Origin of the sequence: Frigoribacterium sp. Leaf186 (assembly GCF_001423905.1) — a bacterium.
In the GTDB taxonomy this organism is placed as follows: Bacteria; Actinomycetota; Actinomycetes; order Actinomycetales; family Microbacteriaceae; genus Frigoribacterium.
Window position 1 is genome coordinate 385,631 of record NZ_LMPQ01000001.1, and the last position, 57,462, is coordinate 443,092.

Below are 57,462 nucleotides of genomic sequence, written 5' to 3' on the forward strand. Positions count from 1 at the left end.
TTCTAGCTCGTCGAAATCGACCTCGTGAAGTGCGGGGAGTAGACGCGTATCGAAGTCGTCGAGCATGTCACCTTGCGACTTTCACGTCGACCTTGACCATGATGTTCTCGATCTCACCCCGCGCCTCTTCCGACAACGTGGTGCTCGCGAGAACCGCCTCGAAGTCGAAGTCTTCTAGTTCATCCGATCTGGAGAACTCGAGGGCGCCGAGGTGGTCGGTCAACAGTTCTGTCGCAACCGTGCGACCAAAGCCCACCTCCTGGAGCTGGATTAATCTCGGATCAGCGGTGCCGTACTCGACGAGCGTCGCAACATTGATGCCGGAAGCCTCACGCCCCAGTGCCATGACACTCACGTCGAAGAAGTTCTGCAGGTATCCGATAATACGGAAGCGCAGCCTACCCTCGATGTCGCGGAGGGTCCATTCAATAATGAGGTTGACGTGCTTGGGCGACTTTCGGTCGAAGGGCTCGCGCACCAGACTCTCCTGGCGGGAGTAGTCGCGGTAGGTTATCCACCCACGCTGACCTAATGGGCGTCTACTCAAACCCTATGGAGCTGCCCTTTACCCCCGAGGAACTGCAGAAACTCGCGATTCCAGGCGACCGCGAGGCGGGTTTGAGTACGCCCGTTTCGTACGAGGCCCAGGGTGTTTCGCGACGACTGGGCCCGAAGAAGGTTGCTGAGGCTGTCCGTCGATACGAGTCGGGCGAGAGCGCGCGAAGTATCGCCGCCCAGTTCGGCGTCTCGACGTCCGCGGTCTTGAACCTGCTACGCGACAACGCAATCGTCGTGAAGAAGCGGCTCGTCACTGATGCTGAAACGAAGCAGTTGGCAACGGAGTACGAAGCGGGTGACAGGGTACGCGAGCTTGAGCAACGTCATAGGCTCTCGCACGGCGCGGTGATGAGAGCGCTTCATCGAAGCGGGGTGACAATGCGAGCAAAGGCTCCGAGGTGCTCGGCCTAGTGTTCGCCGCGACCAGCCGTCTTGAGCCGCCAGCCCATCCGCGTACACCACGACGCACACGCGCGGGGTTGCCGAGCTATACAACGCGCCGTCGAGCGCCTGTCCGCAGGATTGAGTAGGTTCGCTACGTGGAAATGAAGCCTAACGGCATTGGGGACGCCGACTGTCGAACGACCCATCTTGAACACAGTGCGTTCCCGACGAGCATGTCGCTACCCGACGTGCTCGCTAAGTATTGGTCAGAGCTCAGGAAAATCCTTCCCGCGAACGAACTGCACGTTGTAGACCCCTACATTCTTGACTCGGGAGGTGCAGACGCCGCGACATATGCCGGTGATGTGACGTCGCTTCTGGGTCCAGCGCTGCGGCGAGTCAATCGAGTGGTGTTTGTCCACGACAAGCCTCGAGTAGGTATCCGTGAACTGCTCGAGAGCGACATCGCCCTCGTCGACGCGACCACAGAGGTGCACTTCCACCGAGGAACTGTCATGCACGCTCGATACGTAGTCGCCGATCGTTCGCGAGCGCTGCGGATGGAGTTCTCGTTCAACCGCATCGGGAGGTCGTTTGGAACCGTGTCACTGGTCGATGATGGCGAGGACCTCGCTGGCGTGCTCGAGGAACTTGAGCGGCTCTCTCCGGCAGCTTGAGTCGAGGGGCATCGAGAGCGCGTGACGTGAGATGAACCACAGCTGCGAACAGTCTGGATCTCCCGAGCCCGGGTTCTCGAGTTGGCGTAAGACGCGGCGGCAGCGCGTAAAAAGTCGCTTTCGGCGGGCCTTGCGGGCTACTCGACACCCATAATTCGTCTGGGGCCTAAATTCGTGCGGCGCTGAGCATGCGGCGAATGGGAGCCGGGAGAAGTGCCTCGCAATCGGTCTCGGAAACGAGCCGTGAAAAGTTCGCCCATACTTGATGACGGATGTCGGAATCCGTCACACCGTAAATCGCAGCGAGGGTCGCCTCGACGCCGGCCACCGATCCGGGCTGACGAGGCTCCAGTGCTCCTCGGTCACCCGATGGATGATCAGTTTCAGTTAGAATCCGATCGAGTGGGATTTTCGCAACATCATCGGCATACTTGACGCCAGCGGCGTTGACCGAGAACCAGCACCCGAGCTCTACTGCGCACGCGGTCTGCGCGGGTGTTCCGCGCCACCAATGCAGGACGGCGCCTCGCACAGGCATCTCCGCCAGGGCATCGAGCACGCGTCCGGGAGCGCCGCTGCTATGGATTGAGGTAATTCGAGGATGCTCTGAGAGCACTTGCAAAATGGCACCAAAGGTCTGCTCTTGCTGCGCCATCGGAACTTTCGACCGCCCGTCCAGCCCAACCTCACTCGCGAATGACGTCGCAAGGACGAGTGAGGTGAATCGCTCCGGGTCGAAGGTGTCTTGGGCTGAGACAACCCCCGGATGACAGCCCACGCCCCAAATCGTCACCGCGTCATGCCTTTTTCGCGTCGCGGCGAACTCGTCGAGTGATCGAGTCGCCACGAAGACCACCGCACCAAGCCGCTCGAGATCGCGAGCTGGAATTGTTGTCCTGACGTGCGCATGAAGATCGAGCGGTGGAAGCGATGGCGTCATCCGACCAAGCCCCGAAGCTCGTCGACGCCGAGCGTGCAGAGCGCAAGGGCGCCCTGCGCCGCATAGTCCTCCGGAAGTGACATCACCATTATGTCGCGCGGCCTCACACCTCGGTACACGAAGTCACGCATCGGCTCAACGATGGTCTTTCCGCGCACGAACTCATCGAAACGGCCCGTGGTGTCATCCACAAGATAAGTGGTCGTGTCGGGGACGCCTGACGCACCAAAAGCCGCACGTCGGACAAGGCAGCCAAAGCACACCCCACAAGAGGAACCAGCCGGCGCGCCGCTGTATCGACCATCGGTGTGGGAGCAGGAGTTCGTGGCGCTCAGATACGCGGAGGCATTATCGACGCCAATCGCCGCCGCGAGCCGCCGGAACATCTCGCCCTTCGTGATGGCCTCGAATGGATTCTCGAGCGAGCCGTGGCCGCCAGCGCTCGTGACAATTGCGCTGAGGTTGCGGAGGAACCGTGGATGAGTGGTGTGGGTCGAGAGGCTCCCTCGACGGTCGGGGCCGAGAGGAGGGTTCAGTGAGGCGAAGCCGTTCTCGGGGATCCAAAGCGTGGATTGGGCACGCTCCGCAACGGCAAGTCCGAGCGCAAGGAAAAGGAACGATCGCGACCGGGTCGACGATTCATTTCTGAAAGTGGTGCCGTCCAGCCGCGTGGCGCCGCGGCTCAAGTGGAACTGGTGGTGGATCTGCGGCTGATCCGGAACAAAACCCTCGATAGCTGACACCAGGTCGCGCTGAACCGGCGAGATCGCCGTGAAGCTGAAGTGTGAGACAAGCGCCTGCGAACTGCCTGCGCCTAGATCGAGTGCCGACATGAGGGCGCCAACTGCAGAATCTGCGCCGCCACTCAAAAGCACCGTGCGCCCGTGGCGCTGTCCCGCGATGGGTAGGGGCGGGAACGCCATTCCCGGGGCCTGGGCAAAGCTGAATGCCCATCGGTCACCTGTGAGGAAGCCCACCAGGGCAGAGAGCTCATCGGTACGTGCGGCCCAGACCTCCGGGCTGGCAACCTCGACGGTGATATCAAAATCACGTGCGTTCCAGGTTGATCCGCCCCGCTCACGGAGGATCGACCGATCGGACGCAAGCACGGCGAGGGCGATTCGAACCAGGTCAACATTGATCGGGTTGACTGCGCCGAGCTCAGAAAGGAAGGGTCCGGTCGACCCAGTGAAGGTCGTGCGGCCGCCCTTCGTCCAAAGGAACACCTCGTCGAACGCCCCGTCCGAGAGCGCGGCATCCGCGGAGCTCTCGGAGAGAGTCAGGAGTAGCCGGCTCATGCGTGGACTCCAAAGATCATGCCGATGTCGCGAATGCCGGTCTCAATCGCAGTCGCCATCTCTTGCTCTGTGGCGCCGGTGGAACTCAGATCGGCCTGGGCCGCATACACCGCCGCGACGTCACGAATCTGCTGTTCCGTACTCTGGCGCTCCGCACGGGAGGCACCCTTCTCAAAAAGCGTCGAGGAGATCTCAGTGAGGGCCGTCTCTGCAATGGTGGTTTCGATGGTCTTTCGCACCACCTCCTCGGGAGACGGTGCGCGATCCGCGGGCTGCTCAAGGATCCAGGCGACAACATCGGCCACGATGTCGCGCTCCTCGGCATCAGCAAGCGTGCTGTCAGCCTGGGCCTCAAACGCGGCCTCGACAATTTTGATGCCAATGGCAACCGGGTCGCCGAGAGCACGGAGCTCGTCGTAGTTGAGTCCGGCGCTCCGCAGGATGGCACGATCACCCGCAGAGTAGGCGAGGGCGAGCCGTCCCGCCCGACCGGCGGCACGAGAGATACGGCCAACAGATCGGGTTACCCCGCCAGATGAGCGACCCCCGCCACCAGCGGCGCCCCCAGCTCCACCACCCCCGCCGCCTGGGCCGTCTCCGCTTCCGCCACGAGAGCGGAAGAGGAGACGGACCGCGGGTCCGAGGTCGATAGTTGGCGCGGCACTACCCGGAGCACCCTGGGGATTTGCCGGGGCGCCATCAGGATTGTCGGCGGTTTGTTCGCCGTCGTCGCCGCCGAAGCTGCCGCCATCGAGCCAGGCCGCAATGTTGTCCCGAAGGTCCTTGGCATCCTTGCCGCCACTCCCGCCGAACGATCCGCTAGTTCCCACGGGTGTCCCATGCCTTCTCGACGACCGTGATGGAGTTGACCACGGGCTCAAGCTTTGCTCCGGACTTCCACGCTTCGAGGACCGGTCCGTACATGTCTGCGTCGAGCGGGCGCAACTTGAGGACCGTTGCCGCCTCAACGTCGACACCGCGCACTGATTTCAGCGCCGCAATAACATCTGCGGCTACCGCTGGCTGGGCGACAGCGATGCGGAGGAGGCTCTCTACCGAGAACTTCTGAATGGTGGGTTGGTCTCGCGTGCGCCGTCCGAGGAAGCTGACAAGCGTGCGCGCATCGGTCTCAGGCAGCGCCTGAAGGGACGCGTCCGTAATGCCGGAACGGTCAACTTTAAGCGAGGAGGTGAGTGAAGACGCGAGATCACGGAGGCGTTCCGGAAGTCCTGAGTCAATGACCTCAATCTTCGCAAACGAGGCGGCGAGATACAGATATCCGGAAATGGCCGCCGCATCGAGGGCTGGCGGGAGCCTCGCCCAGCGCCGCAACGTGTCGGTGAAGCCCTCGTCAGAGCTCGGTGGCGCTACGTCTTCCGCAGCGGCGACGGTGCGCTTCGCCTTCGATGCGGGCTTATCCTGCGTGGCGGTGGCGGGTGCGGCCTCCGGCTCGGCCTTCGTGCCAGGACCGTTGGCCACCAGGTCTAGGGCCTCGAGCTTGTCGCGAAGCTGATTTGTGGCCAACCAGTCGAGTACTTGCTCGAAGTCATCGGTCAGAATGCGTTCAAGCACCATCAGCTTGGCGACCGCGTCAGGTTTGAGATCGAAGCCCCGACGCCGCGCAATGCTTTGACGCACATTGAGGTCGTTCAGGAACCGCTTGATGCGGCGAGGATTGCCGTGGAACTTTTCATACAGAATTGGAGTGAGGCGTGCCGCGGTCACGAGATGATCAGCCAGCGCACTCCCCTCCGCGACCTCGACCGCGTCGAGTCCACCGCCCGAGATTCGCAGCTCATTGCATTGCGCCACCAACTTCTCGTAGTCGTCATCTTCGAGACCGGCCTTCCCCAACAGGAGGAAGAGGTACGCCTCGGTGTCGAAGCGGCTGAGAGCGGGAACGGGGATCGTGGTTTGAACGATCTTGTGGAGGTAGAGCTTGGCCGGCGACTCATCGTCTTTGTCGCCATCGGATGTGTGGAACTTCTGCTGAATTGCCTCAGCCACACGATCCTCGTCCGCGGCGATGACAAACGACATGCCCTTGGCAGAGAGGAAGAGACGAATCGCCTCGAGAGTCTCGACAACAGTGTCAGGGAGACAACGGTCCAGGTCGTCGACCAGAACCACCACGCGAGAGACGTGCTGAAGCGCAGGATCAGCGAGAAGTTCCTGGAACTGCTCGCGAAACTCAGTCATGCCCTTCTCGCCCTCGAGACTCTCGGGGTCGTCGTTGACCAAGCCGAAGACATCATCGAGTTGAGGCAGCTGCAGGGTGACGGCTGTGCGTGCAGCCATCTTTACGGCCTTGGTCCAGTTGACCTTGCGCACGAGCTTCTTGAACGTCTCGAGCCCGGCCTTGCCAACTGGGTCGCTTTCATTGAACTCGCCGTTCAGCGCGCCAAGCACCTCAGCAATGAGGCTCTCCTTCGGACCGACGGCGGGGTCGTAACGCCAGGGCTGGGTTGGCACGACCAACACCTTGCCGTCAAACCCTTGTGAGCGCGCGTCGATCTCCGCCACGACGAGCTCCAACACGCTCGTCTTGCCGCTCCCCCAAGCTCCGGACAACCCGATCGCGATCGGATCGAGATCGTCGTCGAAGATCGCGTCGGCGACTGTCTCCGCGACGGCGCGAAAGGCGAGCAGGTCCTTCTCGGCCGGTTCATCCGACCAGAGCGGGAATGCGTTCGGGTTTTGTGATGTGTTCATGGTCCCCATGTGCCCCTGAGTATGACAGCGGTAGCGAAAACGTCAAGCATGCGCAGAACTCCCGACTGCGGGTTCTTTCGGGAGACGGTTCGGTCGTTGAGATTCACGGCATTGCTCGTGCTTTTTGGCGACTGGGCCGCTTCGCAACCGGAGTTATGCCGCGACGCGCCTTGAGGAGGTTCTCGTCCTTCGTGTTGTCCTTCACAGCGAGCCTGCTCAGGATGCGCTGCTGCGCCTCCGGCGTCCAGAACACCTCAAGCCGTTCTCGGGCCCGAGTGATGGCGGTGTAGAAGATGCTGTGCGAGACATTCACTTCGTTGACATCGGTAATCACGACCTTCACCGAATCGAACTCAAGGCCCTGCGCCTTGTGGAACGAGACGGCGTAGGCGATCTGGAACGGGACGATCGTAGTGACGGTGTCGTCGTCGTCGTCCGGATCGGCCATATCAAAGACGTCGAACCGAACGGTCGAGCCCTCCACCCAGAGCAGATCAGTCCCCAAGACGTCGGCAGCGGTGACGTCACGAGCGAGCTCGATGTCGAACGTGATGCGCCCCAGCACCTGCTCGATCGCCATGATCTTGCCCTTCAGGTTGTTGAAGATCACGCCCCGGAACCGGTTGGTGTCATTGAACAGGACCGGGTCCCCCACCTTGTACGTGGTACCTCGCCGGGTGAATACAGGATTCGGATTGCTCGCCTGCAGGAACCGATTGACGTTGTTGATGCCGTAGAGGCCGTCGTAGTTCAGACAGAGGACGATCTCATCGTCGCGTTGCGGCCTGAACAGCGAGTCCCCGAGCACCGTCGAGTAACCGTTCTTCGAGAGCGACTCCTCGATGCGGTCGTCGAGGTTCCGCACACGGTCCCACAGGGTGAGCAGCGCCGGATCGTTCGTGCGGTATGGCTTCGTGAGCTCGAAGACCGACGTGGCGGGAAGATACGAGCGAATCGTGTTGAACCAGTTCCCAAACTCGATTGACTCGATCTGGTAGACATCACCCACCAGGACGAGCAGATCGAACGAGGAGTTCTCGAGCACCTTCAGCAGGCTGGCGTTGCTCACCGTGCTGCACTCATCGATGACGAGCACGTCGTACTTGCCGGAGGTCGCCCAGCCGCTCAGGTGACTGGTGATCGTGCTGAACTCAGCGTTGGGAGCGTTGACCCGGCGGCGGAGGTTATCGACGGCGGGGTTGGTGTGCGCGAGGAAGAGCTTGCGCTCGGCGCCGAAGTAATTGGCGATGTGATCAACCATCGTGGACTTACCTGTGCCGGCGGCGCCGTAGACGAGTGCGACCTTCGAGTGAACGAACAGACCCCTGAGCGCGTCGGCTTTGAGGTCATCGTCGATGGCCTTGGGGTTCGCATCGATCCACGTCTGGACATCTCCGGAATGCGTGGCGACTCCCGACGCAGCGACCGCTTGGAGCTTGTTGATGATCGTGACGGTGTCATCCTCGTACCCGCGGATAAAGACGTGCCCGTTGGCATGAATGATCTTGCGTGGGGCGTGCGCCGCTGTCGGCGGCAGCAGGGCGTTGTGATTCGCGATGAGCTTGTCGACATCACCGAACCCGTCGAGTTCCGCGTCCGGCGTGTAGATGATCCCGTTCTGCTCGACGTTGCTGCGCACGCGCCTCGCGAGGAGCTCATGTCGGCGGGTCGACGCATCGAGGCTCTCGGCGAGGTCGGAGAAGTGGGGATTGTGCCGCCTCGGGGATGAGCAGAACGGCATCGTGTCGAACGGCCGACACGAATGTGAAACGTGGAGGTTCGACAGCGGGCCGCAGCTCGCCGAGTCGTACTGCGCCTTGATGACCTGGTTGTTCATGCGGAGCAGGAGGTAGCGCAGCAGATTACTGCCCGGCCGCTTCGCACGGATCAGGTCGCGGACCTCATCCAACATGGCGAAGATCAGTGGCGCGCGCTGGGTGTTCGAAAGCACCCAGGTCCGGACGCGCGCGTAACTCGCATCCTCCATATCCACGAGGTCAAGGAGGTTCGACCGCGTGGTGGTTAGGTACTGCATCAGGTTCCTGTACTCGACCAGGCCTCGGCTCACCTTGCCATTGGCCTGGCCGAGGAGATCCGCGAAGTTGTTGAACTCACAACCGCGGATCGCCACCTCCCAGGAGCGAACAAGAGTGACCGGCATCGTCTGCCCGAGCACGTCGATCGAGCTCTCTACCAGCTCGACGCTGGCGGCGTACTTGTCAGTCACGTCGATGTCTGTGAAACCGATGACCCGATCGAACTTGCTGGTCTTGTTGTGAGCAAGTGAGAACGTGACCTCGTAGTAGATGCGGCCCGCCACGAAGAACGGCCGCGAGCTGTGGATGTAGTAGACGCCCTCGCTCGTCTGGCCGGTAGGGGTCGCACGCAGCGCGACCATGCGCGCCGCGATCTTCCCGTAGTAGTCGCGAAGAGAAGGATCGAGATCGATCGGAAACTTGGCAAGGTTCCCGAGGATCGCGAGCCCGAACCGCGACTGAGTCAAGTCCCTCGTGCGCATCAGGTACTCGTAATACTTGAGCATCAGCCGCTCGGAGGGATCACCATCGAGCGTGTAGTGGGACGCGCTCGCCTGGAGCAAATTGTGAAATCGGCTCAGGAGATTCAGGTTCGCGTCGGCCCGGACGACGGCGAGCGCCGGACCTACCTGGTTGTAGTCGAATTGGAGCGAGCCATCGTTGAGATGCGCCCGCACGATGAGCCCTTCGATCAGATTGCGCAGCTGTGCCAGCACGTTCTGAGAGAGGAGGTCGCGCTGCGCCCTCAACGTCTCGATGTTGCGAACGATCGCCCCATCCGCGCTTCGGATCTGTTCGTCAATGGTGGTCACGATTCGTCCTTGCTGGGCCCAGAGCCTTCTCTCCGAACTGCGCGATTCTCCAGGGTTCGGGTCGTTGTCGCGTTAGATAGCTCCTGCTCAACCTCACGCCAGTCGGGCACGTGCGCAGTCATCATCGCCTTGAAGAACTTGCCGTGATCGCGGTACCGAAGATGCAGCAGCTCGTGCACGATCACGTAGTCCTGGAACCCGTCGTTCATCGCAGCAAGGTCCGTGGCGAACTTGACGACGCCATTCGGGGCGCACGAGCCCCACTTACCCGGTAGTCGCTCGATGACAACCTTCTCCGGGTTCACCTTAAGTCGCAGCGCCCATGCCAGCGCTCGACGTTGCAGCTGCTGCTCTGGATAGAGCGACGACCGGCTCACGACTGGTCACCCTGCTCGAGGACCTGCATGACCTGCTCGATGGCCGCGGCGCGCTCAGCCGCGCCAAGGGCGAGCAGCGGCTTGTAGAGGCTGGCGCGAAGCCGACGACGCTCGTCCGGGTTGTCGCGCCACGAATCGTACTTTTCGACCACCGATTCGATCTCGCGGGCGGCGACGATCGCGTCCAGTAGTTCGGGCTTCGCAGCGGTCTGACGACTGAGCACCCAGAACACGGCAAAGCCTGTATCGCTCAGCCCGCTGTCTTCGGCCTGCTTCTTGATCGCGGCCTTCTCATGCGCGAGCGCATCGAGCTCGTCCATGGCCGCCATCCCGGTGATCTTGCGATCCTCGAGATCCTGCAGGACGCGGTCCGCCCGATCCCTTAGCTTCTGAAGCACCGGCGCCGTCGCGGGGTTGTCGTTCATCTCGTTGCGAAGGCCGCGAAGGAGGTTATAGACCTTCCCTTCGTCCGGTCCGGACTCATCGCGCAGAGCTTCCAGCGTCTCGACATCGAAGTTGATGACGCGCGAGAAGCGACCCAGCTCCTCCTGGGTCGCCGAGTCGGCGACAAGGCGCTTGGTCTTGTGCTCGAGATCCGCCAAGAAGCCAGACGTCTGCGAGTATGCCGCCCGCACGGCCGCATAGAGCTGGCTCAACCGCTTGTATGTCACGATGTGATCGCTGAGCTCGGCGGACGGGGACAGGATCTCCCACAAGGCCTCGACGTTCTTGTAGTCCTCGAAGAATTTCTTGCGGTCGTCGGGCGCCAGGAATCGGCCGTAGACGACGCTCTCCAGCTGTGCGTCCGGCGTCAGGTTGCCATCCACCTCGAGATAGTCGCCGGCCGCGCTCGCGATCTTGCTCTGCAGATCGTCCATCAGCACGTCCAGATCCTGAAGCGCATCGCCGACGGTTGCGGAGTCGAAGCTCAGCGCCTTGGTCAGCTCGCGCAAGATGCCTACAAAATCGACCACAAGGCCGACACGCTTGCTGACGTTCTCAGTGTCGATGTAGGGACGGTTTACACGTGCCAGGGACTGCAGGAGCACATGGTTGCGCATGGGCTTGTCGAGGTACATCGCGTAGAGCAGCGGTGCGTCGTACCCCGTCAGCAGCTTGTCGGTGACGATCAGGATCTTCGGCTGCTGGTCTGACTTCTTGAAGAGGCGGCGAACGTCCTTCTCACGGTCGTCCGTGAGCTGCAGCTCCGCCACGTCGGGGCGATCGACGATGTCGTTGGGGTTCTTGCTGTAGACGACCTCGGACCATTCAGCTGGCAAGTGCTTGTCCAGTGCGCGCTTGTACTTTGCACACGTCTCGCGGTCGACCGCTACGACAAACGCCTTGTAACCGAGCGGGTCGACGTTTTCCTTGAAATGAGCAGCGACGAACTCGGCGACCTGCTCGACGCGGTCCGTCGCACCGAGGAACGTGCGCAGCCCGACCGCCCGGTCAAGTACGCTGTTCAGCTCGTCGATGTCGGTGACATCCTCCTGCTCAGCGATGGCGAAGAACTGTTCGTCCAGATCCTCCGTGGGCATCGTCATTGTCGATGGCGCCATCATGTACTTGATCGGTAGCGTCGTGCCGTCGTCGATCGACTCGATGATCGAATACTTATCCAGGTATCCATCGTCGTCCTGCGCGCCGAAGATCTTGAACGACCCTGAGCCATCGCGGGTGTCGCCGACAGGCGTGCCGGTGAAGCCAATAATCGTAGCCTTCGGGACGGCCGCCATCAGGTAAGAGCCGAGGTCGGCCGCGACCGACCGGTGCGCCTCGTCGATGAAGACGTAGATGTTCTCCCGATCGGAGCTATTCGCGCGGATCTCTTCGAACTTGTGGATCATTGAGATGACGAGGCCGCGGAAGTCGGAGTCGAAGATGTCCTGCAGGTCGTCCTTGCTGTCAGCACGGCGAACAGCCATGTCGTTCGCCTGCATCTCGCCAAGCAGGCGCTCGACCCACTCCTTGAGCTGCCCCTCCAGTTCCGTACGATCGACGACGACGATTACGGTGGCGTTCGCGAAGCGCGTCTTCTCTTCGAGAATCTGCCGCGCCGCGGTCAGCAGCGTGAACGTTTTGCCGGATCCCTGCGTGTGCCAGATCAGACCGCGATTCTTTGCAGGGTCTGCACAGCGCTCGACGATCTTGTCGACCGCGACGCGCTGGTGCTCCCGGAGAACCGACTTCCTGGTCTCGCCGTCCTCGATGTAGAAAAGAATCCAGTCGCGCAGGGTGCGGAGGAACTCACTGGGCTCGAAGAACGCCTGGACTGCTGCTCGGTAGCTCTCGTCCTCGGTGTACTTCCATTTGAAGATGGAGCGCCGCGTGACATTCCATGTCACGCCGTACCAGTACCCGAGAAGGTGCGTGGTGTTGTGGAGCTGGGTCTGCGCCAACAGTTCCGGCGTCTCGACTTCGTACCGCCGGATCTGTTTGATGGCCCGCTCGAGCGCGTCGCCGTCCTTTGGGTTCTTGTGCTCAACAATCGCGACCGGGAGCCCGTTGACCAGGAACATGACGTCTGCGCGATTGCCCTTGCGCGCGACCGGCTCGATCTTCCATTCCCAGGATACCTGTAGGGCATTGTTCGCCGGGCTCTCGAAGTCGACGACCTGAACGGGGCGGTCACGGCGCTCGTTCTCGTCGTGCCACATGTGCTCACCGCGGATCCAGCGCAGCACCTCCCAGTTGCCCTCGATAGTTGCCGGGAGGGCCTCAATGGTCTCGATGACCGAGCGCGCCTGACTCTCCGAGAGCCACGGGTTAAACTCCAGCAGCTTCTGTTCCAGAACATCGTCGAACAGCATGTTCGCGCGGCCGTGGCGAAGCGCCTCAGCTTCGTCGGGATCGACGATGTCCCAGCCGATCTCGCCGGCATGGCCGACCATCGGAAACTGGACGGTGTACGCCTCGTTGATCTTGAGCGTGCTCATGCGGGTACCTCTCGTCTCTCGAAATTGTCGCTTGGTGCGGTGACGGGCTCGAACGCGCCGGTCATGGTGTTGAAGAGCAAGGACTGGAAGAGTTCCGTCGCGAGCAGTTCCAGGCCGCGGCGTGAGGCCTCCACGGCGTCGATTGCGGAAAGCAGATCAACGATCTCGCGCTGCTCGGCTAGTTCTTCTGGGTAGGCGATGAGCAGGGCGCGAACGATGTCGAGATTCAGGTTCTGCTGCTGCCCTCCATGCGCTTTTCCGCGAATGTCGTCGTAGCGCCATTCGAGGAAGTAGCGCAGATAGTCGGTATCGACACGGTCTTCAATCGGCTGTATCGCCGCACACGCCTGATTACAAGTCGCTTCGATCCCGAGTTTCGCGACCTTGCCACGCGTGACCCCCTGGCCGTACATCGCCATCAGAAGCGTGCCCGCTGGGTACAGGCGAACCGAGGTATCGGCGAGGGCTTTAGCGGTGATGCACTCGGACGTCGAGGTGATGGTGGAGTAGTCGACTTCGGCCGTCTTTACCCACGGAACATCGCCGCTGGCCCAGTAGGTCTCGTTGCTTCGAGACGGAGTTGCCCCTGTACTCACCGAGTGATGCGCTCCGAGTTCTTCGACGTTCCAGGCCTCCGGCAGTGGGCCGATATCGCTCTCACGAGAGGCGGCCCCACAACGACCCGACCTGAACGCCTGCTCCATCACCGCCCCCTTCAGCTCCCGAACCGAGCGAGCAATTTGTCTATGTAGCTCGATTGAGTCGTGCGCATGACGCAGAGCATCGACGACTGCTTCTTGCTCAGGCTTGCTCGGGTGGGGAACACTCAGCGCAGCCAAGCGGCTAGACGAGAGGTTCGGAATCGTGGTGCGATTGCCAGCTCCCTGGAAGAGTCCGAGCTGAGTAAAGGCAGCCTGCAGGAAGTAGACGTAGAACCGCGGGATCACATCGTCCCGTTTCGGCCGAAGTCGATGGAGGTGATTTTGGAACGTTACGTTCTCCATGCCGCCGTCCCAGACGGCGGCCCGTCCGATGTCGCCTCCTTCGCAGACCAGCATGTCCCCGGGCTTCAGGTACTTGGCCTCGAGGTCCGAGGAAGTCACTGTCATCTCGTCGACCTTAGAGAGGTCGATGCGGTCCCAAAGCACGTTTGAGGTGCGCAGGAATCGAGTCTTCACCTCTCCTGCTCGAGCCGCCGCCGTCATGGTCTTGCCCGCATCAATCGTAAAGAGCGACCCAAGCGGCAGCCACTCCCACTCGTCGTAGCTCACGATCGGGCCAGCATCTGTGCGAGGGCCTGGTCGGCCTCAAGAGCGAGCTGTCGTTGCGTCGCAATGTCAGCGAGGATGTCACCGATCTCGCGGTGGACGCGGTCATCGACCTGCTTGACCCACAGCGTCGGCATGAGGTTGTAGTCGGCCGCCACGATGTTTGACTTGTCCACGACGGTCATCTCGCCTTCGACGTCCTCACCACCGAGGTAGGTCGTTACCGCCCCGGCGATGTCGCCATCGGACATGTGATTCTTGGGTTTGCCTTTCACGAATCGCTTACTCGCGTTGAGAAGCAGCACCTTGTCCTTGCGCGCGGCCGGCTTGCGCCGTGAAAGCAGAACGATAACTCCAGCCGCGGTCGTGTTGTAGAAGAGGTTCTCGGGAAGCAGAATGACGCCCTCGATCAAATCGCGGTCAACGAACCATTTCCGGATGTTGCGTTCTTTGTCTTCGTTCTTCGAACCTGATCCGCGGGATACGGCGCCGGGGTCGAGCACGACGGCAGCTCGTGCCCCATCGTTCATAACCCCGAGCGTGTGCTGAAGCCACGGCCAGTCGCCCTTGCCTGATGTCACCCCGCCGGCTTTGCTGAACCGCTCGAATGGATCATCGGTCAAGACATCAGGCGAGAGCGGCTGGTTCCACATCGGGTTTGCGACGACGATGTCGAACCGCTGAAGGGCTCCCCCTTTGTCACGAAACTTTGGGTTGAGGATAGTGTCGCCTCGACGTAGATCCACATCCATGTCGTGGATGATCGTGTTCATGCGGGAAACGGCGTAGCTCTCCGCCTGGAGCTCCTGGCCGAACATCTTGAGCGGGACCTTGCCGGTCGGGTCCAGTTCGCGGGCGACCAGCTGCTGCTTGATCAGCAGACCGCCCGAGCCGCTCGCGTAGTCGTGAACCGTCTCACCCGGCCGCGGGCGAAGAATCCGCGCCATCAAGAACCCCACTTCAGTCGGGGTGAAGAACTCGCCCGCGGACTGCCCCGACCCCTCGGCGAACTTTCGGAGCAGGAACTCGTAGGCACGACCGAGGAAGTCGGGCTGGACGTCGGCCAGCCCAAGCCGGTAGCGGGGATCGGAGAACTGCTCTACAACACCACGGAGCTTCGCCGGGTTGATGTCGCGCTCTCCGTTGCGCTCCGCCGCAAAGTCGACGACGTCGATCACTCCGGACAGCGACGGGTTGAAACGGACTACCGCCCGAACGGCTTTGGTCAGGTGCTCGCCGACATCCTTCGGGGTGGTGGGACGCCCACGATCATCGAGCGGCCAGTCGTACGGGATGCGCTGCGAGATGGCACTCCACCGCGCCTCGGGCGGCAGGTGAAAGCGCAATAGCGAGTGATCGCCCTCCGCGATCTCCAGAGCCACGTCCCGGTCACCATACTCATCAGCGAGGCGATCGATCTCGTCATCGAAAACATCGGACAGGCGCTTCAGGAAGAGCAGCGGCAGCAGGTAGTCCTTGAACTTCGACGCGTCCTTCTCTCCTCGGATGGAGCACGCGGCGTCCCACAGCATCTGTTCCATGGACTTGGTGCTCGGAGTAGCCGAGCTCCGCCGTCCTCTAACCCGTGTCACCGGAACGCTCGTGGACTCGCCGACGGAGTCCACCTCGACGCCAGCCTCCGCAGCAAGAGCGGTGATGCTAGCCATCGCGGCGCGCTGGGGCTTGGACGCCCCGCCCTCCCACCGATTCACGGTGGCGAAGGACACGCCGAGCCGCTCCGCCAGCTGAACCTGCGTGAGGTCCATGCTCGAACGGATTGCACGGAGCGTCTGCGGGATGCTGTCCTGAACTGTCATGTTTGCTATGTTTGCAATATTGCAGCACTCTTGTCAAGTGTGAGCATGAGGTCTCACTATCCGGCTCGTGCGCCCCGTTCTCCGAGCTGTTATCTCAGGGCGCGGGCGGCATCCAACAACTTGAGCGTGGCGAGGACCGCGTTGTCTCGATACTCGCTTAGAGCGTGCGACCTCGCGCACCGTAGTCACCACGTCGTTCGCGCCAATCACCGCGATGGGACCCGCTCCGACAATCTGGTGTGACCACCACTCACGAGTTGCCGTCTCGCTCCCGCCGCCCACGAGCCGGGCAACGTACAGTCGCAGCTCGACCTGCTCGGGCGTGAAACCGAAGCGCTCCGCGGTACCGGCGATGACCCTGTCACGGATGTGCACATCGTTGATCAGTGCGTACACAGCATCCATCCGTGGGTCAGTACTTTTAGTCGAAAAGGCGCTTCTGGCGCTCGTCTTCATGGCGTACCTGCAAGCGTTCAACGACGGCAACAAACGCACCGGCCGCGTCCTGGCCAACGCGCTACTGCACGCGCGAAGTTCGCTCCCGCTGTCGCTTCGGACCGTCGGCGAGGACGACTACCGCCATGCCATCGTCGCGTTCTAAGAGCTCGGGGTGCTTGGCATCGCGAAGCACATCCTTCTCGAGCAAGCGCGCTTCGCCGCTGGCAACTATGCCGGATAGCCCGCGATGGGCATCACCGGGAAAGGGGTAGGCGCACCACGAACGAGCTGCAGCGCGGTGATGCCACCGCTGCTCAAGGCGCCTCTCTTCGCTCGTCTAATCTCATCACGAAGCAAGGAATCGAGAGGGATCTCGAACAAAAGAGGCGCCCCTGATCAATAGCGTCCACATGCGACAGGACCAAATTCCTGAGCTGGCCCAGCGATTCCATCCACCGACGAGTGCCTAAGGTGAGCGACTCATCGGCGCATCCATTGCCCTTGCGCCCCGAGCCACCAGGCAGTCAGCCTCGACGTCCGCTGCCCACACTTCAAAACGAGATGTCGACCGCGTGGCCTACTTTGGTTCTATGCAAGAGAAGAAGTCCGCCCTGGAGCAACACATCGCAGTGTTCGGCGAAAGCGGCAGCGGCAAGACCGTGCTGGTGTCCTCGTTCTACGGCGCGGCACAGGAGGCATCGTTCCTGAAGCAGAGCCTGTACCGCGTCGTTGCGGACGACATCGGGCAGGGGTAGCGCCTGAACCGCAACTACCTCGGCATGCGGGACGAGGGGATGACGCCGGATGTGACGCGCTTCGCCGGGACGTCGTATGCCTTCTCGATCAAGCTGAAAGACCCTCCCAACCCAAAGGCGGCGAAGGCGCAGCCGTTCCACGCCTTGCGGCTCGTCTGGCACGACTACCCGGGTGATTGGTTCGAGCAGGGCGTCAGCGGCGAGGAAGAAGCACAGCGCCGGGTCGACACGTTTCGCTCGCTCCTCGGTTCCGACGTGGCACTGCTGCTCGTCGACGGTCAGCGCTTGCTGGATCACGCGGGCGAAGGAGAGAGGTATCTCAAGTCGCTGTTCAGCAATTTCTCCAACGGCCTGATCTCCCTCAAGGACGACCTCCTTGAAGACGGCGCGCCGCTCGTGCTGTTCCCACGAATGTGGATCATGGCCCTTTCCAAGGCCGACCTGCTCCCCGACGTGGATGCCTTCAAGTTCCGCGACCTTCTCGACCTCAAAGCTGCGGACGACGTGAACGAACTGCGCAAGGTGCTGGCCGGGTTCGTGCAGGATCCGAAAGCAATGTCGGTTGCAGAAGACATATTGGTCCTCTCATCCGCGAAGTTCGAGCCGGGCAAGATCGAAGTGTCAACTCGAGTGGGCCTTGATCTCGTGTTGCCAGTGGCTGCGATTCTTCCTCTGGAGCGTCACGCCGAGTGGGCGAAGCTCCAGCAACTGCCCGCGAAGGTTACCGAGAGCATCGTGGGCGGCGGCGCCAAGCTCTTGGCCGCTGCGCTCATCGGCAAGACCAAACCCGGATCCGACGCTCGGAACCACGCGATCACGGTCGGGAACCCAGACTGCAGTTAGCGGGTGCGGGGGTTCGGGCATTGGACATGCAAAGCTCCTGGCTCAATTTATTGCCCTGTCGAGCTTGACAGGCTGGGACGAACACCAGAGCAATGTGAGAAAAGCTTAGAGGTAGCGACCGTCGCGCTGAAGAGTTTGTCTGGGTGTGGCCGCATAGCTCATGTCCAATATGCCTGAGCGTCAGGAGAATTACTCCCTGTCCGTAGGCGCACTGATCGCGGGCGTAAGGACGCCCCTACGTGCGATCAACTGCCAACGCAGGGTCGGCCTGTGCGGGAGGCAGACACGTGAATGTGAGCAGCCCTTCAAGGGTCTCCGCAAGGCTTTGACGGTGGCATCTGAACGCGATGCTCTGGACAAGTCTCAATACCAATACAAGACGGGCCGCCTGCATTCACCCACGACCATGGGTTGCGTCTGGTGGTAGCAGCCGAATGTGGAAATCTCTCAACTGCACCAACCGATCTGGTCTGAGCGCTTGTGCTCGGTAGAGCCGTCGCTGGTGGTCAGCCCAGGAAGCAAGTTTCGCCTCAGCGCCTCCCGCATCTCGGCGTGGTAGCCGGGCACGCGCCGGGTCCTGTCCGACGAAGTCTTTCCAGGCCGTCCAGGTTGTGGCCCATTGGTCATCGACGGGACTGCGGCGGAAGCCGGGGATGGAAGCCAGGCGGTAACGCGCGTACTCGACGCCGGAGGGGCCCCAAGCATCGTCCGCGCCTTCTCGTGCGAACTTCTTTCGCTCAGAACGGACCCAGTCAGCGAGCCGGGTCTCGTCTGTTCTCGGTTGATCGCGCGGCTTGTCTCGTGGCCAGCGACCATGGGCAGCCGTGAAGCGTTCCAGCTCGCGAATGCGCATAGCCCAACGACGTTCTCGGGTGTCGGCGTCAGCATCCGGTGTCGCCTCGTAGCTCGCGTCGGCAAGAAAGTAGTGCCAGGAAGCAGTGTCTCCGCGGTCTAGGAGTGCGCGCGCGACTTCCTCGTGCTCTCGCGGAAGGTTCTCCCCCGCTCCGAGGCTTTCCATCGCATCCGTCTCCGGGCGGACACGGCGTCCTGGCCCGGATGGTCCATGCGCGGCAGGCACGTCAGATCAGTGCAACGCGCGCTTGCTTGCTTGTAAGCACGGGAGGTTTCCGACGGTCAGCCGCAATACCGTCTTGTTGCTGCGCAAGGCGTAGAGACAGCTAGGGAGGTCCACTCAGTGCGATCGGGCGAGTCAGGACTGGCCGAAGACGAGTGGCCTTTCACATTGATGGACGACGCCCGAGGCGACTTCATGGTCACGACTCGTGAAGCGTTCTTCGCCATCTATCTCGGTGCGGGTCTTGCGATGCGCACTGCTCGTCTCGATGAGGCCGATCAGGACGGAGACGACGAACTACTTCTGATTCTGGAGCTTGACGAGTGCACGCTCGGGCGACCTCTGCGTCTGCTGGTCGACCGAGGAATGACTGCTCCACCCGTGCGCTGGCTGACTACGCCCGTTCAGCAGATCCACCGCATCCGCGGCACGGACAAGTGAAGGTACATGAAAGGAACAGAGATGAACCAAGACGCGAACTGGTGGGACTCCGTACTGCCGCCCATGATGGGGCAACAGGTCGAGCCAACCGCCGAGAAGTGGACTGAGCAACGCGTTCAGGACGGGCGTACCCACGAGTCCTGGAACCAGGCGACCGAGGACACTCGACAGCAGGTGAAGAACCTCGTGGCCGAGGTGTTCTACGCCCATGGTCTGGTCATGGCCGACCTGTTCGCCAGCACTGATCAGCGTTCCTGACCAGGAGGCGGCCGTCAGGGGTCGAGGGGACTCATGGCGGCCGTCCAGTCGAAGTGCACGGATGCTTCAGCGAACGCCGCGAAGACATCCGCTCCGTCTGCGTTCGCGGCCTCCCCGTAGATGCGATAGCCCTGCCCATCGCTCGGGCCGTAGTACTGGGCGGTCTCGAGGGTGAGTCGAGTCTCAGGCAGGGTACGGGGTGTGGCCTTGAAGCGTCCGCCTCGGTTTCGTGGCTGCTGGTTGGTTGTCATGCGTCCTACGTGTGCGGCGGCCTTCTTGCCGTCGCGTCTGTCAACGTTCGACCTGCTGCATCTCCTCTCCGAGGACCGTCTGGACGGTGAGCGGAATTCCGCGGTCAGTCTTCCCCGGGCGCAGCTTGATGTTCCAGCTGGTGACGTTGATGCCCGGGTACCAGTACCCCTCGCTTCCCAGCTGCCCGAGGGTTCCCCTCGCGGTCGAACCGTGGGGGAAGGTGTCGCGGAAGGTGGACTTAAGGACTTCGAATGCGGCGTTGTGGTCGATGTAGACCAGGTCGTTCGGGCCACCCTTCCGACGGTAGGTGAGGATGCCGATGCGGATGCCGAGGGGGCGGAGCTTGCCGTTGGCGTCTGCGCTCCATCCGAGGGCCCGGTTGGCGGCGTCGGACCCGTCCGGCAGAGGCTTGTCGCCGGGGGTGTTTTCGAGTTCGAGGTGGGCCTTGCCCTGGCGGATGACGGAGATGATGCTCTCGAGCGCGATGGCTCCGGGGCTCTGTTCGGCCATCTCTGCCAGCGACTGGGTGCCGACGCTGATGACACCATCGACGAAGCTGCCCGGGGCGCCCGGGGCCAGGAGCTCCAGCATGCGGGTGTGTCCGACTCGTTCGGCGAGCTGGCGAAGCGGCACGAGGCCCAGGAGCAGGTCCGCGGTCATCTCCACGTGACGCTCGGGTGACTTGTCCCCGAGCTTGAGCGTGGCCGTTCGACGCCGTACGACTGCCTTCGCCTCCGTTCGCGCTACTTCGAGCTCCGCGACGAGTCCGGCCCATCCGAGCTTCGACGCGCGCTGCTGCATCATCTGCACAGCTGCCACGAGGAGGCGGGGTGCAGCCAGGCTCTTGTCTCGGAACTCGTCCATCGCATCGACGGCGGGCGAGTTGAGGCTGCCGACGTCGAAGTTGAGAACGAGCGTCCGGTCACGCACGGACGAAACCGTGGCCGCGTTCTCCGCCGTGACGATGAGCAGCGCCTGAGGGGTAAAGGTCTGCTGCGCCTTAAGGTCGTAGCTCGAACGGCGCTTGGCGGTCTGGTTGTGGACGTTCCGGATGATGTCGCCCACGGCGGCCTGCTGCCGGGTGCTGTCCTGCGAACTGGCAGAGGGGGCGAGGTCATCGAGCACCCAGATGGGCGCGTGCGAAAGAGCGAGCTCGGTCGCGGTCGGCGTGTCGGTGAGGTTGCCAGGGAGGTGCTTCCCAGTCCACGTCTTGCGTGCCTGGTGGAAGCCCATGATGTGAGATGCCGTCCAGCTCTTTCCCGTGCCGGATGGCCCCTGGGCGTAGAGGACCACCGTGGTGGGGAGGGGGTTCGAGGAGCGGAGCCCGGCGGCGAGGACCGTGCCGGCGATGCCTCGGTCCTTCCAAGGCGCGAGGTCGATGTAGTGCTCGATGAGTGAGTCCATGTCTTCGCGAACGCGGGCCGTCCAGGTGTCACTGAAGGGGGCGCTGTCGGCCTCGGGCAGGGTGAAGGAGCCGGCGCCGTGGAGGCGCTCCTCGGTGACGCCTGAGAGGACTCGGGCGGCGTCTGCGGGCCGGTGCGTGATGACGGTGAGGCCGGAGATGTAGGCGCAGACGTCCGTGCCGGGCGTGGGGACCCAGCCCATGGCGGTCCATCGCGTCGCTTGGGTGCAGCTCGCGGCATCGTTGGCCTTGACGGCAGAGAGCCACTCCCGTCCATGCTTGACGGGCGGCCACTCGGGGTGCTGCAAGAGGCCTAGCGCCCGGGAGAAGGAGGCGTGACCGTCTGCATGCCATCGGTTCGGCGGGTAGTTCAGCACCTTCAGCGGCCCAGTCACGTACTCGACGCGGGGGCTTCCGTCGGCAGAGAGCCAAGAGACTTCGATGGTCACGCGGCTGTTGTCGCCGACCTCGTTAGCCGGGTCCAGGATTCCCGTCTCGCGCTCGAGAGAGGTCGGGGCGCGGTAGGTCTCCGTTTTGACCACCCTGCCGCCGATGCGGGTCTCCGTCTCCCATCGACGCGCTCCGGGCCGACCGTACGCGTCGGTGGGGTCCTCGACGAGGACCTCGACGCTGTAGCCGTCGTCGGCGACCATGCGGGTGCCGACGGTCATCGCGGTCCGGGGACGCATCGGCTGAGGAGGGAAAGCGTCCGTGGCGTCGTTGCGAAGCTGTGTCCATCCCACCGTCATGAGGTCGTCCAGAACGGTGTGGTCTGTGACTCCTGCGCCCGGCCCGGCGTTCAGGTTCTCGGGGTTCATGCCGGCCGCGCTGATGGTGCCCCGGAGCGTGTTTCGCGCGTGCCAGGTCGCCCAGTCGTCACCGCGGTCGCTCTCCAGTCCGATGATGACGGGTCGGGAGGCCTCCGCGAATCGGTCCCAGGTGTACGTCTGCGACAGGTTCGTCCCTGCGGGGACCGTCAGCACGAGAACGAGGTCCTCTCGAGGCACGTGCTTTGTGATGAGGTCGCGCAGGCGGTCTCGAGCAGCGTGGACGGTCTCATCGGCCGTGACTTCGAGCTCGTGGCGGTCGACACCGGCGTGAACGAGCTGGGCGGTCAGGACGGCGTCGCTGGTCAGAATGCCGGAGACGACGAGGATGGGCGTTCCAATGAAGGCGTGCTCCGGGAGCGCAGGGTGGCAGTCGAGGTCGACGGCATTCCCGGCGAGGAACAGGGGCGGCATCTCGTAGCGCGCAGCATCCGTCAGTCCGAACAGACACGACGGCATCGGTGGGCGGCCGTCCCGTGCGGCGTCAGCGACGGCGACTGCGAAGAAGGCAGGAACGACGAGCAGGTCGTCGGTTCGCAGCCGCGCGCTCATCTGCTGGTACCGGTGAGAGTTCGCGTTGCCGACCCTCTCTTCGCGGGCGAACCTCTTCGCTTCGCGCTCGGTGACGGCCCGGTAGCCGCGAGCACGAGCGACGAGGGGCGCTACGGGGGATGCGACAGAGGAGGTCGAGGCCGTGAGCCAGGAGTGGGCATCGGCGGCCCAGGAGTGGACGAGGGGTGAGGTGGTCATACCTCCTCTGTGCGGGCTAAACGAGGACGGCTGGGACGTGCATCAGCTGAACCACGGGTAACCAACGCTCCCAGACACCTCTGGGAGACAAGACCCTTGATTTCTAGGGGATCTGAGGCCCCTTTACTTACTAATAACCAAAAAACCAAGATTTAGTTAGAGATAGATAGATAGGGGGTTCAGGCCTTGCTTCCCATCCCCTCCCCCAAGTCCCCATCCCTAGGTATGTGCTCCCGAGTGGTTTTCTGGTGTTTTGGTTACGACTCAAGGAAATCCCTGTTCAAGGTCCGTTTTGGGCCGCTCTAGACCCGAGATGATTCTTGGGAGGCTTGGTTATAGTGCCTCGTCGGCAGGAAGTTAAGTCTCCCCTGGTGGGGTGAGCTCCTCTGCCACCTCAGCCTTGTGCGACCAGACGCCCAAGAATGTGAGTTCGCGACGTTCATCTATTCGCTTCCCGGAGTCCTGCCTGGACGCGCCGCGCCGCACGCTGCCTTTGGTCCGTGATGCAACGGACAGTGAGGTACGTGCTCAGCGCCTCGCGTCCCTGGCTCAGCAGATCTTTGACTCCTGGCCGCACGACTCGACGCTGGGATGGAAATTTTGACCTACGTCCAAGGCCTCAGGACGTCGTAGGCAAGTCCTGCGTTGGGGCCGCGAACCATGTCAGGATCAGCTCGTGGGCATCTCCGTCGTCATGATGGTCCTGGCGTTCGTCGGCATCGTCGTCAGCATCAGGCACATGCGCGACCTCAAGGCCGGCAGCATCGTGCTGGGGCTCGTCTCCGCGGTCGTGTGCTTGGCGATGCTGCTCATCGGCGCAGCCTTCTTCGCCTGGGCGAGCTCGTAGCCGGCTCGCCACCCGCACCGCTCGGCGTCCTACCCAGTGCTGATGTCCGCGCAGCTTCCGCCCGAGATGATGGACCCATGACCAGCGGACGTCGAGAAGGACCCGCACGCCCATGGCTGCGCATCACCGTGGCCGCGAGCGTCATCGTGGCGGTCTTCATCGTCGCGTGGTTCCTGGGCGGATTGCCTCGCGACATCCTCGGCATTGGCCTGCACACAGCCGGAGGCAAGCTCGGCTGGTGGATTGGGGACCCGAACTCGAACGACGGCGAGGAGTCGTGGGGCACCGTGGCGGGTCTCATCGGCGTCGGTGTCCTCGGCGCCGCCGCCGTGCTCGGAAGCGGTGTTGTCCTCGCGGTCGAGAGGCGTGCCTGGCCGGCGCTGCCCGTGGCTGCGGCCGCCTACGCGACGCTCACCGCGGTCGACACCATCGTCGGCCTCATCGACAGCGTGCGATGGTTCGGTACAGCCTGATGCTCGATACCTGTGCCGCTCCCCAGCCGAACGGCCTCGTCCCCACCACCTCGAGAGGATCTGCAGCATGACCTTCGGCGTCGTCTGCCTGGCCATCGGGCTCCTCGGCCTCGCCGGTGGCATCTTCCTCATCCGGAACCGCGAGGTCGTCAGCCCCAAGTTCAGCGTCACCGCCGGTGCGGTCATCGTCGCGGGGTCGCTGGTGCCGCTTCTACTCGGTGCTGTCGTGCTGCTGGTGACGGTGGCGCCGGGCATCTCCATCACGTGACCGGCGCCGCCGGCTGAAAAGGATCCCCATGGTGTTCTCGTGGAGTTGCATCATCCTCGGCGCCCTCGGCGTCGTCGGTGGCATCTGGCTAGCCAGGGACAAACGCGCCGCGAGCGTGGCCGGCGGCGTGGTCATCGCCCTGCTGTCCCTCGTGCCGATCCTCTTTGGGGCAGTCCTCCTCGCGTACATCGCCTCCCCGTAGCTGTTTACACGCGACAGGTCAGATCGACAGAGACACAAGGGCGATCGCAGCTGCTCCGGGAGCCGCAGTGCCGGCGGCGAGGACGACGAGACTGGTCAGGCTGGACGCTGATGCTCGCCGGTCGATGATTGCCCAGCTCAGGCCGAGGAGGAAAGTCGCGAAGGAGGCCAGCGGCACCCAGAGGAACACCCCAGCAGCAGCTGCCTGAAGGGGGGTCTGAAAACCCAGCGAGACGGGCTGCAACACGACGAGAAGTCCGCCGAGGACGGCCGTCAAGAGACCGACGGCCACCAGCGCGCCGATCGGACCCCAGAGGGCACAGACACGGCGCCGATCGTCAGGAAACCTGGCCCTCACCAGCACGGCCACAAGCGCACCGACGAAGCACGTGAGCACGGCGAAGAGCAGGAGCTGGTCTCGGACTCCGTCAACATCTGAACTTAGGAGCGCGTTGCGCAGAGGCGATGCGACAGCAGCGCCGAAGTAGGCAGACGTGACAGACCCCACGAGGACCAGGGCCGCGACGACGTGGGATGCCACCACCTCATGTCGAGAGCCGAGCGGAGGAAGAGACACGAGAGCCATGCCCACAGCCTGTCGCTCCAAGATCTCTTCGGCATCGCCCAGGAGGCGGAGAGAACGTTTCGAGGGCGACCCGGGGCCCTTGAGCCCCGCACGACCTCGACGTACCGTGGAAGGGCCAACGAGCACGAAGGGGTGACCACGGACGAGAAGACATCGCATGACCAGGGCCGGCTTCGGCTGCAGCGGCCGACGTTCCGAGGCTCATCCGTCGGCTGGGGCATTGCCGCCGTTCTCTGGCTGTCCTGCGCGGTCCCCGCGCTCATCCGTGTTGTGCACTTCGGGGGCCCATCGGCCGGCGGTTTCGTGCTCCTGGCCGCTCTCGTCGTCGCGTCAGCGGTCTGCGTCATCGGGACGGTAGCGACGATCCGGCACCCGCGACCGGCACCGCCCGCCGTCGACTCGTGACCGCCGCACGGACGGGCCGACTCTCGTTCTCGGTCACCGGCTCGACGACCCGGCGCACGATCGTGACAGGCTGGGGCAATGTCTGAGCGTGGTGGCAGCAACCGTTCGAAGCCGGGACTCTGGGTCTTGCTAGTCGCGTCGGCCGCGGTCGTCATCCCCGCGGCTGTTCTGCTGATCGGAGATCCGTCGCGTGTGCCGACGTGGTTCACGCTGGCTGGTGGGCTCATCACCGTCTACCTCGCGGTGACCTACCTTCGGCAGGCGTCCGACCGTAGCTGAGGTCAGCTCCCCGGCAAGAGGTGGTGCTGGCCGATGCCATCCTGGCGGAATTGGTCGTCCAGCTCGAGCCGTGCGAGGAGCTATGTGACGATCTTCTGCAGGCCGCGGGTCCGTCGGTCGCTCATGTCACACGGATGACCGGGTGCCCCGTCATCTCCTGGGTGGGCGGGGCTGCGAAGGAGTGCGACGGCGCTGGGCTCAACAGCGTCGACCGGACGTAGTGCTGAGCGGCGAGGGCATCGACGGCTGACAGGCCCGAGGTGCCGGAACCTCGTCTGGTGGCGGCGGTGCGGGCTGCGAAAGTTTTCGTCTGCGTCATGAGGGGCCCATGCGCGGCCGCCGCGCCGCTGCCGCCGCGCACGACTCCCCCATGCCCGACCCCGACCCCGACCCCGACCTCCCGACCGTCTCCGCCACGAACGCACCGACCATCCCGTGGGACCAGCTCGAGTTGAACATCCACGAGGTCCGTCCGGGATCTGCCATCTGGCAGGTCCACGTCCACGAGCTCATCGACGACCTGCTCGACGACGAACCGCGGTGGTCGACCCGGATGATGCTCTTCGACGACGCAGCCTTCGCCGAGCACTCGTTCAACGCCGGCGGGCTCGACACCGGCGAGGGGGCCACCGGGCGCCTCTCTCAGGAGTACCGAGAGTCGATCGTCGGCTACCTCGAGCACGTCACGGGCATGAGGACCACCGGCCTGGTGCACGACATCGTCGACGCAGCAGCGTCCTAAACTGCCCACGACCCTCACCGCCCAGGAGCACCGTGCCGAGACGCCGAACGAGCGACACCACTTCGCCGACCAAATCGCGGCGCAATGAACGCCGAGCGAGCCTCGAGCGAGAGCGCCAGACCGGAGTGGAACCGCCCCAGTACAAGCGGCGAATCCGCACGCCCCGGCAGCGGCTGGCGGGGCGCATCACGGGGATCGTCACCCTCATTGCGCTGCCCATCTGCGGCGTCCTCTTCTTCGCCATCCCATTTGCCAAGTGGGCCTACGACGAGTCGCGCGTCGTCACCCTCACCTGCACCGTCGAGAGCGCCCGCGGGTCAGTCTCAGACGGTGGCCTCCGACGTGGAGGTTCCTACAAGTCGGTCATCATCGAGACGAAGGATTGCGGGTCGCTCGTCATCCGAGGCTTCGGTGGAAGCGACTACCTCGACGTGGCACGCAGCATCAGCGCACGTCCGGGCCCGTACGAGATCGTGGTCGGCGAGAGTGAGTGGGCGCTGCGCAACCACTGGACGTCGTTCGGTGGCGCCCCGCGAGTGAAGGCTTACGAGCGCGTGGAGTGAGCTCGACGGAACGGGGCCCGACCCGGGTAGCGACCCGGACCCTCGGAAAACCGCATACGCGGCGGTCATCTCGAAATCCGCATAGAGCGAGCCGCCTACGAGTCCCAGTTCGTCGGGCGCTCACAGAGCTCGTTGGCTTCGACGAAGAAGAGCTCGTGCTCGTGCTCGTCGAGACTGTCCGCGTTGTAGGACACGACATCGGAGATGCCGAACGCATCGTCGAGAGAGAAGTAGTTCGGCCCGATGCCCGCCGCCTGCTTCACCTCGGCTGGGTAGCCGGCCCAGAGCAGGCCGAATGCCTGGGATGCCGGAACGTCGACTGGGTAGACGGTGTCATTCAGGACGAGCCAGGCCGCCCGGTTTGCCGTGCTGCTGGCGAAGACCTTGTCGCCGCCATAGACGATCGACAGGAGCACCCCATCGCCTCTGGGGTTGTGCATCGCTGCGATGTCGGTGCGCCCTGCTTGGTCCATGAGGTTGTTCGAGCCAGCGCCAACCTCGCCGTACACACCACTGATTCTGCCGCTGTCACGTGCCGCAAGAAGCGTGTCCACACCAGCTACAAGCTCGGGTGCATCAACGCACGGCGCGGAGGCTGTCGTGCTCAAGCGGGCAGTCGGCTCAGCTGTCGAAGCGCACCCACTGACGGCCATGGTTCCTGTCAAAACCACAGCCGCGCCAATCCAAGACCCTCGTCGCACCGGACACCCCCGACGCCAAGCCTAGCCAGGCAGACGCTTTCGGCGCGGCCGCTCAGCGCCCGTCTCCGGCCTCGGCGCCGCGCATGGTCCGGGTGCCGCTCGGAGCTCCCAGCGGCCTGAGATCCGCGGAGGAGCCCCATCCATGACCGTTTCCACCCTCGCGCCCATGACCCGGGCCCTGCAAGCAGCAAACCCCGACGCCTCAGCGGCCCGCATCTCGGCCCTGCTCCACCTGTTGCAAGCCTGGTGCCTGGGGCTGACCGGCCGGCCGCTGTTCCTCCCCGACCTCATCGTCGACGCTGACGAGGGCACCATCACAGCCGACCAGTCCATCGCCACCGACGTCGTGACGGCTCTGACGCTCGACGAGACGGTCGCCGTCGAGGCCGTGGTCACCTTCTACAGCCACCACACCGACGATCAGCTCCGGGCACTCATCAAGGTCGACGTCAGCTGGCCGCAGTTCGAGGGGCACCTCCGTGAGACCCCAACCCGAACCGTCGTCGACGACGCCGGGCTCCGCCAGACCTACGCACTGCGGTCGATGCTCACCGGAACCGCCCCGGTCGTGACGACTAGCAGGGAGGCCACGGACGCCGAGGCTGCCGCCGCCGGCCTTGCCGTGCTCGAGCAGTGGCGGAGAGGGCTGAATGTGCTCAGGAGCCGGTAGCCGGCTCCCTCGGAGAGATGACTGCGACGCGCTGCCGTACCTGGACAGGAGCGTCCTGGGCGCCCGCCTCGTGTTCGTCGATCCAGATGCGTCGGTGGACCTGCTCTGAGCGGTACCAGTGCTGCCGCCAGTGCCCGCGGACCTTCCACCTGAACGACCTGGTAGCGCCCGTCGCCCACCGACGGGCGCCGGCGCCTCTCGACGGGTAGACGAGAGCGACACCACCGTCGTCGTCCGGTGCGGTGTCAGGGCCAGCGCGATCAGTTGCACCCGAAGGCGCGCCAGCTTCCCCTCGTTCCGGCACGCAGTCGAGCAAGGCCGCGAGACGGGTGCAGAGCACGCCGAGTTCCCCACTGCGGTGCACGAAGATGTCGTCAGCGAACGGGACACGGTCGTGGGCCTGGCGTCCCCGCACGAGGGCGAGTTGGCCCGAGGAGCCAGATTCGCGCCTTGCGATCGGCAGCCACGACACTTCGAGATCGGACGGGCGCTCGAACCAGGTGAGGAGCCCCCACTGCGGCTCACCGTCGGCGTCATGGGCAGGGATGAGCGCGATGCCGACAGGACTTGGAAGGTCGTCGCTGCGGAGGGACAGCACCTGGCTTTCGCGTCCCGCCAGCTCGTTCCTGCCTCTGGCCGGCATGAAGTAGAGGTCTGCCTGTTCGAAGGCGACGCGAAGCAGCTCCTCAGCATCAGACAGGCCCGTCACCTCTCGATGGGTGGCCAGCAGTTCCACGAGCTCGGGCAGCGCGCGCGGAACGTGCCCGAGGAGCGTCGCCGCGTGAGAAGACTGCTGTGACGTCAACCTCCGGAAGTAAGGCACCCGAAGCTGGTGGCCTTGACGTTCGAGTTCCTCGCGGAGACGACGGGCTACAGCGGGGTCGACGCTGCTGCTCGGCCCCTTGACGAATTCGCCCATATCACGAAGTACGCGGATGGCCGTCTTGGCCGGCACGTCGTACTCCGACATAACCTCGTGCAACCGCGGCTTCGCCATGCCCATCTCTCGTGTCGCGTTCATCCTGCCAGCGAAGGCCGACACCGCGCATGATGGTGGTGCCCGGCCAGCTACCCGACCCCGTGAGGACCGCCATGCCCGACCGACTCCTGCCGAGACGGCCCGCCTCGAGCACCGTTACGCCGTCGCTGCGGTCATCTACCCGGGTTACCTGGCGGTTCGGGCTGCCCAGAAGGTGAAGGGCGCGGAGCGGCCGCGAATCACGGTGGGGCAGGAGTTCTGGGCCGACGAGGCCGTGGGCACGATGGGCTCCTTCGGTGGCTGTGCCCGTTCCATGCGCGGCGGCCGCGGCGTCAGACGGTCGGTGGGTCGGGGGTGTCTTTCGGCAGGACGAAGCGGATGGTCAGGTCGTTCCCTCGCTGAGAGGCGAGGTCGAGGGCCTTCGCAAGAACTGTGATGGCCATGTCGATGGTGGCTTGGAGGAACGCCAGTTGAGCTCGGGGTTCGTGCTCGTAGTCCTCGCCGTCGGCTCCTGTCGACACCTGAGGGGCGAGGTTGGAGTTCCGCTCGAACGACGGGTGCGCCATCCCACTCATCTGCCCCCAGACAAATCGGGCGTCGTCGCCCGAGAACGACATCCCGTGGGCCGCTTTGTGCACGATGGTCCGGAAACCAGGCAGCGCCTTGGTGTACGTGGAGTCCTTGATGTTGGCGGCAGCGCCGATGAGGCGAATGGCACGCTTGGTCTGCTTGATCTGGCGCATCCCACCCGCCTGCTCCTTGGTTTTTCTGCTCCGAGCGGCTTTGTCGTCCTCGTCGGTGAGAGCGCACATCGCCTTGATCGTCCGTTCGTTCTGCAGCACGCCGTCCCAGGCAGCGGTGAGGGCTTTCTCCCGCCGCACGACTGGGTCGGCGTCCAGCAGGTAGACCGCTAGGGATGCCGCCTCGAGTGCCGCGCGGGTGTTCGGGTACGGGCCGATGAACGGCACAACGATGGGCCCGTGGGGGTCTGGCTGCAAGAGGACGCGGACGATGTGGAGCTGGTCGAGAGCGATCATGAAGCAGTTGCCGATGCGATAGCTCGGGGCGAGGGCACCGAGGGCGGCGTCGTCAGCGGCGATGTCGCTACCTGGGCGGCCGAACGTCGTCAGTGGACGCGCCCGGTAGCGCGCAGTGAGTTCGTCGATGAGTTCGAGCAGCCAGGCGAGCTTGGGGAGGACCTGCTCGTCGGTCAGCCGCCGGGTGTCGTCATCGGTCACAGCCCGAGCATCCCATGACCTGCCGACGCCGCGCATGAGCCGGCCATGACCAGCCCCGAGCTCCCGCCTGTCTTCATCGTCGGTGCCGCCGACGCCATCCGTGGCGCATCCGTCGACGCTCTCCTGTCATCGCTGACCGCGGCCGAGCAGCGGGCCCTTGACCTCGAGGCGCAGCTGGCGATCGCGCTCGGCGAACAGAAGAAGCTGCGCATCCTTCGCGGCGAGGCACCGACCCGGCCACCCGTCGGCACCCGTGTGGTGCTCGCGAAGAGATACACGTTGCTTGCGGCTGGAACGAGCGCCGCGTGCACGCTGACGGAGTCTCCTACTGGTGAGACGGCGAACTGCGCCGGGCCGATGACCACGCCGTCATCCACGAGGACCGCCGTGAGGCCTGGCTCTTCGGCGTGCAGCTCGAGACAGCCGACCACGACCTCCACGACCCGCTCAGCTTGGCCGGGCAGACGAAGTCCGGTCGGCTCGTCTGGCACGACCAGCGCGGTGCCATCCGGGTGACCAATGTGGTCAATGCCGCCGGTGTCCCCGAGACCTGCTGGTTCGACGCCGATGGCGAACCGGAGGCGCACTGGCGCGGCGACTACCACGTGCGACGTGTCCTTCGCACGGGCGAGATCCGCTACTACAGGCAGCCCAAGGGATTGAAGCCGATCCCCCACCGCTTCGACGGGACTGCGGTCGAAGGCGCCGCCAACGTCGCCCGGCCTGTCTGGTATGTCGACGGCGCGCGCGTCGAGGGCCCGCTCGAGCTCCTCATCAAGCACACCGTCCGAGCTAAGAAGGCTATGCAGCACGGCTGGCCGATCGTCTGCCTCCCGCTGCTCAAAAGGGGCGCCTCCGCATCACGGTCATCAGCCACCCCGACACCGACCTCACCTCCGACATCGCCATCGCGTTCCCCAACGACTACCACGCTGCTCTGTAGGCCATCCAGAAGGTCTAGCCGTCGGTCACCGCGTGCATGATGGACGAGTGACCTACCCCAGCAACGGGCTCACCTCCGCAGGAGGATTTCGCGTCGTGACCAGTGCCCTCATCCTCCCCACGTTCTTCGCTGGTGGTGACGACGCCCCTCCCGAAAGCCAACGCCTGCATTGGAATACATCGCGTGAGTGGCAGCACTCCGGCCGGCAGTGGGAGATGGCGGAGATACATGCTTCACTCGCCGGCGTGACCCGCGGGCGCATGACCGAGCTTGTCGGGCGAATGGCCGCTGCCGGCGAGGAGCTCGGGCTCGCGTGCACAGCCGCCCTCGAGGCCAGTCGTTGGCGCGCGCGTTGGTAGGAAGAGCGCGCCCACATGGCTGCCCGGGCGATGGCTGACCTCACTGCGCACTACTGCTTGTTAGTCGGGCACGGTCTCGTCAACATGACCGCACGCCTCAAGCACCTCCGTGGCGAACCTCCGTACCCACGCGCATCGGACGGGTACGCGGCCGCAGTCGAGAGTCCACCCTTCACCGAGCACGGTGCCTGGCTGGCTATGAATAAGGACAGCGCGAAGGAGCTGCGGAAGGACGCGGCAGCCACAGGCAAGCCCGAGCTCGTCGAGCTCGCAGCCCTCCTCGTAAAACTCGAGCAGAACGAGACTTGGCGTGCAATCGTAGGCCGCAGGAACACCGAGTTCCACCGCATGCGACCCCAGACCATCGATGGTGGGGTGCCGCAGGTCAACCCGTGGGTGCAGTACAGCGAAGAGACTGACGAGCACGAAGCCAGTTGGCAGATGGACTTCGGCAATCCCCTGAACCCCTACACGCCTGATGTGGCTCAGCTCGTCGATGATTCAGAGGTCGCACTCGACGCCCTCGTCGGCACCATGGTGCAGTGGGCCAGGGGATGGCAGCGCGCGCTCGTCGCACTCAACGTCACTCAGACGCCGAACCAGGCTGGGAAGTGACGGTCCACGGTCTGAGCTACTCCTGGGGCATCATCGTGGCGAGTTCAGCAGACTGTCGCAACTGACACGCCCCGGTTACGCTCAGTCGACGGACCTGACGACGGAGGAACAATGGCGGGCAAATCTCCTAGGGGCCGCCACAACGGCGACTACCGCGTCTTGCAGACGGCCGGCGCCGCCGAGCGGGAAGAACTCATTGCAGTCCTGCGCGACCACCTCAAAGGTATCGACCTGCGCCTTGTCCTAGAGGCTGTCGGCGGCATAGAGGGCCTGGCTAAGCGGATGCTGGCCAGCGTCCCCGGCGTGAACGTCTACGACGACGCGCTCGCACCGTTCTACGACACCACCAGTCTTGGCCGCTGGAAGGGCATCCGCCGCAAGTCGATCGACGGGCAGGTTCGCCGAGGTGACGTGCTCTGCGTGACGACGTCCGACAGCCACCGGCTCTACCCGTCGTTCCAATTTGACGGCCCCGATGGCACTCCGCTGCCCGACCTCGCCGGTGTCCTCGCCGTCCTCGATCCGCGTCGCGTTGATGTCTGGGGCGACGCCATCTGGGTGCGTGAGCCGCACGCCGAGCTCGGCGACCGCTCCCCCGCCCAGGCACTGCGGGACGGCGACGCCGATGACGTCATCGCGCTCGCTCGCCAGGCCGGCGCACTGCTGGCGTCGTGACGTCCCGCAACGACCTCGCGCAGCAGCCACCGCAGCCGGGCCAGGACCTCACGAGCATCCCGGCCGTCGACGGCCCGGCTGCGCGTCGGTGGCGGGCGCACTCCGTCAGCTTCGGGCCCTGGTTCTAATCCGTCAGCTTGGGGCCCTGGTTCTTCGGCACCACCGGCGCCGGCCGCTTCGACCTGCCCGACACTGGCGACGACGTCACCTGCTACTTCGCCGACGAGGTCGAGACCGCCGTGCGCGAGAGCCTCGGCCCGCGTCTGTCCGCCGACCAGACCGTCACGCCCGACCTGGCCGCAGCGTTCACCGTCTCCGCCACCGCGCCTCCCACGCCGCGGCGGTACGCCGACATCAACGACAAGGCCGCCGTCCGCCACGGCGTCACCCGAGAGCTGACGACGACCGTTCGCTACGACGTCACGAACGCCTGGGCCGACGCTCTCCACCAGTCCGGCTTCGACGGCGTCCGGTACGCGGCGCGGTTCACGACCGAGGCAGCCTTGAACTCCTGGGCGCTGTTCGGACCGAAGGGCCCCGACGCGTCGCTCCCTGTGGTCGACGCCGAGCAACTGACCGGTGAGGACGCCTGCACCGCCGCCGGCGTCACCGTCCTCGCGCCGCCGCCGGCGAAGCGAGCGCTGCGGATCATCTGAGCAGGCATCGACAGGAGTGAGAAAATGACGACTGAGCCGGTCCCACAAGGAGGGCCTTCCCGGACGGAGGTCTACTTCTTGTACGGGGCGGAGTACGTACAGAAGCGCCATCAGTGCCGCAGCATGATCCCCGACGAGCTGCGGCTGCGACTCCCGCTTGCCGAGTCGATGGAAGGGACCTACAGAGTCGCCGTGGACGAGAACCACGGCTTCGACCGAGCGAAGTTCGTCGAGCTGTACGCCAGGCTTCGGGCCCGAGGAGTGCTGCGTCCATTCAGCGCAAGCGAGAACGACGCCGCCCGCGAGCTCGAAGCTCTCGGCCACAAGCTGACTACGTCCAGCGCCGAACATGAAGCCATCGACCTCGGACGACTGCGCGAGGTCTACGCCCAGGCCGTCACCGACCCGGTCGTCTGACCAGCTTCGGTCACAGTCAATCGCGGTGCACCCTCCGGTGCGCGGTCGCGCGCCACCCCGACGGCGGTCGCCGACCACCAGCCCCACCCCGCGAGCACGACCAATGCGATCCCGGCGGTCGCCGAAGTCGACGACCAACTGGCGACACCGATCTGACGAGTGGAGGCCATTAGATGAGAGGGCAGCCCGATTAGAAGAGAGGGCCGCTCGCTGGCGCTCCCTCCCCCGTTTCCCTTCGCGAACAGCCACACGTCCATCGCAATAAGACACCTTCTCCTCTGACCTCCTCACGCCACCACGTCAACACCGCAGCCCACCTCACCCGGCCATCTCGAGAACGCGACCCGCACGCACGACTCAGCCACCTCGACAACGACGCGGCACGCCTGGCGCTCCGCGCCGGCGCCGCACACCGCGCGCTCCGCGTGCTCTCCCCACATGTCCCGTCCGGGTCGCTTCGCGACCCCCTTCTTTCATCAGCTCCACGCCCGCACGGTCACGATGACCTGATCGTCCGCCATCTCGTTCACCGCGTGCACGGCACGCGTGGCAGCGGCTCGCTCCTCAGACCGTCACCCCGTTCGTCTCCCCGGGGCGGATGCCTGATCGAAGGTGCTGCGGCACCTTGCCTGCCGGCGGCCGCACACGGGTGGGGTTTCGCAGTTCGTCTCTCGGTCCGTGCACCCACACGTCCGACATCTCGTCTCCCTTAGGCGTGCACCGGTACGCCTCCCGCTGCGTCATCCGGCTCGTCTGGCCTGTGCTTGTCGGTGCCGCACCTGCTGAGGCTTCGTGTCGGCTCGCTCACCGGTGCGGTGCGGCGTTACGGGTGTCGGACCGGTGTCAAGGTGGCTCCCTGCGGGAGGCTTCCTCATGGCCGGGTGAGTGCGAACAGACTGCGGTCCGCCTACCGGGTCGGTGGAGCGAGGCGCGTGACGGACCGGTCCCGGAAGAAGCAGACCCGATGCGCATGAACCAGCCATCGGAGAGGCCCCCGGCAGGGGTGACGACGAGCACGCAAGCTGCGCGCACAAGGAGGGCGGTTCCCGACGCATCACGAAGTGGTGTGGCGTGCCAGGCGAGGCAGACGCTCACAGCGTCAACCAGCCCCTGAGCTGCACACGGCAGCGAAGTCCCCGCCCACCGGCAGGTGGGTTCCAGCAGCGAACGAGTGAGCTGAGGGAATCGCAGCCGTGACGGACGCGCCAGCGTTCGGCGGGGCGGAGACGCTTCTCGCGCAGCGGGAAGTCTGACGGCGAGCGGAGTGGACCGGAAGAGGGCACCGGAACGAGGTCGACTGCGAAGCAGTTATAAGTGAAGATGGAACGGCGCCAGCGATGAGCGGCGCTGTGGGCGATACTCGTCTCGCTCAGCTCATTGAGTATGACTGAGGAACGTGCCCGAATTTAACCCCGCAGTTTTGCGCGCTGAAGCATGCCCAGGACGCGCCCTTGAGGGTAGCCAACGACCCATCGCAGTGCACCTGGCGACACAAATCAGAGCCGCACCTACAGCAACCGAGTGACCCGACCCTGGCGCACCGCTCCAGCTTTGACACAGGCCCATAGGGCAGCGAGGAGCCCCACCCTCGGGACGCGCGCGCGAGTCGACGCCACTCCATTCCTGATGCATTCAAGAGCAAGTCACGGGTCGCGCAAGCCAACCAGGTCTGTTCACCGAGGTGCCGCGCATGGGTCGTGTATGACCATCACGATGACCGAAGAACCGCTCGACTCGATGCTGCACAACGAGTACCTGACCTTGCAGCAGTTGAGTGCTTACATCCAGATACCCGTGCGCACCATCCACTACCTGCGGAAGAAAGGTGACGGGCCCGTCGGCCGCAAGGTCGGGCGCTCGGTCCGCTTCAGCCGGGCAGCAGTCGATGCCTGGTTCGACGGTTTGCCGACCAGCGCGACGCACCTCTGATGCTGAAGAAGGACGACAAGTCGAACAAGTGGCGGGCCCGCATCTACTTCAAGGGCAAGCAGATATCGATGGCGACCTTCGACAGGAGGGAAGACGCCCAGAAGTGGGAGGCGAAGCAGAAGCTGGCCCTGGTCACGAACGACTGGCAGGACGACAAGGCCGGGAACATCACCGTTGCCGCCGTCATTCTGGAGTTCAACGAGTCGCGGGCCGGCACCATCTCCGCGAAGACCGTCGACACGGACGAGGCCAACCTGCGGCTACACGTCCCAGAGAAGCTTGCGCGTAGGCCCATCCGGTCCGTGCAGTCATCTGACCTCGTGGCCCTGTACTCCGCTCTTTCCAAGCGGCGCACTCACGCCACCGTCAAGCGCATTCGGGACAGCACCATGTCGCTCTTCAACTACGCCGTCGACATGGGCTACGTCCCCCACAACCCGGTGAAGAACGCGCGCATGCCTCGAGGCGACGGGCGCGCGGACCAAGCCATGCGACCCTTCACACCTGACGAGTTCGAGTCGATGCTCGCCGCCCAGCGAGAGACCCACCCGAGATACGCCGACTACGTCGAGTTCCTCCGCGAGACGGGCCTTCGATGGGGAGAACTCGTGGCTCTCCGAGTTGGCGACGTCGTCACGGAACCCTTCGACGCCATCATCGTCCGCCGCTCACAGTCCGACGGTTACGCGGAGAAGCAGACCAAAAGCGGGAGAATTCGACGCGTTCCTCTGCTGGGGAACGCTCCGGCCATCGCTGCGCGGTACGGCAAAGGTCGCAAGCGCAACGAAAGGCTGTTCACCAGCCCCACCGGCGCCAAGTTGAACAACGGCAACTTCAAACGAGCCCTCGACTGGACGGGAACAGCTCACGGGCATCGCGAGTACGACCTGCGCCACACCGCTGCGACCTCGTGGCTCCGAGACAACGTGGACATCAAGACGGTGTCTGCCTGGCTCGGTCACGCGACGACGCAGCTGACCCTCGACACCTACAGCCACCACATGGGTTCGGACGCCGACACAGCCGCCATCGAGCGGATTTCAAGGGCTCGGGAATGCCGCGACTAGGAATGTCACGCAAGCCCTCGAGGTCAGCGGCCTTGGGCTTCGGCAAAGGGATGACGTCGCTCTCGGCGACGATCTACTCGGTCGGCTATCGCGACGAGGGGCTCGAGGTCAGCGTCGGGGGATGACGAAACGCAGGCCGTATCGGAGTTCGAAGGTCTTCTTCGCGCGGGTCCGCGTCGATGCGGTCGAAGTGGGCGGGGTGGATCGGCAGGCACCGCTCGTCGGGCTTACTCGAAGTGGCCAGGAAGCCTAGGCGCAGCCGTTGGGGGCAGCCGTTGAGGGCAGCCGTTGGGGGCAGCCGTGCCCTAGGTGATGCCGGTAGGCAGGAAATCCGTTTGGCTTATTCTTGAGAGTAGGTGAGTCATGTCAACCCCGATGGGTATACCTTGAAGGCGCATCTGGCAAGAACGCCGACCAACGGAGTGGGCGTTCCTTGTGAGCGCCAGGTGTGCACTCAGCTTAAGAACTGATGTGCCGACGGCCGGAATAGGTCGTGAGCCGGCTTCCCGTGGACTTCGTGCGATTGGGAAGCTATTCCGCCGGCGACGGTCTTAAACGCGTGGGCTCTAGGATGCGGGTGTGCTGCTGACATCGCGTCTACCTATCGCCGATCTTCGAGGCCTGGCCCGGGACGAAACCATTGTGCGGTCTGTCGTCCTTCCAGCTGTCTGGTCCACAGGAGCCTTCGTCCGGGGATTCGGCCCCGTAACGGCGCGTCCCAATCGTCCTGTTGAGCCATGGCTGTATGAAGAGGCCTATGCGGATCTCAGCCGAACCGTCACGTTCTCGCAGCCCGGCCTTGAAAGTTATAACCAAGCGCTACCCGACTACAGCGTGCAGAAAATCAGAAAGCGTGCCTGGATGGCGCTTCCGCATTCAACAGCCATGTTCGACGTCGACGTCGCGCTGCAACTTGGACCTCGTCACGGTTCGCCGGACCGGCGCCGCGAGACGGGAACGTTCTCCGTCAGTGACCTCAAGAAAGTCGTGCAAGCGGCAGCGGCTCTCTCCGTGCGTGTTGGTCCCGTAGACACTGGCTCTAGTGCGTCACTGCTCAGAGCAGGCAAAGCACTTGCCGAGAGGTACAACTTCCATACCTCCGCAGGCTCTCCGCCACGTCAACTAGTTCGTGCAGGGACAAGCGTCGCGGTTCTCGAGGCCCCCGGGCTTAGACCTGCCGACGAAAAGGCACGCACGAACCGCTTCGGGGTTGCCATGACCAGTTTTACGATACCGGTCATAGGGGGCGGACAGCTTCGCACGCACGTACTCTGGGACACAGAAGGAACAGCAGACAACCGCAAGCGCATCCGAGAGGCACGGATACACATTCTTCGTCTGCAATCTATACGAGAGTTTCTGCGCTTCCTCGCCTCCGTGTCTCGCGATGAAACCCTCTTGGCCAGCAAGCCTTCTCACGCCGGATATGACCCCCTTCAAAGAACACTGCTCTCTTGCATTCGAATTGCTGATAGGAACGCGCTAGAGGGTCATATTGACCCAGAGGCGATTCTTAACGCTGCCTTTCCTCACGAACGCATTTTCGAGAACGATCTAGAGATACTGCTTAAAAGAACACTTACTGGAATGCGACCAAAGGTTCCAGCAGAGGCCCAAGCGTTCATTTACGGTGAGAAGCAACGCGTTGTCAGTCCAGATGTGAGACCGAGATCCCAGGAGTCAGTCGTGCACAACTACCACATCACTGCCAACAACATTGGTGCCGTTGGCGATAACGCCAAGATCAAGAACCTAAAGGTCGGGACCGAAGGTCGCATTCTCGAAATCGGTGGGCAAAGTGTCGCCGTCGGGCCTCTACTTGAAGAGTTGCGGAAGCTCGGCGCGACGGCGACCAACGACGATTCACGCGAGGCGACCGAGTGCTCGGAAAGAATCCGAAGTATCGAAGCGAGCCTCGAAGCAGGCGACGACGAAGGCGCCGTCGCGAGCCTTCGCAAGCTTGGGCGATGGGCAATGTCATCGTCCAACACCCTCGGCTTAACTATCGTCGCCAGCGCCGTTACTTATGCGTTGGGCCTGTCATGACTCCGACTAGGTGTACTGCCTTGGGACGTTGATTTATCTGCAACGGCTCCGGGGCAGAATCAGCGGCCGGCTTGCGCAAGGCCAGCTGCCCTCACACCAGGTAGTTGCACGCGCATCCGGGGTGAGAGCTCAGAGGGCTTATTAGGCTGTCGCTTCCCTTGACCGTTCACGTTGGGATCTTGGGGCGGTCGGGGCCCGTAAAAGGCTCGGCCGCTCAACTAGACCGCGAGGACATACCGTCGCCGAGACCTCCCGACGCCAGTGGCCACTCCCACATGTGGACGCTCGCACCGGCGAGTCCCGCGAATTGCTATGAGGAGTACCGCCGGAGGTCGTGGACCGTTCTCGGCTTTGCAGCCATCTACAGCGGCGAGACATTAGCTTCACCAACACCACACCAACATGCCCACTTCGCGAAGCGGACGAGACCAACCAGTTGGACCCGAAACGGCCAACTGACCGGGACTTTCTATTGTGGGCCCTACCGGGCTCGAACCGATGACATCCACGGTGTAAACGTGGCGCTCTACCAACTGAGCTAAAGGCCCCCGCGCCGGTGCGAGCCGGGCGAGCGAGTCCAGGTTAGCGGGTGGTCGGACCGGCCCGCGCCTCCTGGGCCGGTGTCCGACCCGGTCAGGCGGTGACGGGGACGAGCAGGTCGAGCGCGGCGCGGTAGTCGGCGAGCGAGCGCTCTTGACCGGGCTCGGTGCCGAAGTGCTCTCGGATGACGCCGTCGACGTCGATCAAGAACGTGGTGCGCGTCGCGAAGCCCTTGTTCTCGAGGAACACGCCGTACTCTTTCGAGACCTCGCCGTGCGGCCAGAAGTCGGCCAGCAGGGTGAAGTCGTAGCCCTTCTCCTCGGCGAACGCGCGCAGCGTGGCCTTCGAGTCGACCGAGACGACCATCAGTTCGACCCGGTGGTCCTGGAACATCGCGAGGTTGTCGCGCAGCGTGCAGAGCTCTTTCGTGCAGGTGCTGCTGAACGCCAGGGGGAAGAACACCAGGGCCACGGGCTTGACGCCCCGGAAGTCGCTCAACCGGACTCGTTCGCCGAACTGGTTCGGCAGGTCGAAGTCGGGAGCCTGGATGGCGTTCTCCAGAGCCATGGGTGCGTTCCTCTCACGTCGACCCGGGCGGTCGGCGACTGACACGATCGCCGATCCTACGCCTCACGCGTCGGTTTTCACACGACGACGTGGCCGGGCGTTCCCAGCGCGTGCCGAGCCTGTGTCGGTCGGGGCAACTAGAGTGGGCGGGTCAGGCGGAGTGCGTCTCGGAACCCGGGCACGACGGGCCTGACATCTGTTTGTCCACTCCACGCGGTGGCCTTCCAAGAGACGGCCGCTCAACACAGATGATTGAGGTCAAGGGTGACGGTTAACGATCAGGACCCGTACACGGTCGACAAGGCCGATCGCGATCCCGAAGAGACCGCCGAGTGGCGTGAGTCGCTCGACGCTCTGGTGAAGACGCAGGGTCACGAACGTGCCCGCGAGATCATGAAGAGCCTGCTCACCCGGTCGAGCGAGCTGCACCTCGGGGTGCCCATGGTGCCGAAGACGGACTACGTCAACACCATCGCCCCCGAAGACGAGCCCGAGTTCCCGGGCGACGAAGAGCTCGAGCGCCGTTACCGCAAGTGGGTCCGCTGGAACGCCGCCATCACGGTGCACCGCGCCCAGCGCCCCGGCATCTCGGTCGGTGGCCACATCTCGACCTACGCCTCGTCGGCGGCGCTCTACGAGGTCGGCAACAACCACTTCTTCCGCGGCCAGGACCACTCCGGCGGTGGCGACCAGGTGTTCTTCCAGGGCCACGCCTCCCCCGGCATGTACGCCCGCGCCTACCTCGAGGGCCGTCTCGGCACCGACCAGCTCGACGGCTTCCGTCAAGAGAAGTCGCACGCGTCGGGCGGGCTCAGCTCGTACCCGCACCCGCGGCTCATGCCCGAGTTCTGGCAGTTCCCGACCGTGTCGATGGGCCTCGGGCCGATCAACGCGATCTACCAGGCGCAGGTCGCCAAGTACCTCACCAACCGCGGCATCAAGGACGCCAGCGACCAGCAGGTCTGGGCGTTCCTCGGCGACGGCGAGATGGACGAGGTCGAGAGCCGCGGCCAGCTGCAGGTGGCAGCCAACGAGGGCCTCGACAACCTGAACTTCATCGTCAACTGCAACCTCCAGCGCCTCGACGGCCCGGTCCGCGGCAACGGCAAGATCATCCAAGAGCTCGAGTCGTTCTTCCGCGGTGCCGGCTGGAACGTCATCAAGGTCGTCTGGGGTCGCGAGTGGGACGACCTGCTCGCCGCCGACTCGAGCGGTGCGCTGCTCAACCTGATGAACACCACGCCCGACGGCGACTTCCAGACCTACAAGGCCGAGAGCGGCGGCTACGTCCGCGACAACTTCTTCGGCCGCGACCCGCGCGCCCTCGAACTCGTCAAGGACTACTCCGACGACGACATCTGGAACCTCAAGCGCGGCGGCCACGACTACCGCAAGGTCTACGCCGCCTTCAAGGCCGCGACCGAGCACAAGGGTCAGCCGACGGTCATCCTGGCCAAGACGGTCAAGGGCTACGGCCTCGGCCCGTCGTTCGAGGGCCGCAACGCGACCCACCAGATGAAGAAGCTCACGCTCGACAACCTCAAGCAGTTCCGTGACGAGCTCCGCATCCCCATCAGCGACGCCCAGCTCGACGAGAACCCGTACCTGCCGCCCTACTACCACCCCGGCCAGGACGACGACGCCATCCAGTACATGCAAGAGCGTCGTCGCGCGCTCGGCGGCTACGTCCCCGAGCGCCGCACCAAGTACACGCAGATCGCCGTCCCCGAGGCGAAGACCTACGACGTCGTCAAGAAGGGATCGGGCAAGCAAGAGGTCGCCACCACGATGGCCTTCGCCCGTCTGCTGAAAGACCTGCTGCGCTCCCCCGACTTCGGTCACCGCATCGTGCCGATCATCCCCGACGAGGCGCGCACGTTCGGCATGGACGCGTACTTCCCGACGTCCAAGATCTACAACCCGAACGGCCAGCACTACACGTCGGTCGACCGCGAACTGCTGCTCGCCTACAAAGAGAGCCCGCAGGGTCAGATCATCCACGTCGGCATCAACGAGGCCGGTGCGTTCGCCGCCTTCACCGCCGTCGGCACCTCGTACTCGACCCAGGGCGAAGCACTCATCCCGGTGTACGTCTTCTACTCGATGTTCGGGTTCCAGCGCACGGGCGACGCCATGTGGGCTGCGGGCGACCAGATGGCCCGCGGCTTCATCATCGGCGCGACCGCCGGTCGCACGACCCTGACCGGCGAGGGCCTGCAGCACGCCGACGGCCACTCGTTGCTGCTCGCGTCGACGAACCCCGCGGTCGTCTCGTACGACCCCGCCTTCGGCTACGAGCTCGGCCACATCGTCAAGTCGGGCATGGACCGCATGTACGGCACCGACGAGCACGGCAACGCGTCGCACGCAGACCCGAACGTCATGTACTACATCACCGTCTACAACGAGCCGATGGCACAGCCCGTCGAGCCCGAAGGCCTCGACGTCGACGGCGTCGTGCGCGGCATCTACAGGCTCAAAGCCGCCGAGAACCTCGGCCCCCGTGCCCAGTTGCTCGCCTCGGGCGTCGGTGTGCCGTGGGTCCTCGAGGCCCAGCAGCTGCTCGCCGACGACTGGAACGTCGCGGCCGACGTCTGGAGCGTCACCAGCTGGAACGAACTGCGACGCGACGGCCTGGCCGCCGAGGAGCACAACTTCCTGCACCCGAACGACGAGCCCCGGACCGCGTACGTCACCGAGAAGTTGCAGGGCGCCGAGGGCCCGTTCATCGCCACCAGCGACTTCATGGCGGCCGTGCCCGACCAGATCCGCGAATACGTGCCCGGCGACTACCTGACCCTCGGGGCCGACGGCTTCGGCTTCAGCGACACGCGTGCCGCAGCCCGCCGGTTCTTCAAGATCGACGGCCCTTCGGTCGTCGTCCGCACCCTGCAGGCCCTGGCCCGTCGCGGTGAGGTCGACCCGGGCGTGGTGCAGCAGGCCATCGACCGCTACCAGCTGCACGACGTCACCGCCGGCACGAGCGGCACCGCCGGCGGGGAGGCCTGACGACCCCGTGAGCGCCGAGCGGGTGCCCACCTCGCCCCTGCAGCCGTCCGCGGCCACGAAAGAGCGCACGCTCGCGTGGTTGCGGACGGTCTCGGGCGAGTTGTCCACCGCGACCATCAAGCGCCTGGAAGAGACGCTGCCCTGGTACGGCGACATGCCCCCCGGGCGCCGCTCGGCCGTCGGCCTCGTCGCCCAGGCCGGCATCACCTCGTTCATCAGCTGGTTCGCCGACCCGCGGTCCACACCCTGGATCGCCGCCGACGTGTTCGGCTCGGCCCCGCGCGAACTGCTGCGCTCGGTCAGCCTGACGCAGACGCTGCAACTCATCCGCATCACCGTCGAAGTCGTCGAAGAACGCGTCAAAGACGGTGACGACTCGCTGCGCGAGGCGATCCTGCTCTACTCGCGCGAGATCGCCTTCGCGTCGGCCGACGTGTACGCCCGGGCCGCCGAGGCACGCGGACTCTGGGACGCCCGACTCGAGGCGCTCGTCGTCGACTCGATCCTGAGCGGCGAGTACGACGACGAGCTGCCGAGCCGCATCGCCGCCCTCGGCTGGCACGGTCACGGCGAGGTCGCCGTGCTCGTCGGGACGGCTCCGCGCATGCTCGACGTCGACATGCTCCGACGCACGGCCCGCCACCGCGAGGCCGACGTGCTCATCGGCGTGCAGGGCAGCCGGCTGGTGCTCGTGATCGGGCGGGCCGATCCGCTCGACGAGACCGGCGCCTCCTCGTCCCACCCGAGCTTCACCGAGATCGCCCGCGCCCTCGAACCCGGCTTCGGCGACGGGCACCTCGTGCTCGGCCACGAGGTGCCGAGCCTCGTCGACGCGTCGAAGAGCGCCAAGGCGGCCCTGGCCGGCTTCGCCGTCGCCCGGGCCTGGCGCAACGCCCCCCGCCCGGTGCTGGCCGACGACCTGCTGCCCGAACGGGCACTGGCCGGCGACCCGGTGGCGCGGTCCACCCTCGTCAACCGCATCTACAAGCCCCTCAAGGCCCACTCGACCGAACTGCTCACCACCCTCTGGTGCTACCTCGACAACGGTCGGTCGCTCGAGGCCACGGCACGCGAGCTCTTCGTGCACCCCAACACCGTGCGCTACCGGCTCAAGCGCGTGACCGACGTCATCGGGTGGGACGCCACCGGAGCCCGCGAGGCACTCATCCTGCAGTCGGCCCTCGTCCTCGGCTCGATCGCCGACCCCGACGGGTCGGGCGCCCGGCGCAGGTGACCGCCCACCGACGAGGCCGCCCTGCTGTGTGCTTCGACAACGTTCGCCCGCATCTTTGGTCGAGTTGCTACACCGCGCAGGTGCCCTTCGTTGGCATGATGGTCCAGTGATCGTTGTCGTAGCGCCCGGTCAGGGCTCCCAAACTCCCGGATTCCTCGAACCCTGGCTGGCCGATCCCGACCAGCGTGCCCTGCTGGCGTCGCTGTCCGACGCCGCCGGCGTCGACCTCGTCGCCCACGGCACGACGTCGGACGCCGACACCATCCGCGACACGGCGGTGGCCCAGCCCCTGATCGTCTCGGCCGGAATCCTGACCGCGCGTGCCCTCTTCGACCGTGTCGAGCGGTCGGCCGTGGCCGGCGTCGCCGGTCACTCGGTCGGCGAGTTCACCGCCGCTGCCGTGAGCGGCGTCCTGACCGACGTCGACGCCGTCACCCTCGTCGCCGAACGCGGCCGGGCCATGGCCGACGCGGCCGCCCTCGTCGAGACCGGCATGAGCGCCGTCCTCGGTGGTGACGAGGCCGACCTGCTCGCCCGCCTCGACGCCCTCGGTCTCTTCCCCGCGAACTACAACGGCGGCGGCCAGATCGTCGTCGCCGGCGAGACCGCGGCCCTGGCCGAACTCGCCGCCGACCCCCCGGCCAAGAGCCGCGTCGTGCCGCTCCAGGTCGCCGGCGCCTTCCACACGCGCTTCATGCAGCCCGCCGTCGAACGCCTCCGGGCGGCCGCCGCCACCGTCACGGCGAGCGACCCCACGCTGACGCTCTGGACGAACCACGACGGCAGCACCGTCGCCTCGGGCGACCGGTTCGTCGAGCTCCTCGTGGGCCAGGTCTCGTCGCCCGTCCGGTGGGACGCGACCATGTCGTCGTTCGCCGAAGCCGGCGTCACGGGCATCGTCGAGCTCGCCCCGGCCGGTGCCCTCACCGGCCTCGCCAAGCGTGCGCTGAGGGGGGTCCCCTCGGTCGCCGTCAAGACCCCCGACGACCTCCAGGCCGCCGTCGACCTCATCGAGGGAGCAGCATGACCACCCCCCAGCTCAACCAGACCACCGGTGCGCAGTTCACGCGCATCTACGCCCTCGGTGCGGCCCGCGGCGAGAACGTCGTCCCGAACGCCGACATCGTCGAGCCGATCAACTCGTCCGACGAGTGGATCCAGCAGCGCACCGGCGTCATCACCCGCCGTCGTGCCGGCAAGGACGTCAAGGTCGTCGACCTGGCCGAGGCCGCCGCGACCGAGGCCATCGCCAAGTCGGGCATCCGCCCCGACCAGATCGGTGCCGTGCTCGTCTCGACCATCGGCGCCGGCGTCGTGACCCCGTCGGTCGCCTCGTTGCTGGCCGAGCGCGTCGGGGCGAACCCCGCCGCGGCCTACGACATCTCGGCCGCCTGCGCCGGCTTCACCTACGGCATCGCCCAGGCCGACTCGTTCGTGAAGTCCGGCCTCGCCGAGTACGTGCTCGTCGTCGGAGCCGAGAAGCTCAGCGACGTCATCGACCCGACCGACCGCACGATCTCGTTCCTGCTCGCCGACGGCGCCGGTGCGGCCATCGTCGGCCCGTCCGAGAGCGCCGGCATCGGTCCGACCGTCTGGGGCTCCGACGGCTCGAAGTGGGACGCCATCGGCATGACCGCCACCATGACCGAGTACCGCGACGGCGCGGGCGAGGTCGCCTGGCCGACCCTGCGTCAAGAAGGCCAGACGGTCTTCCGCTGGGCCGTGTGGGAGATGGCGAAGGTCGCCAAAGAGGCCCTCGAGCGCGCCGGGGTGACCGCCGACCAGCTCGCGGCCTTCGTGCCGCACCAGGCCAACATGCGCATCATCGACGAGTTCGCCAAGCAGCTCGGCCTGCCCGAGTCCGTCGTGATCGGTCGTGACATCGCGACCACCGGCAACACCTCGGCCGCGAGCATCCCGCTCGCGACCCACCGACTGCTCGACGAGCACCCCGAGCTGAGCGGCGGCCTCGCCCTGCAGATCGGTTTCGGTGCCGGACTCGTGTTCGGCGCCCAGGTGGTCGTGCTGCCCTAGCGCGCCGCTGCCCGCCCGACCCCGGGGCGCTGTATAGGCTTTACCCCGGTCACAACGACACCCCCTCAAGGAGACAACACCATGGCACTGTCCACCGAAGAAGTCCTCGCCGGCCTCGCCGAGCTCGTCAACGACGAGACCGGGATCGCCACCGACACCGTCGAGATGGACAAGTCGTTCACCGACGACCTCGACATCGACTCGATCTCGATGATGACGATCGTCGTCAACGCCGAAGAGAAGTTCGACGTCAAGATCCCCGACGAAGAGGTCAAGAACCTCAAGACCGTCGGCGACGCCGTCACGTACATCCACAAGGCGCAGAACTAAGACGTCGGCTGCCCGGTCGCCCACGCGGCGACCGGGCCCCGCCGCTGTGCCCTCGACGCCGTCGACCCTCCGCCACCAGCCTCGGCTGCCGCCCGGGTCACGGCGTCGTCGTACATCGGCCCCCACCGATCGGCCCTCCCAGAAGGAACGTCAATGACCAAGAAGATCGTCGTCACCGGGCTCGGAGCCACGAGCCCGCTCGGTGGCACCGCCACCGAGACCTGGCAGAACCTGCTCGCCGGCCAGTCGGGCATCACCACGCTCGAGCAGGACTGGGTCGCCAAGTACGACCTGCCCGTCACCTTCGCCGGGCAGGCCCGCACGCCCTCGGCCGACGTGCTCGACCGTCGCGAGACCAAGCGACTCGACCCCTCGAGCCAGTTCGCCCTGACCGCCGCCCGCGAGGCCTGGGCCGACGCCGGCTCGCCCGAGGTCGTCCCCGAGCGCTTCATCGTCGACTGGGCCACCGGCATCGGCGGCGTCTGGACCCTCCTCGACGGCTGGGACACGCTGCGCGAGAAGGGCCCCCGTCGCGTCCTGCCGATGACCGTGCCCATGCTCATGCCGAACGGGCCCGCCGCGGCCATCTCGATGAGCCTGGGCGCGCGCGCCGGCGCCCGCACGGTCGTCTCGGCCTGCGCCTCCAGCACCGAGTCGATCGCGATGGCCTACGAGCACCTGCAGTCGGGCCTCGCCGACATCGCCGTCGCCGGCGGGTCCGAGGCGGCGATCCACCCGATGCCCATGGCCTCGTTCGCCGCCATGCAGGCCCTCTCGAAGCGCAACGACGACCCGGCCACCGCCTCGCGTCCGTACGACGTGACGCGCGACGGCTTCGTCCTCGCCGAGGGCGGCGCCGCCCTCGTCCTCGAGACCGAAGAGCACGCCCTCGCCCGTGGGGCCCGCATCTACGCCGAGCTGATCGGCGGCGCGGTCACGAGCGACTCGTACCACATCACGGCTCCCGACCCCGAGGGCACCGGGGCCGCCCGGGCCGTCATCGCGACGCTCGAGAACGCCGGGGTCGACCGCGACCAGGTCGTCCACGTCAACGCGCACGCGACGAGCACGCCCGTCGGCGACATCGCCGAGTACCACGCCATCAAGCGCGTCTTCGGCGACCACACCTCGAAGCTGATCGTCTCGGCGACGAAGGCGGCCACCGGCCACCTGCTCGGTGGTGCCGGCGGCATCGAGGCACTGTTCACCGTCAAGGCCCTGCACGAACGCCTCGCCCCGCAGACCATCAACGTCACGCAGATGGACGACGAGATCGACATGGACGTCGTCGTCGACGAGCCCCGCCGCCTCCCCGACGGCGAGATCGTCGCGATCAGCAACTCGTTCGGCTTCGGCGGCCACAACGCCGTCGTCGGGTTCCGTTCGGTCTGACCCCAGGCGAGAACGCAGGAGGCGCGGGTGGCGTGATCACGCCACCCGCGCCTCCTGCGTCGTCACCCGGCCGCTCGGGGCGCACCGCGCCCGAGCGGTGGCGGGTCAGCCGACCTTGTGCAGCCAGACGACGGGGTTGCCCTCGCCGCTGTAGCGGAAGGGTTCGAGCTCGTCGTCCCACGCCTGCCCAAGAGCGAGACGCAGTTCGCGGTGCAGTTCGAGGGCGTTCGACCCGGCGATCTCCATGGCGTAGCGGATGCGGTCCTCGGGGATCACGGTGTTGCCCGCCGTGTCGGTCTGAGCGAAGAACACCCCGAGGTCGGGCGAGTGCATCCAGCGGCCGCCGTCGGTGGCCTCGCCGGGATCTTCGGTCACCTCGTAGCGCAGGTGCTCCCAGCCCCGGAGGGCCGAGGCGATGCGGGCGCCGGAGCCCTCATCGCCCTGCCACGAGAACTCGGTGCGCTGGGCGCCGGGCAGCACGGGCTGGTCGACCCAGGCGAAGTTCACGCCGTGCCCGAGGGCACGACCGACGGCCCACTCGACGTGTGGGCACAGTGCACGAGGGGACGAGTGCACGTAGAGCACTCCCCGAGCGGTTGCAGCAGCCACGATTCCTCCATCTGGTTCAGGTGCGACTTCCCCATCGACCTGTCAGACGTGACTCGTGTGCGTTCTTCGATTGTGCGGGCCGGGGCCCGATGACTCACGGACCGGAGCCCGTTCTGTGAAGTATGACCGACCCAGCTGAGAAATCACAACTGTGTAACACCTGCGAACGCGATCACTGCCCCGGGCGGGTCGTCGTGGGTGATGGGCGGTTCGTCCTTCGGGCCCCGGGCGTCACTTCGCCTGCGAGTAGTCGTCGACGACGGCGACCGTCACCGGGAACGCCACGGGTGCGTCACCGAACAGCAAGCGCCCGGCCTCGACCGCGCTCTCGGTCACCAGGACGGCCACCTCGTCGGCCACCGCCGCGGGGGCGTGCACGACGACCTCGTCATGCAGGAAGAACACGAGGTGCGGTGCGTCGAGCGCGGCGCCCCACCGGGCGTGCAGACGTCGACGGAGGGCGCCCATCCAGCACAGGGCCCACTCGGCCGCCGTCCCCTGCACGACGAAGTTGCGGGTGAAGCGTCCCCACGAGCGGGCGTCGCGGTCGGCCGGGCGCACGCCCATCTCGGGCGGGAGGGCGCCGGCGGCGACCCCGACGTCCCCGACGGCGCCCGGGTCGTCGGACGGCCGCGGCGAGCTTCGCCCGAGCAGCGTGTCGACGACTCCCCCGGCCTCGCCCGTGCGGGCCGCGGCCTCGACCAGCGCCATCGCGTCGGGGAACCGTCGGGCCAGGCGCGGCACGAGCCGACCGCTCTCGCCCTGCGTCGCGCCGTACATGGCGCCCAGCATCGCCACCTTCGCCTCGGCCCGCGACGCGACGGCGCCGCTGGCGACGATGCCCTCGTAGAGGTCGCCCGCCCCCGCCCGGGCCATCGCCCGGTCGCCGGACAGCCCGGTCAAGATGCGCGGCTCGAGCTGCGAGGCGTCGGCCACCACGAGCCGCCAGCCGGGGTCGGCCACGACGGCACCGCGGACCGCCCTCGGCAACTGCAGCGCGCCTCCTCCGCTGGTGGCCCAGCGGCCGGTGACGACGCCGCCGGGCACGTAGTCGGGCCGGAAGCGTCCGTCGCGCACCCAGGCGTCGAGCCAGGTCCACCCGTTGGCCACGAGCAGCCGCTGCATCTTCTTGTAGCGGAGAAGGGGCTCGATCGCGGGGTGCTCGTGCCGTTGGAGCTCCCACTGACGGGTCGACTGGACGAGGACGCCTGCCCGGTTGAGCGCCTTGACCAGCTCGGCCGGGGAGTCCGGGTTGAGGTCGGGGGCGCCGAGGGCCCGCCGCACCTCGTCGAGGGCCGTGCGCATGCGGGCCGGGCGCTCGCCCGGCGACGGCCGCGGCCCGAGGGCGGCGGTGAGCAGCTCGTCGTGCACCCGCGGCGACCACGGGATGCCCCGGTGCCGCATCTCCACGGCGATCAGCGCCCCGGTCGACTCCGCGGCGACGAGCAGTTCGAGCCGGCCGCGCGTCGGCGACGCCTCGACGGCCTCGCGCTGCGCCACGAACTCGCCCACCGGGTCGGGCAGCGAGTCGGGCACGACCTCGAACAGGCCGTCCGACTCGCCAGGTGCCGCCTGGGCGACGTCCCAGGGCCCCGGTCGGGGTCCACCTGACGCGAACCCGGGCGTCGCCGTCGACGCCCTCAGGACGGCGTGGACGAGCCGCAGGTCGACGCAGCGGGCCACCGTCACCCCGGCGTCGAGGAGGCGCGGGTACCACCGCGGGGTGTCGTCCCAGACCCAGCGGGGCGAGTGGTCGTGCTCGAGCCGGGCGACCCGGGGCGCCAGGTCGGCCGCCGCGATCGTCTCGACGCCCGCCACCTCGAGCCGGCCCGACGGTCCGCGCTCGAAGCGGGTCAGCTCGACGTCGCCGTCGGGCAGGCGACGCAGCAGGAAGAACACGGTCCGATCATCCCACCGCGGGCCGACACCGCGGGCCGCCGCCGGCCGACACCGCAGGGCCGCCGCCGGCCGACACCGCAGGGCACCGCGGGCCGACGCCCCAGGCCGTCACCGACGGCCCGCGCCTAGTGCAGGGGCTGCCCGGCGACGTCCACGACGTTCTTCTCGCCCGCCTCGATCGGCACCGTGAAGCGGTTCTGGGCGGGCGGGATCGGGCAGTTGAAGGCGTACGAGAAGGCGCAGGGCGGCAGGACGGCCCGGTTGAAGTCGAGCGTGATGGTGCCGTCGCCGTTCGGGGTCGGGAAGAGGAACCGCCCGACCGAGTACGTGCTGTCACCGTTGGTCGCGTCGCCGAAGACGAGCTGCAACCGGTCGCCGTCCCCCGACGGGAACGCCGCGAGCTCGTGGTCGACCCCGTCACGCGTGAACCGGATGAGCCCCGGCAGCGGCTTCGGTCGGCTCAACTCGAGGTCCTTCTGGTGGCGGATGTCGATCTGCGCGTCGGGCGCGGTCGGCACGAAGTCGGCCGTGACCACCCAGTCGGGGTCGAACGGGAACGCGTCGATCGACCCGAACCCCGTGACGGCGTCCGAGGCCGAGTCCCAGACGCGTAGTGCGTAGCCCGTGTGGTCGTCGTTCGCGATCACCGTGCCGGTCGTCGTGGCCGAGAACCTGAGCGCACTCGGCGTCATCGCGTCGTCCCCGGCCACGATCACGGTGCCGTCGACGAGGTCCCCGTCGATGTGGATGCCGTCCGCGGCGGTCGCCGTGAGGGCCAGCCCCGACACGCCCTGCGGCGTCGGAGCCCAGCGACCCGGCACGCCCCAGACCGTCTGCTCGTGGTCGACCCACTGCGTTCCGGTCAGGGCCAAGGGGCCCTGCGCCGAGACGGCGCGGGTGCGGCGCAGGGCGTGGAAGCGGTCGAGTCCGGCCTGGCCGGCCGCCGTGCCGGACGCGTCGTCGGCTCGGCTCCCGCCGTGGTTCTCGGGCGTGACGTCGGTCATCGTTCCTCCTGGGGTCTGACGGGGGTGAACGCCGAGGAGGCTCGGTTCATGCCCCGACGCACGGCACGGGCTCGAGGCCTGCACCGCGCCTCCTCGTCCGGCGGCTCAGGACTGCGGGTCGTCGCCGCGCACGGCGAGGCGACGGAGCTGCTCGTCGAACGGGACGACGGTCGCGAACGGGTCGTCCGCGCCGCCCTGGTGCCGGTCGACCAGCTCGGCGAACTCCCCCGCGGCACGCGTGACGCGCTCGGGCAGCGTCGTCGAGGTGCCGTCGCCCTCGCCCCAGTCCTCGGACGCCGCGAACACCGAGGTCGGCACGACGATGGCCTGTAGGTAGGCGAAGAGCGGACGCACCGCGTACTCGAGGGCGAGCGAGTGCCGGGCCGTGCCCCCGGTCGCCGCGATCAGCACGGGCGTGCCGGTCAACGCCTTGCGGTCGAGCACGTCGACGAACGATTTGAACAAGCCGCTGTACGACGACGAGAACACGGGCGTGACCGCGATGACGCCGTCGGCGGTCGCCACCTCCTCGAGGGCCTTCGCGAGGGCAGGAGGCGCGAAGCCGGTCAGCATCGCGTCGGTCACCTCGTGCGCGAGGTCGCGCAGGTCGACCACCTCGACCTCGACGAACGACCCGCGACCGACGAGGTCACGCGTCGTGGCCTCGACGAGGCGGTCGGCGAGCAGGCGGGTGGACGACGGCTGGCTCAGCCCGGCGGACAGGGCGACGATCTTCTTGGTGCTCATGCCGCGCCTCCTGCGGTCCTCAGCGAGCGGACGACGCGACCAGGGCGTCGTGCGCGGTGGGTGCGGTGGCGGACTCCGCCGTGCGGGCCGCGGCCTCGACGAGCGAGGCGTGCGTGGGGGCGTCGGGCACGTCGGCGGGACGGTTCGCCGCGAACTCGCGGCGCAGGACGGGCACCACCTCGCTGCCGAGGATGTCGAGCTGCTCGAGGACCGTCTTGAGCGGCAGGCCGGCGTGGTCCATCAGGAAGAGCTGGCGCTGGTAGTTGCCGACGTAGTCACGGAAGCCGAGGGTGCGGTCGATGACCTCCTGCGGGCTGCCGACCGTGAGGGGGGTCTGGCTCGTGAAGTCCTCCATGCTCGGGCCGTGACCGTAGACCGGAGCGTTGTCGAAGTACGGTCGGAAGGTCCGCTTGGCGTCCTGCGAGTTCTTGGCCAGGAAGACCTGGCCGCCGAGGCCGACGATCGCCTGGTCGGCGCGGCCGTGGCCGTGGTGCTCGAACCGGGTGCGGTAGAGCTCGACCATCTGCTTCGTGTGCGAGGCGGGCCAGAAGATGTGGTTCGCGAAGAAGCCGTCGCCGTAGTAGGCGGCCTGCTCGGCGATCTCGGGGCTGCGGATCGAGCCGTGCCAGACGAAGGGGGCGACGCCGTCGAGGGGGCGGGGGGTCGCCGTGAAGCCCTGCAACGGGGTGCGGAAGTGGCCCTTCCAGTCGACGACGTCCTCACGCCAGAGTCGGTGCAGCAGGGCGTAGTTCTCGATGGCCAGGTTGATGCCCTGACGGATGTCCTTGCCGAACCACGGGTAGACCGGGCCCGTGTTGCCCCGGCCGAGCGTCAGGTCGACGCGGCCACCCGCGAGGTGCTGCAGCAGGGCGAAGTCCTCGGCGATCTTCACCGGGTCGTTCGTCGTGATGAGGGTGGTGGCGGTGCTCAGCACGATGCGCTCGGTCTGCGCGGCGATGTAGGCCAGCAACGTCGTCGGGCTCGAGTTCACGAAGGGCGGGTTGTGGTGCTCGCCGGCGGCGTAGACGTCGAGACCGACCTCTTCGGCCTTCTTGGCGATCGTGACCATCGCCCTGAGGCGCTCGCCCTCGGTCGGGGTGACGCCGGTGGTCGGGTCGGTCGTGATGTCGCCGACGCTGAAGATTCCGAACTGCATTGCTCCACCTTAGAACATCTACATGCGTTTGCATGCACTTCGGTGAACCGCGTGGTGGGGCGCGGCATTCCCGTGGTGCTCGACTGCTGACGGGAACGCGCAGCGGGTGACGCCGCACAGGCCGAGTCTTGGCCTCTCGTGTGGACTGCACCGCGTCGGCAATGCAGGGCTGGTGTCGCACCCCGGTCGCCCGGGCCCGGAAACGCGGGGCCCGCCCGGAAGAGCGCAGCAGGAAGAAGGAGTTACCCGCACGGCGGCGGCAAGCTCGCGGCGAAGTGCGACGGGGTGCGACGGATCGGGGCGGGGCGGGGCGGGTCGGGCCGGGCGGTGGGCGGCCGTTCAGGCGAGGGGGGCGAGGCGCAGCCACCGCTCGGCGACCTGGGCCTGCGACACGGGCCCGTCGCCGTCGCGGTCGATCTGGGGCGAGTCGAACTCGACCCACCAGGTGCGGGCCGAGCCGCCGATGGCCGAGACGCCTTGCCAGGCGCTGCCACCGGCCCGGACGACGATGCCGGTCGGACCGTACGGGAAGGGCGTGGCGGGGTCTTCGTCGGAGTCGAGCACGTACACCTGCGCCCCGACCCCCATGCGCGGCGGGCCGGGTCGCCCGTCGTCGTCCGAAGGGTCGCCCCAGGGGTCGCCGCCCCAGGCGTCGGGGTCGGGGTCGCCCTCGGGCCGTCGGGGCCGTTTGGTGAACATGGTCGACATCGTGCCATGCACGGCCGGCGTGGTGCCACGACACGGCGGAGCTCCCAGCAGCCCCGAGGCCGGGCGTCGCCGGCACCGGCGGCCGGCCGCCGCGGCACGACGGGTAGGGCGGACGGGACTTGAACCCGTGACCGATCGATTATGAGTCGACTGCTCTAACCGGCTGAGCTACCGCCCCTCGCGTCGACCCACCGGCGCGAGCCGGGGTCGGCCGGGGCGGTGCCGCGGTCGACCGTCAGTGCGCGCGGTCGGACGCCGCGTCGGTGGAGGGGACCACCGGCTGACCACGATACAGGCTCTCGAACACGCTCAAGGTGCGCTCGATGTCGTGCCCCTCGATCATCTTGAGGCTCGCCCGGCGCATGGCGAGGTAGTCGTCGTCGCTCTTCGTCAGCACCGTCGTGAGCTTGCCGGCGAGGTCGCGGCTGTCGCCCGGCTCGAACAGGTAGCCGTTCTCGCCTTCGTCGACCAGGTGAGGCAGCGCCATGGCGTCGGCCACGACGATGGGCAGGCCCGACGCCATCGCCTCGAGGCTGGCGATGCTCTGCAGCTCGGCGATCGACGGCATCGCGAACACCGTCGACTCGGTGAGCGTGCGGCGCAGCTCGTCGTCGGAGAGGTAGCCGGCGAACGTGACGACGTCGGCGAGCCCCAGGTCACGGCTGGTCGCCTGCAACTGCTTGAAGAGGTCGCCGCCGCCGACGATGGTCAGGGTGGCTCCGAGCGCGGGGTCGAGCAACGTCATGGCGCGGAGCAACACGTCGATCTGCTTCTCGGCGGTGACGCGGCCCACGAACACGATGCGGTTCGCCTCGGGTCGGGTGGTGAGGGCGGTGTAGTGGCTGGCGTCGATGCCGCACGAGACGGCCAGGACGCCGGTGACAGCCACGGACTTCTCGAGGAACGTCGCGGCCTTCTGCGTGGGCGTCGTGATCGCGGCGGCCTTGTGGAACGTCTTGCTGGCGTCGTTCCAGGCGATCTGGGTGGCCTTCGCGCGCAAGCCCTTCGGCAGGCCGGTGTGCTCGAGCAGGTTCTCGGGCATGAAGTGGTTCGTCGCGACGATGCGGACGCCGCGGCGCTCGGCGACCTGGGCGACCCCGCGGCCCATGACGATGTGCGACTGGATGTGGACGACGTCGGGGTGGATCTCGTCGAAGATCTTCTCGGCGTGCTCCTGCACCCGCCACGGCGTCGCGAAGCGCAGCCAGTCGTGCAGCGGCCAGCGCGTCGAGTAGAGCCGGTGCACGGTCAGGGTGACGCCGCCGTGCTGTTCGAAGAAGGTGCCGTGGTGTCGGCTCGCCGCCGGCACCATGAGGTGCACGTCGTGGCCGCGCTGCGCGAGCCCGACGGCGAGCCGTTCGGTGAAGTTGGCCGCGCCGTTGACGTCGGGCGGGAACGTGTCCCCGGCGATCAGGACGGTCAGGCGGTCGGACGAGCCCGAGGAGGCGCGGGTGGCGTCGTCCGCCGAGCCTGCGTCGACGGGGCGGCCGGGTTCCGAGGGCGTCGGGGCGGTGGTCACGGTTCGTGGCGTCTTTCTCGTGCTCGGTGGCCGGTGTGGCGCGTCACGCGGTCGACGGGTGGTGGAGCCGTCGGTCGCGACGACCCCACGCTAGCTCAGGCTCGGGTCTGCGGATGGTATTTGGCGAGCTGGAACACGCCGTAGACGGCCACCGCCGCGGCGATGACGAAGAAGACCCCGGCGACGGGCGGCGCGTTCTGCGCCTCGCCCAGCACGACGATGCCGATGCCGACCGCGATGAGCGGGTCGACGACCGTGAGGCCGGCGATGACGAGGTCGGGCGGGCCGGACGAGTAGGCGTTCTGCACGAAGTACCCGCCGAGCAGGCCCGCCGCGAGGAGGAAGACGATGCAGACGATCGTGAGCCAGTCGAAGTTGCCCGCGAAGACGCGGTTGAGCACGACCTTGGCCAGGGTCGCGACGAAGCCGTAGAGCACCCCGGCGGCGATGATGTAGAAGAGCGCGCTGCGCCGGCGTCGCAGCAAGGCGAACGCGATGCCCAGCACGGCCCCCACGACGGCGAGGATGACGAGCACGGTGACGAGCTGCCGGGTCGTGATCTCGGGCTCGATCGCCGTGAACGCCGCGACCGTGACGAACAAGCCGACGCCCCCGACGCAGAACAGGATGGCGCGCTTGGCGCGGCGGTCGAGTCGCCGACCGGTGGACCGCGAGTTGAGGACCGCCGTGATGACCAGCGCGACGGCGCCGAGGGGCTGCACCACGAGCAGCGGGGCGATGCGCAGGCTGGTGAGCTGGAAGAGGATGGCGAGCCCGAGCAGCAGCGTGCCCATGACCCACGAGGGTCGGCCCACGAGCGCGAGCACCTGCCGGACGTTCATGCCGCTCTGCGCGGCACCGATGCGACGTTCGACCTTGGCGACCCCGCGGTGCTGCAACTGGGCACCGATCGAGAGGAACACCGCGCCGATCAGGGCGATGGGGATGCCGAGGGCCTGGTAGGGGGTCAGCGAGACCTGCTGGGTGAGATCCCCGATGTCCGTCGTCACGGCGTCCACGCTAGCGCCGTGGCGCTGGATAGTCTGGACGAATGGCCGTTCGACCGATTTCCCTCACGGGTGACCCCGTGCTCCACTCCCCCGCCTCCGAGGTGACGGTCGTCGACGACGACCTGCGCACCCTCGTCGCCGACATGTTCGAGACCATGGACGCCGCGCCCGGCGTCGGCCTCGCGG

The 57,462-nt window shown here is 66.0% G+C and carries 55 protein-coding genes and 2 tRNA genes (2 of these 57 only partly in view); 29 read left to right on the forward strand and 28 right to left on the reverse strand.

From position 1 onward, the window contains the following. Window positions 1–66, reverse strand: the 5' end (the start) of a protein-coding gene (locus ASG05_RS16110; protein ID WP_157490005.1) for a hypothetical protein. 273 nt of this gene lie to the left of the window's left edge; 66 of the gene's 339 nt are visible here — the first part of the coding sequence; it begins with the start codon at window positions 64–66; the stop codon falls past the left edge of the window. Window position 67: 1 nt separating this feature from the next. Then, on the reverse strand, window positions 68–478 hold the full coding sequence (locus tag ASG05_RS01815) for a hypothetical protein (RefSeq protein ID WP_056256639.1): 411 nt from the start codon (window positions 476–478) through the stop codon (window positions 68–70). 53 nt (window positions 479–531) lie between these two features. Between ASG05_RS01815 and ASG05_RS16660 the strand changes: the two genes are divergently transcribed. After that, window positions 532–969 carry a hypothetical protein gene (locus ASG05_RS16660; RefSeq protein WP_200936681.1) on the forward strand — a complete coding sequence of 146 codons (438 nt, stop codon included), beginning with the start codon at window positions 532–534 and terminating at the stop codon, window positions 967–969. Between the two features lie 128 nt (window positions 970–1,097). Then, window positions 1,098–1,619, forward strand: a complete 522-nt coding sequence (locus tag ASG05_RS16120) for a hypothetical protein (protein ID WP_157490006.1) — start codon at window positions 1,098–1,100, stop codon at window positions 1,617–1,619. A gap of 166 nt (window positions 1,620–1,785) precedes the next feature. Here the strand turns inward: ASG05_RS16120 and ASG05_RS15650 are convergent, their stop codons facing one another. The 9 genes from ASG05_RS15650 to ASG05_RS01860 all read right to left on the reverse strand — a co-directional run bounded on the left by ASG05_RS15650 (window position 1,786) and on the right by ASG05_RS01860 (window position 15,818). Beyond that, window positions 1,786–2,559, reverse strand: coding sequence for a TatD family hydrolase (locus tag ASG05_RS15650; RefSeq protein ID WP_082486211.1), 774 nt, complete (start codon window positions 2,557–2,559; stop codon window positions 1,786–1,788). Continuing rightward, window positions 2,556–3,857: a hypothetical protein gene (locus tag ASG05_RS01825; RefSeq protein WP_056256645.1), complete on the reverse strand. Its 1,302-nt coding sequence runs from the start codon at window positions 3,855–3,857 to the stop codon at window positions 2,556–2,558. Before ASG05_RS01825 ends, ASG05_RS15650 begins: the two co-directional genes overlap by 4 nt. Further along, window positions 3,854–4,687 (reverse strand): hypothetical protein, encoded by an 834-nt coding sequence (locus ASG05_RS16125; RefSeq protein WP_056256647.1) that lies wholly within the window; start codon window positions 4,685–4,687, stop codon window positions 3,854–3,856. Before ASG05_RS16125 ends, ASG05_RS01825 begins: the two co-directional genes overlap by 4 nt. Further along, window positions 4,677–6,569, reverse strand: a complete 1,893-nt coding sequence (locus ASG05_RS01835) for a P-loop NTPase fold protein (RefSeq protein WP_056258251.1) — start codon at window positions 6,567–6,569, stop codon at window positions 4,677–4,679. Before ASG05_RS01835 ends, ASG05_RS16125 begins: the two co-directional genes overlap by 11 nt. 103 nt (window positions 6,570–6,672) lie before the next feature. Beyond that, window positions 6,673–9,417: an ATP-dependent RecD-like DNA helicase gene (locus tag ASG05_RS01840; RefSeq protein WP_056256649.1), complete on the reverse strand. Its 2,745-nt coding sequence runs from the start codon at window positions 9,415–9,417 to the stop codon at window positions 6,673–6,675. Further along, on the reverse strand, window positions 9,414–9,794 hold the full coding sequence (locus ASG05_RS01845) for a M48 family metallopeptidase (protein ID WP_056256651.1): 381 nt from the start codon (window positions 9,792–9,794) through the stop codon (window positions 9,414–9,416). Before ASG05_RS01845 ends, ASG05_RS01840 begins: the two co-directional genes overlap by 4 nt. Then, a complete protein-coding gene (locus tag ASG05_RS01850; protein ID WP_056256653.1) occupies window positions 9,791–12,733 on the reverse strand; it encodes a type I restriction endonuclease subunit R in 2,943 nt (980 codons plus the stop codon). Before ASG05_RS01850 ends, ASG05_RS01845 begins: the two co-directional genes overlap by 4 nt. Further along, entirely contained in the window at window positions 12,730–14,004 is a 1,275-nt protein-coding gene (locus ASG05_RS01855; protein WP_056256657.1) for a restriction endonuclease subunit S, read from the reverse strand. The genes ASG05_RS01850 and ASG05_RS01855 overlap by 4 nt, the downstream gene beginning before the upstream one ends. Then, a complete protein-coding gene (locus tag ASG05_RS01860) occupies window positions 14,001–15,818 on the reverse strand; it encodes an N-6 DNA methylase (RefSeq protein ID WP_056256659.1) in 1,818 nt (605 codons plus the stop codon). The genes ASG05_RS01855 and ASG05_RS01860 overlap by 4 nt, the downstream gene beginning before the upstream one ends. A 322-nt stretch (window positions 15,819–16,140) precedes the next feature. Between ASG05_RS01860 and ASG05_RS15665 the strand changes: the two genes are divergently transcribed. The 5 genes from ASG05_RS15665 (at window position 16,141) to ASG05_RS01880 (ending at window position 19,628) form a co-directional block, all read left to right on the forward strand. Then, entirely contained in the window at window positions 16,141–16,419 is a 279-nt protein-coding gene (locus ASG05_RS15665; RefSeq protein ID WP_162240618.1) for a Fic family protein, read from the forward strand. 427 nt (window positions 16,420–16,846) lie between these two features. After that, entirely contained in the window at window positions 16,847–17,011 is a 165-nt protein-coding gene (locus ASG05_RS16665) for a DUF87 domain-containing protein (RefSeq protein WP_157490007.1), read from the forward strand. Between the two features lie 24 nt (window positions 17,012–17,035). Further along, complete coding sequence (locus ASG05_RS16670; RefSeq protein WP_157490008.1) at window positions 17,036–17,854, forward strand: hypothetical protein; 819 nt, start codon at window positions 17,036–17,038, stop codon at window positions 17,852–17,854. 1,195 nt (window positions 17,855–19,049) lie between these two features. Beyond that, entirely contained in the window at window positions 19,050–19,370 is a 321-nt protein-coding gene (locus ASG05_RS01875) for a hypothetical protein (RefSeq protein WP_157490009.1), read from the forward strand. A gap of 21 nt (window positions 19,371–19,391) precedes the next feature. Next, a complete protein-coding gene (locus ASG05_RS01880; protein WP_056256673.1) occupies window positions 19,392–19,628 on the forward strand; it encodes a hypothetical protein in 237 nt (78 codons plus the stop codon). A gap of 291 nt (window positions 19,629–19,919) precedes the next feature. Here ASG05_RS01880 and ASG05_RS01885 read toward each other — a convergent pair whose 3' ends face one another. After that, on the reverse strand, window positions 19,920–22,859 hold the full coding sequence (locus ASG05_RS01885) for a hypothetical protein (RefSeq protein ID WP_056256676.1): 2,940 nt from the start codon (window positions 22,857–22,859) through the stop codon (window positions 19,920–19,922). Window positions 22,860–23,535: 676 nt separating this feature from the next. Between ASG05_RS01885 and ASG05_RS16140 the strand changes: the two genes are divergently transcribed. From ASG05_RS16140 to ASG05_RS16145, 4 genes are all read left to right on the forward strand, one after another. Continuing rightward, a complete protein-coding gene (locus ASG05_RS16140) occupies window positions 23,536–23,706 on the forward strand; it encodes a hypothetical protein (RefSeq protein WP_157490010.1) in 171 nt (56 codons plus the stop codon). A 146-nt stretch (window positions 23,707–23,852) separates the two neighbouring features. Continuing rightward, complete coding sequence (locus tag ASG05_RS01890) at window positions 23,853–24,179, forward strand: hypothetical protein (RefSeq protein ID WP_157490011.1); 327 nt, start codon at window positions 23,853–23,855, stop codon at window positions 24,177–24,179. Window positions 24,180–24,246: 67 nt separating this feature from the next. Continuing rightward, on the forward strand, window positions 24,247–24,447 hold the full coding sequence (locus ASG05_RS01895; RefSeq protein ID WP_056256681.1) for a hypothetical protein: 201 nt from the start codon (window positions 24,247–24,249) through the stop codon (window positions 24,445–24,447). A 28-nt stretch (window positions 24,448–24,475) separates the two neighbouring features. Continuing rightward, entirely contained in the window at window positions 24,476–24,649 is a 174-nt protein-coding gene (locus ASG05_RS16145) for a hypothetical protein (RefSeq protein ID WP_157490012.1), read from the forward strand. A gap of 18 nt (window positions 24,650–24,667) precedes the next feature. Here the strand turns inward: ASG05_RS16145 and ASG05_RS01900 are convergent, their stop codons facing one another. Further along, the gene (locus tag ASG05_RS01900) at window positions 24,668–25,234 is read right to left on the reverse strand and encodes a hypothetical protein (RefSeq protein WP_157490013.1); all 567 of its coding nucleotides are present in this window, start codon (window positions 25,232–25,234) and stop codon (window positions 24,668–24,670) included. Window positions 25,235–26,246: 1,012 nt separating this feature from the next. Between ASG05_RS01900 and ASG05_RS01920 the strand changes: the two genes are divergently transcribed. Then, window positions 26,247–26,660: a hypothetical protein gene (locus ASG05_RS01920; protein ID WP_157490014.1), complete on the forward strand. Its 414-nt coding sequence runs from the start codon at window positions 26,247–26,249 to the stop codon at window positions 26,658–26,660. A 125-nt stretch (window positions 26,661–26,785) separates the two neighbouring features. After that, complete coding sequence (locus ASG05_RS01925; RefSeq protein WP_056256696.1) at window positions 26,786–27,223, forward strand: hypothetical protein; 438 nt, start codon at window positions 26,786–26,788, stop codon at window positions 27,221–27,223. A 95-nt stretch (window positions 27,224–27,318) separates the two neighbouring features. Here ASG05_RS01925 and ASG05_RS16150 read toward each other — a convergent pair whose 3' ends face one another. Beyond that, the gene (locus ASG05_RS16150; protein WP_157490015.1) at window positions 27,319–27,831 is read right to left on the reverse strand and encodes a hypothetical protein; all 513 of its coding nucleotides are present in this window, start codon (window positions 27,829–27,831) and stop codon (window positions 27,319–27,321) included. 235 nt (window positions 27,832–28,066) lie between these two features. On the opposite strand from ASG05_RS16150, the gene ASG05_RS01935 reads away from it, so the two are divergent. Then, window positions 28,067–28,594, forward strand: coding sequence for a hypothetical protein (locus tag ASG05_RS01935; RefSeq protein ID WP_056256703.1), 528 nt, complete (start codon window positions 28,067–28,069; stop codon window positions 28,592–28,594). Here ASG05_RS01935 and ASG05_RS01940 read toward each other — a convergent pair. The 3 genes from ASG05_RS01940 to ASG05_RS01950 form a co-directional block, all read right to left on the reverse strand. Beyond that, entirely contained in the window at window positions 28,581–29,615 is a 1,035-nt protein-coding gene (locus tag ASG05_RS01940; RefSeq protein WP_157490016.1) for a hypothetical protein, read from the reverse strand. The two genes, ASG05_RS01935 and ASG05_RS01940, sit on opposite strands and share 14 nt — an antisense overlap. A 290-nt stretch (window positions 29,616–29,905) precedes the next feature. Further along, window positions 29,906–30,811 (reverse strand): hypothetical protein, encoded by a 906-nt coding sequence (locus ASG05_RS01945; protein ID WP_056256709.1) that lies wholly within the window; start codon window positions 30,809–30,811, stop codon window positions 29,906–29,908. Continuing rightward, entirely contained in the window at window positions 30,808–31,623 is an 816-nt protein-coding gene (locus ASG05_RS01950) for a hypothetical protein (RefSeq protein WP_056256712.1), read from the reverse strand. The genes ASG05_RS01945 and ASG05_RS01950 overlap by 4 nt, the downstream gene beginning before the upstream one ends. 574 nt (window positions 31,624–32,197) lie before the next feature. Between ASG05_RS01950 and ASG05_RS01955 the strand changes: the two genes are divergently transcribed. The 8 genes from ASG05_RS01955 (at window position 32,198) to ASG05_RS16160 (ending at window position 39,518) form a co-directional block, all read left to right on the forward strand. Then, window positions 32,198–32,728 (forward strand): hypothetical protein, encoded by a 531-nt coding sequence (locus tag ASG05_RS01955; RefSeq protein ID WP_157490017.1) that lies wholly within the window; start codon window positions 32,198–32,200, stop codon window positions 32,726–32,728. Window positions 32,729–32,839: 111 nt separating this feature from the next. After that, the gene (locus ASG05_RS01960) at window positions 32,840–33,403 is read left to right on the forward strand and encodes a hypothetical protein (protein ID WP_056256717.1); all 564 of its coding nucleotides are present in this window, start codon (window positions 32,840–32,842) and stop codon (window positions 33,401–33,403) included. Continuing rightward, complete coding sequence (locus ASG05_RS16975; RefSeq protein ID WP_255354532.1) at window positions 33,400–33,531, forward strand: hypothetical protein; 132 nt, start codon at window positions 33,400–33,402, stop codon at window positions 33,529–33,531. The genes ASG05_RS01960 and ASG05_RS16975 overlap by 4 nt, the downstream gene beginning before the upstream one ends. A gap of 9 nt (window positions 33,532–33,540) precedes the next feature. Continuing rightward, window positions 33,541–34,059 carry an RES family NAD+ phosphorylase gene (locus ASG05_RS01965; protein ID WP_056256719.1) on the forward strand — a complete coding sequence of 173 codons (519 nt, stop codon included), beginning with the start codon at window positions 33,541–33,543 and terminating at the stop codon, window positions 34,057–34,059. A gap of 24 nt (window positions 34,060–34,083) precedes the next feature. Continuing rightward, window positions 34,084–34,476, forward strand: coding sequence for a hypothetical protein (locus ASG05_RS01970; RefSeq protein ID WP_056256722.1), 393 nt, complete (start codon window positions 34,084–34,086; stop codon window positions 34,474–34,476). 1,701 nt (window positions 34,477–36,177) lie between these two features. Then, window positions 36,178–36,405, forward strand: a complete 228-nt coding sequence (locus ASG05_RS16155) for an AlpA family transcriptional regulator (protein WP_056256723.1) — start codon at window positions 36,178–36,180, stop codon at window positions 36,403–36,405. Continuing rightward, window positions 36,405–37,472, forward strand: coding sequence for a site-specific integrase (locus ASG05_RS01980; RefSeq protein WP_056256726.1), 1,068 nt, complete (start codon window positions 36,405–36,407; stop codon window positions 37,470–37,472). The genes ASG05_RS16155 and ASG05_RS01980 overlap by 1 nt, the downstream gene beginning before the upstream one ends. Window positions 37,473–38,051: 579 nt before the next feature. Further along, a complete protein-coding gene (locus tag ASG05_RS16160) occupies window positions 38,052–39,518 on the forward strand; it encodes a hypothetical protein (protein WP_157490018.1) in 1,467 nt (488 codons plus the stop codon). A 475-nt stretch (window positions 39,519–39,993) separates the two neighbouring features. On the opposite strand, the gene ASG05_RS01985 is transcribed toward ASG05_RS16160, so the two are convergent. Beyond that, window positions 39,994–40,066 (reverse strand) — tRNA-Val (locus ASG05_RS01985). 85 nt (window positions 40,067–40,151) lie between these two features. Further along, on the reverse strand, window positions 40,152–40,625 hold the full coding sequence (locus tag ASG05_RS01990) for a peroxiredoxin (RefSeq protein ID WP_056256730.1): 474 nt from the start codon (window positions 40,623–40,625) through the stop codon (window positions 40,152–40,154). Window positions 40,626–40,889: 264 nt separating this feature from the next. Here ASG05_RS01990 and aceE point away from each other — a divergent pair, with 264 nt between their 5' ends. The 6 genes from aceE to ASG05_RS02020 all read left to right on the forward strand — a co-directional run bounded on the left by aceE (window position 40,890) and on the right by ASG05_RS02020 (window position 48,624). Continuing rightward, window positions 40,890–43,634, forward strand: coding sequence for a pyruvate dehydrogenase (acetyl-transferring), homodimeric type (gene aceE, locus ASG05_RS01995; RefSeq protein ID WP_056256731.1), 2,745 nt, complete (start codon window positions 40,890–40,892; stop codon window positions 43,632–43,634). A gap of 22 nt (window positions 43,635–43,656) precedes the next feature. Beyond that, window positions 43,657–44,868, forward strand: coding sequence for a CdaR family transcriptional regulator (locus ASG05_RS02000; RefSeq protein WP_056258254.1), 1,212 nt, complete (start codon window positions 43,657–43,659; stop codon window positions 44,866–44,868). 106 nt (window positions 44,869–44,974) lie between these two features. Beyond that, entirely contained in the window at window positions 44,975–45,895 is a 921-nt protein-coding gene (locus tag ASG05_RS02005) for an ACP S-malonyltransferase (protein WP_056256734.1), read from the forward strand. After that, the gene (locus ASG05_RS02010) at window positions 45,892–46,902 is read left to right on the forward strand and encodes a beta-ketoacyl-ACP synthase III (protein ID WP_056256736.1); all 1,011 of its coding nucleotides are present in this window, start codon (window positions 45,892–45,894) and stop codon (window positions 46,900–46,902) included. Before ASG05_RS02005 ends, ASG05_RS02010 begins: the two co-directional genes overlap by 4 nt. Before the next feature lie 81 nt (window positions 46,903–46,983). Then, complete coding sequence (locus tag ASG05_RS02015) at window positions 46,984–47,232, forward strand: acyl carrier protein (protein WP_043592609.1); 249 nt, start codon at window positions 46,984–46,986, stop codon at window positions 47,230–47,232. Window positions 47,233–47,385: 153 nt separating this feature from the next. Then, window positions 47,386–48,624, forward strand: a complete 1,239-nt coding sequence (locus ASG05_RS02020) for a beta-ketoacyl synthase (RefSeq protein ID WP_056256738.1) — start codon at window positions 47,386–47,388, stop codon at window positions 48,622–48,624. Between the two features lie 105 nt (window positions 48,625–48,729). Here the strand turns inward: ASG05_RS02020 and ASG05_RS02025 are convergent, their stop codons facing one another. The 9 genes from ASG05_RS02025 to ASG05_RS02065 form a co-directional block, all read right to left on the reverse strand. After that, the gene (locus ASG05_RS02025) at window positions 48,730–49,233 is read right to left on the reverse strand and encodes a DUF3145 domain-containing protein (protein WP_056256741.1); all 504 of its coding nucleotides are present in this window, start codon (window positions 49,231–49,233) and stop codon (window positions 48,730–48,732) included. 231 nt (window positions 49,234–49,464) lie between these two features. Continuing rightward, window positions 49,465–51,132: a bifunctional 3'-5' exonuclease/DNA polymerase gene (locus ASG05_RS02030; protein ID WP_255354533.1), complete on the reverse strand. Its 1,668-nt coding sequence runs from the start codon at window positions 51,130–51,132 to the stop codon at window positions 49,465–49,467. A gap of 125 nt (window positions 51,133–51,257) precedes the next feature. Beyond that, entirely contained in the window at window positions 51,258–52,136 is an 879-nt protein-coding gene (locus ASG05_RS02035; protein ID WP_082486216.1) for a DUF1684 domain-containing protein, read from the reverse strand. Between the two features lie 105 nt (window positions 52,137–52,241). Beyond that, window positions 52,242–52,883 (reverse strand): FMN reductase, encoded by a 642-nt coding sequence (locus tag ASG05_RS02040; RefSeq protein WP_056256744.1) that lies wholly within the window; start codon window positions 52,881–52,883, stop codon window positions 52,242–52,244. Between the two features lie 19 nt (window positions 52,884–52,902). Further along, the gene (locus tag ASG05_RS02045) at window positions 52,903–54,039 is read right to left on the reverse strand and encodes an LLM class flavin-dependent oxidoreductase (protein WP_056256746.1); all 1,137 of its coding nucleotides are present in this window, start codon (window positions 54,037–54,039) and stop codon (window positions 52,903–52,905) included. Between the two features lie 339 nt (window positions 54,040–54,378). Beyond that, complete coding sequence (locus ASG05_RS02050; protein WP_157490019.1) at window positions 54,379–54,738, reverse strand: hypothetical protein; 360 nt, start codon at window positions 54,736–54,738, stop codon at window positions 54,379–54,381. Between the two features lie 113 nt (window positions 54,739–54,851). Continuing rightward, window positions 54,852–54,925: transfer RNA gene (locus tag ASG05_RS02055), tRNA-Ile, on the reverse strand. A 57-nt stretch (window positions 54,926–54,982) separates the two neighbouring features. Further along, window positions 54,983–56,266 carry a glycosyltransferase gene (locus ASG05_RS02060; RefSeq protein ID WP_056256750.1) on the reverse strand — a complete coding sequence of 428 codons (1,284 nt, stop codon included), beginning with the start codon at window positions 56,264–56,266 and terminating at the stop codon, window positions 54,983–54,985. A gap of 95 nt (window positions 56,267–56,361) precedes the next feature. Beyond that, complete coding sequence (locus ASG05_RS02065; RefSeq protein WP_056258263.1) at window positions 56,362–57,276, reverse strand: DMT family transporter; 915 nt, start codon at window positions 57,274–57,276, stop codon at window positions 56,362–56,364. A gap of 41 nt (window positions 57,277–57,317) precedes the next feature. Between ASG05_RS02065 and def the strand changes: the two genes are divergently transcribed. Next, on the forward strand, window positions 57,318–57,462 hold the 5' end (the start) of the coding sequence (gene def, locus ASG05_RS02070) for a peptide deformylase (protein WP_056256752.1). The gene runs 422 nt beyond the window's last position; only the first 145 of its 567 coding nucleotides appear in the window; the start codon lies at window positions 57,318–57,320; its stop codon lies off the right edge, out of view.

Excerpts from the sequence above, each read along its gene's own strand:
- ASG05_RS02035 (WP_082486216.1), bottom strand. The coding sequence starts at position 52,136 with ATGACCGACGTCACGCCCGAGAACCACGGCGGGAGCCGAGCCGACGAC.
- ASG05_RS16660 (WP_200936681.1), top strand. The coding sequence starts at position 532 with ATGGGCGTCTACTCAAACCCTATGGAGCTGCCCTTTACCCCCGAGGAA.
- ASG05_RS01935 (WP_056256703.1), top strand. The coding sequence starts at position 28,067 with ATGACCGTTTCCACCCTCGCGCCCATGACCCGGGCCCTGCAAGCAGCA.
- ASG05_RS15650 (WP_082486211.1), bottom strand. The coding sequence starts at position 2,559 with ATGACGCCATCGCTTCCACCGCTCGATCTTCATGCGCACGTCAGGACA.
- ASG05_RS16145 (WP_157490012.1), top strand. The coding sequence starts at position 24,476 with ATGGTGTTCTCGTGGAGTTGCATCATCCTCGGCGCCCTCGGCGTCGTC.
- ASG05_RS01970 (WP_056256722.1), top strand. The coding sequence starts at position 34,084 with ATGACGACTGAGCCGGTCCCACAAGGAGGGCCTTCCCGGACGGAGGTC.
- ASG05_RS01850 (WP_056256653.1), bottom strand. The coding sequence starts at position 12,733 with ATGAGCACGCTCAAGATCAACGAGGCGTACACCGTCCAGTTTCCGATG.
- ASG05_RS01880 (WP_056256673.1), top strand. The coding sequence starts at position 19,392 with ATGAACCAAGACGCGAACTGGTGGGACTCCGTACTGCCGCCCATGATG.
- ASG05_RS16155 (WP_056256723.1), top strand. The coding sequence starts at position 36,178 with ATGACCATCACGATGACCGAAGAACCGCTCGACTCGATGCTGCACAAC.
- ASG05_RS02050 (WP_157490019.1), bottom strand. The coding sequence starts at position 54,738 with ATGTTCACCAAACGGCCCCGACGGCCCGAGGGCGACCCCGACCCCGAC.
- ASG05_RS01990 (WP_056256730.1), bottom strand. The coding sequence starts at position 40,625 with ATGGCTCTGGAGAACGCCATCCAGGCTCCCGACTTCGACCTGCCGAAC.
- ASG05_RS01895 (WP_056256681.1), top strand. The coding sequence starts at position 24,247 with ATGACCTTCGGCGTCGTCTGCCTGGCCATCGGGCTCCTCGGCCTCGCC.
- ASG05_RS01980 (WP_056256726.1), top strand. The coding sequence starts at position 36,405 with ATGCTGAAGAAGGACGACAAGTCGAACAAGTGGCGGGCCCGCATCTAC.
- ASG05_RS01940 (WP_157490016.1), bottom strand. The coding sequence starts at position 29,615 with ATGAACGCGACACGAGAGATGGGCATGGCGAAGCCGCGGTTGCACGAG.
- ASG05_RS01835 (WP_056258251.1), bottom strand. The coding sequence starts at position 6,569 with ATGAACACATCACAAAACCCGAACGCATTCCCGCTCTGGTCGGATGAA.
- ASG05_RS01900 (WP_157490013.1), bottom strand. The coding sequence starts at position 25,234 with ATGGCTCTCGTGTCTCTTCCTCCGCTCGGCTCTCGACATGAGGTGGTG.
- ASG05_RS01955 (WP_157490017.1), top strand. The coding sequence starts at position 32,198 with ATGACCGCACGCCTCAAGCACCTCCGTGGCGAACCTCCGTACCCACGC.
- ASG05_RS02045 (WP_056256746.1), bottom strand. The coding sequence starts at position 54,039 with ATGCAGTTCGGAATCTTCAGCGTCGGCGACATCACGACCGACCCGACC.
- ASG05_RS02015 (WP_043592609.1), top strand. The coding sequence starts at position 46,984 with ATGGCACTGTCCACCGAAGAAGTCCTCGCCGGCCTCGCCGAGCTCGTC.
- ASG05_RS01885 (WP_056256676.1), bottom strand. The coding sequence starts at position 22,859 with ATGACCACCTCACCCCTCGTCCACTCCTGGGCCGCCGATGCCCACTCC.
- ASG05_RS01860 (WP_056256659.1), bottom strand. The coding sequence starts at position 15,818 with ATGACAGTTCAGGACAGCATCCCGCAGACGCTCCGTGCAATCCGTTCG.
- ASG05_RS02010 (WP_056256736.1), top strand. The coding sequence starts at position 45,892 with ATGACCACCCCCCAGCTCAACCAGACCACCGGTGCGCAGTTCACGCGC.
- ASG05_RS01960 (WP_056256717.1), top strand. The coding sequence starts at position 32,840 with ATGGCGGGCAAATCTCCTAGGGGCCGCCACAACGGCGACTACCGCGTC.
- ASG05_RS02040 (WP_056256744.1), bottom strand. The coding sequence starts at position 52,883 with ATGAGCACCAAGAAGATCGTCGCCCTGTCCGCCGGGCTGAGCCAGCCG.
- ASG05_RS02020 (WP_056256738.1), top strand. The coding sequence starts at position 47,386 with ATGACCAAGAAGATCGTCGTCACCGGGCTCGGAGCCACGAGCCCGCTC.
- ASG05_RS01825 (WP_056256645.1), bottom strand. The coding sequence starts at position 3,857 with ATGAGCCGGCTACTCCTGACTCTCTCCGAGAGCTCCGCGGATGCCGCG.
- ASG05_RS16665 (WP_157490007.1), top strand. The coding sequence starts at position 16,847 with ATGCAAGAGAAGAAGTCCGCCCTGGAGCAACACATCGCAGTGTTCGGC.
- ASG05_RS01920 (WP_157490014.1), top strand. The coding sequence starts at position 26,247 with ATGCGCGGCCGCCGCGCCGCTGCCGCCGCGCACGACTCCCCCATGCCC.
- ASG05_RS16670 (WP_157490008.1), top strand. The coding sequence starts at position 17,036 with ATGCGGGACGAGGGGATGACGCCGGATGTGACGCGCTTCGCCGGGACG.